Origin of the sequence: Streptococcus sp. SG1 (genome assembly GCF_030439935.1) — a bacterium.
In the GTDB taxonomy this organism is placed as follows: domain Bacteria; phylum Bacillota; class Bacilli; order Lactobacillales; family Streptococcaceae; genus Streptococcus; species Streptococcus gordonii.
In genome coordinates this window covers 1-57,671 of the sequence record NZ_JAQFJC010000003.1, presented here as the reverse complement: position 1 = coordinate 57,671, position 57,671 = coordinate 1, and the positions used below count along the sequence as shown (strand labels likewise).

Here is a 57,671-nt window from a genome sequence, read left to right as displayed (position 1 = left end):
GTTTGTCAATCAGTCTAGCTTTAAATAAGAATAGAGGTGTCAGATGGCAGTTTCATTGAACGATATCAAAAATAAAATTGCATCCACAAAAAACACCAGTCAAATCACTAATGCTATGCAAATGGTATCAGCGGCTAAGTTAGGAAAATCCGAGGAAGCAGCTAAGAACTTTCAAATTTATGCTTCCAAGGTTCGGAAACTCTTAACGGATTTGCTTCATGGACATGAGGCAGAAAATGCTAAACACCATCCAATGCTGACAAGTAGACCAGTCAAAAAAACAGGTTACATTGTTATCACATCTGACCGTGGCTTGGTTGGTGGCTACAATGCCACCATTCTCAAAGCCATGATGGAGCTGAAGGCAGAATACCATCCAAAGGGAGATGATTTTGAGATTCTCTGTATTGGAGGTGTTGGTGCGGACTTTTGTCGAGCTAGAGGGGTTCAGCCAGTTTATGAACTGCGTGGTTTACCCGATCAACCAAGCTTTGATGAGGTCCGTAAGATTATTAGCAAGGCCATTGAGATGTATCAAAATGAACTTTTTGATGAGCTTTATGTCTGTTACAACCATCATGTCAATAGTCTGACCAGCCAGATGCGGATTGAGCAGATGCTACCGATTATTGACTTGGATCCAAATGAAGCTGACGAGGATTATACCGTTAATTTGGAATTAGAATCTAGTCGGGAAGCTATTTTGGACCAATTGTTGCCTCAGTTTGCTGAGAGCATGATTTATGGAGCTATTATTGATGCTAAGACAGCTGAAAATGCTGCTGGCATGACGGCTATGCAGACAGCGACTGATAATGCTAAAAAAGTCATCAGTGATTTGACGATTCAGTACAACCGCGCTCGGCAGGCTGCCATTACGCAGGAAATTACTGAAATTGTGGCGGGTGCTAGTGCCCTAGAATAGGCCACTGATTAATTAGAAATTAAACGAGGGAAATAACATGAGCTCAGGCAAAATTACTCAGGTAATCGGGCCAGTCGTAGACGTCGCGTTTGCAGCTGGAGATAAGCTACCTGAGATAAATAATGCACTTGTAGTCTATAAAAATGATGAGAAAAAATCAAAAATCGTCCTTGAAGTAGCTCTTGAGCTTGGTGATGGAGTGGTTCGGACTATCGCCATGGAGTCAACAGATGGTTTGACACGTGGTTTGGAGGTTCTTGACACAGGTCGTCCGATTTCTGTACCGGTTGGTAAAGAAACCTTAGGTCGGGTCTTCAATGTCCTTGGGGACACTATTGACTTGGATGCACCGTTTGGGGATGATGCAGAGCGTCAACCAATTCATAAGAAAGCACCGACCTTTGATGAGTTATCAACTTCATCTGAAATTCTGGAAACAGGAATCAAGGTTATCGACCTTTTAGCACCTTATCTGAAAGGTGGGAAGGTTGGACTCTTCGGCGGTGCCGGAGTTGGGAAGACCGTCTTGATCCAAGAATTGATTCACAACATTGCCCAAGAGCACGGTGGGATTTCTGTTTTTACAGGTGTTGGAGAACGGACACGTGAAGGGAACGACCTTTACTGGGAAATGAAAGAATCAGGCGTTATTGAGAAAACAGCCATGGTTTTTGGTCAGATGAATGAACCACCAGGAGCACGTATGCGTGTTGCCCTAACTGGTTTGACAATTGCCGAATACTTCCGTGATGTAGAAGGCCAAGACGTGCTGCTCTTTATCGATAACATCTTCCGCTTTACTCAAGCTGGTTCTGAAGTATCTGCCCTTTTGGGTCGTATGCCTTCAGCGGTTGGTTACCAACCAACACTTGCGACAGAAATGGGGCAACTCCAAGAGCGTATCACATCAACTAAAAAGGGTTCTGTAACCTCTATCCAGGCTATCTATGTGCCAGCGGATGACTATACTGACCCTGCGCCAGCAACAGCCTTCGCTCACTTGGATTCAACGACAAACTTGGAACGTAAGTTGGTACAATTGGGGATTTACCCAGCCGTTGACCCACTCGCTTCAAGCTCTCGTGCCTTGGCACCTGAGATTGTTGGAGAAGAGCACTACGCGGTAGCTGCTGAAGTTAAGCGAGTCTTACAACGCTATCACGAATTGCAGGATATTATCGCAATTCTAGGTATGGACGAATTGTCTGATGAAGAGAAAACTCTGGTTGCTCGTGCACGTCGGATCCAATTCTTCCTATCACAAAACTTTAATGTGGCGGAGCAATTTACAGGTCAACCTGGTTCTTATGTACCAGTAGCTGAAACTGTTCGAGGCTTCAAAGAAATTCTTGAAGGAAAACATGACAAGTTACCAGAAGATGCCTTCCGTGGAGTTGGTTCTATTGAGGATGTTCTGGCTAAAGCAGAAAAAATGGGATTCTAAGAGGTGAATGATGGCTCAAATGACAGTACAAATCGTTACTCCGGACGGTCTCGTTTATGACCACCATGCTGCATTTGTTTCCGTAAAGACCATTGATGGAGAGTTGGGAATCCTACCTCGTCACATCAATACCATCGCTGTTTTAGAAGTAGATCAGGTCAAGGTACGCCGGGTCGATGATGATAAACATATCGACTGGGTAGCAGTCAATGGCGGAATCATTGAAATTGCAGATAATGTCATTACGATTGTGGCGGACTCAGCTGAGCGTGAGCGAGATATTGATATCAGCCGGGCTGAGCGAGCTAAACTCAGGGCTGAGCAAGAAATCGAAGAAGCACACGACAAGCACTTGATTGACCAAGAGCGCCGGGCTAAGATTGCTCTGCAACGGGCAATTAACCGGATTAACGTTGGAAGCAAATAAAAAGGAATCCAAATTTTGGATTCCTTTTTGTGTGGATCTATTGTTAACGAGCGATTGGTTGTTTGTTTTCGTCTAATGTAAATCCTTCCCCTAAAATCTCGTGAGCCTCTGTAATTGTGATAAAGGCATGAGGATCAATTCGATGGATAATTTCTTTCATCTGTTGCATTTCATTTCGAGCTAAGACGCAGTAGATGACTTTGTAGTCTTGCTTTGTGTAGTAACCAGTACCATTTAGCAAGGTCACACCTCGATCAAGTTCCTCAACAACAGCCTGTGCTAATTCTTCAGATTTTCCAGTAACGACTAAGAAACCTTTACCAGCATAACCACCTTCGGCGATCAGATCAATAACACGAGAAGCAATAAAGACAAATACTAGTGTATAAGTTACAAGACGCAAGTCTTTAAAGACAATCACGACTAAGAAAAGAACAAAGAAGTCAACGGCAAACATGAGTTTTCCGATAGAAATATGGGTGTATTTATTTAAAATTCGAGCAATAATATCGGAACCTCCGGTTGTTCCACCGGCGTTGAAAATGATTCCTAGTCCGGCTCCGAGGATGATACCAGCTATCAAAGACACAATGACCAAGTCTCCGTCTAAATCTACTACAAAGGGAATTTTTTCAAAAATGGCCAGCCAAGCAGATACAGAGAATGTTCCTATCAGGCTGTAGAAGAAAGATTGTTTCCCCAGAATCTTCCAAGCAAAGAAGAAGAGAGGGAAGTTGATCACTAGGTTCATAACGGAAACCGGAAGTTTAAATAAATAGTAGGTAATGAGGGTAACCCCAGTGACTCCACCTTCAAATAAATGATTGGGAATAGCTAAATAATTGATCCCAAAAGAAAAAAGGCCTGCACCAAATATAATCCAAAGTATGTTTTTTAATCTCAGCATAAGAATCTCCTCCAAAAAATTTCCTTTTTATATTGTATCAAATGTTTCTAACTTATGTAATGAATTTAATGATTTTTTTTGATAAAATAGTAAAAGAATTGTAAAAAAATAGAACGAGTATTGCTTTCTGGCAGTAAGGAGTCTGTAAGTTTCTCATATTTGCATACAAACTAGAGGAAAGACGAACGGGCTGCCAAGTATGTAAGGGCATTATAGGAACATTCCTTGCTCTATAAGCATAGAAAAGGAACATATGAAAAGAGGATTATTAGTTTCGCTAGAAGGACCGGATGGAGCTGGAAAATCTAGCGTTTTAGAAGCTCTGGTACCGATTTTAGAAGCCCAAGAGCATCAGGTAGTGACAACTAGAGAGCCTGGTGGAGTCCCAATTTCAGAGGCTATTCGAGAAGTGATATTGGATCAGAATAATACAGAGATGGATGGGAAGACAGAACTTTTACTTTATATTGCCAGTCGTAGGCAGCATTTGATAGAAAAAGTGCTTCCTGCCTTAGAAGCTGGTAAATTAGTTATCATGGATCGTTTCATTGATAGTTCTGTTGCCTATCAAGGTTTTGGTCGTGGTTTAGATGTGGCAGATATTGAATGGCTCAATCAATTTGCAACGGATGGTCTTAAGCCAGATCTAACCTTGTATTTTGATTTAGATGTCGAAGAAGGTCTTGCTCGCATCGCTAAAAATAAGAATCGTGAGGTCAACCGTCTTGACTTAGAGGGACTGGAAATGCATCAACGAGTCCGTCAGGGTTATCTCTATAGCTTGGAAAAGGATCCAGAACGCCTAGTTAAAATTGATGCCAGCCAGGCTTTGGAAGATGTTGTAAAAGATAGCCTAGCTGTCTTAAACCAGCATTTAAATAGTAAATCATGAACATTAATGAATTAAAGGAACTTCAACCTAAAATTGTTGATCGTTTTGAACGAATTCTAGAGCAAGATAAGCTGAACCATGCTTATCTTTTTACAGGAAATTTTGCCAGCTTTGATCTGGCCCAGAAATTAGCTCAGAGCCGTTTCTGTCAGAATAAGATGGGTGTTTGGCCATGTGGTGAATGCCGGTCTTGTCGACTGATTGCTGAGGAAGATTTTTCAGATGTTACAGTGGTTCGCCCACAAAATCAAATCATCAAGACAGAACGTATACGAGAGCTACTCAAGAATTTTTCACAGAGCGGAGTAGAAGGTAATGAGCAGGTATTTATCATTTGTGAGGCAGAAAAAATGCACCTGAATGCAGCAAATTCTCTCTTAAAAATGATAGAAGAACCTCAAAGTGAGGTATATATTTTCCTTCTGACCAGTGATGAAAATTTGATCTTACCTACGATTAAAAGTCGGACTCAGGTCTTTCATTTCCCAAAAAATGAAGATTATTTGGTAGCGAAATTGGAAGAGTCTGGCTTGCTTAAGGACCAGGCGCAGCTTCTTGTAGCTTATAGCCAGACTTTGGAGGAAGCTCAAAACTTGCAGACTAGCAAATCCTTCTTTGATGTAACACAAGTCTGTCAGCGCTTTGTTGATCTTTGTCTTGCTAAGAATGATTTGGCCTTTTTACAGGTTGCTAGATTAAGCAGTTTGGCTGATGATAAAGAAAAACAGGACCAGATTTTTAGGATTCTAGAGATTTTATTTTCTCAACATATAGAGAAAGAAAGTGGTCGGACTTCTTTAGATAGATTGTTTCAATCTCGAAAAATGTGGCAGGCCAATGTGAGTTTCCAAAATGCTTTGGAATATATGATCATACAGCCAGCAAAGCGTAGCTAAGGAGAAAAATAGATATGGATAAAAGAGAAATATTTGACGCTTTAGATGATTTTTCACAAAATCTAATGCTAACTCTGGCTGAAGTAGAAGCAATTAAAAAAAATCTAAAGAGTGTTATTGAGGAAAATACAGTTCTGCGCTTGGAGAATGACAAGCTACGAGAACGACTCGGAGAAGTGGAAAAAACAGGACCAAGTAAAGGTGGCGGTCAAGGACGCGAGAATCTTGAGCGAATTTATTTGGATGGTTTTCATATTTGCACAGACTTCTATGGTCAAAGACGAGATAATGACGAAGAAGAATGTGCCTTTTGTAATGAATTATTGTTCAGGGAGTAGCCATGCAAATTCAGAGAAGTTTTAAAGATACGTCATCCTATGGTAAGCTCTATCTGGTGGCGACTCCGATTGGTAATCTGCAGGATACTAGCACTCGTATGTTAGAAACTCTTGAGAAAGTGGATTATATTGCGGCAGAAGATACACGTAATACCGGTCGCTTGTTGGATTATTTCGATATCTCGACCAAGCTAATCAGTTTTCATGACCATAATTCCAGAGCAAGGATCCCAGAAATCATTGCTCTTTTAAAAGAAGGCTATGATCTTGCCCAAGTATCGGATGCAGGTCTTCCCTGTATTTCGGATCCAGGCCACGACTTGGTAAAAGCTGCCATTACAGAAAATATCATTGTCGTATCAGTGCCAGGTCCTTCGGCGGGAATTTCTGCACTGATTGCTAGTGGTTTAGCTCCTCAACCCCACATTTTCTTTGGTTTTCTTCCTAGAAAAAAAGGCCAGCAAAAAGAATTTTTTGAAAGCAAGAAGGCTTATCCCGAGACGCAGATTTTTTATGAATCCCCTCATCGGGTCAAGTCGACTTTGGAAAATATGCTGGAAGTCTATGGAGACAGACAGGTAGTTCTAGTTCGCGAATTGACGAAGATTTATGAAGAATACCAGAGGGGACTGATATCTGAATTACTAGAAGCTATTGGTGATGAGCCACTCAAGGGCGAGTGCTTGCTAATTGTAGATGGTGCTACTGAGGAGAAAACTGAGAAGTCAGAAGAGGAATTATTGGCTGAAATTGATTTTCTCATTGAAACCGGCAGTCAAAAAAGCAAGGCTATCAAAGAAGTTGCGAAAAAATATGGTTTGAATAAGAGTGACTTGTACTCAACCTATCACCAGTAATCTTACAAGTGACTGAGAGCTAAAAGACAAAAAAGGAAGGGACTAGAAAAGTTGACTTATTATAAAATAATTTATCATTCTCCTTTGGGTCCTCTTTCTTTGGTGGCAGATGAAAGCGGACTGAGAGGTGCTTGGTTTGTTGGCCAGAAATATTTTGAGCGTGGTCTAAATGGACAAGTAATTGAAGCAAGCAATCCCATTCTCGAGCAGACTGCTCAGCTCCTTGATGCCTACTTTGCTAGTCAGGATGTAGATTTCTCAAGTTTGACTTTAGCAGATGCAGGGACTGATTTTCAAAAGCGCGTTTGGAGCTATTTGAGTCAGATTCCTAAAGGGAAGACAGTGACTTATGGGCAAATTGCCAGAGACCTTGGTGTTTCGTCTGCTCAAGCAGTCGGAGGAGCTGTTGGTCGGAATCCATTTTCCGTTATCATTCCCTGCCATCGCGTTTTGGGAAGTCAAGGACAAATGACAGGATATGCTGGTGGTTTAGATAAAAAGCTCTGGCTTTTAAACCATGAAGCAACAGAGATTGATAGAAAAAAATTGAGGTGAACTATGTTACAATTTATCGAATATCCCAAATGCTCTACCTGCCGTAAGGCCAAGGCTGAGCTCAATCAATTAGGAGTGGACTTTGAGGCGGTAGATATTGTCCAAAATACACCTAGTCGAGATCAACTCTTAGATTGGATCCAGAACTCAGACTTTGAGATCAAGGCTTTTTTCAATACCAGTGGTCTCAAATACCGTGAGCTGGGTCTCAAAGAAAAGGTGCCACATTTGACAGCCCAGGAAGCCGCTGATTTGCTGGCGACTGATGGTATGCTGATTAAGCGACCACTCCTGGTTCGAGATAACCGAATCTTGCAGATTGGCTACCGAAAGGCGTATGAAGAGTTGGGGTTGTGATAAGATAAGGCTTGATAAAAAGGCTATTATATTCATCTGTAGTCAAATAGAACGACAAAATGAAATAGAGAACATCCAATTGTGTTAGATAATAAAAAAACAGACTGAAATCAAGAAATAGGAAAGATTTAGTCACAAGTAAAGAGGCGAATGGATTGGAAGCCTCTTTTTTTCTAACATAGAATTTTTTACCAGTTTGTTGAAGTTGTGGATAAGGCTTCTAAACAATTTCATTTGATATTTTGTAAGATGATCTTCCACCTTGCCGGGAAAGTGATGTCGAAAAACATATGTAGGTAGGTAAGTAAGCCCAAGAATTTTTGGGTCTATATTATTAAAGATGAGGAAGAATTATAATGCTTCTATTTTTTAAAATATGATATAGATCTTTTAGAGAAGGTTAGTGAAAAAATATTATATTTATGTGAATTAGTTGTTGATTTAGATACAAATCAAATTGTACACCTTGATTTCATTAATAGGTAGGAAAATATGTTTAAAATAATAAAAAAAGAATATAATCAGCAAGAGAAGTTAATATATAAAACGGATACAAAGGAATTAATAGCTACTCCAACAATAGCTAGCGATATTACTTTTAGTTTTATATATTTATTTTTAGGTTTTAATTCAGAAAATATGGAATCCACTCAATTTTGGGGGTATCATAACGACTTTTCTTGGATAAAAAGAAGTTTGGTGCCTCCTAAATTTGATAAAGGTGTTATTGTTGTTACAGATAATGATATTAATGGGGGAGATAGTTTTCTCATTGACTATGCTTACAATTGGGAAACGTATTATGATGAGCAATCAGGTTGGCTTAAAATCGGTTCTGAAATTTCAAGGGAAGATCTTAACCATGTTGAATTTTTCAGAAATACTATTGCTGGTATTGATGGGCATGGCAATATCCAAGAATTTTGGCTCAAACCTAAATTTAAATGATGTGAAACTAATATAGTGTTTCCTAGAATATAGGTTTCTTTGTGACGAATATTTGATTCTCTATTTCGAACTGGTTGACAGGTTTGTTTTGGTTACAGACTGGTATCTATACTTTTATTTTCAAAGATTACGATTTCTTTTTGATTGATGATAAAGAAGAATTGCAAACTTTTAAATGGTGAAGAACTTCTTATCGAAGGAAATAGGTATAAGGAGTATCAAGTGGGATGGAAATAATTATTATAGGTGAGGATTGTTCCATTTGGTATATTCAAGATCACTACCAATCTTTCATAAAAATAAAACAAGAGGTATATAGTGTCAAAAAAATTTAATGAAAGAACGTTTAGAAAGATAGAACAAACTTATAGAGTTTATTTACCTGACGAATTTAAAAAAGTTTTTGGAAATATGGAGGAACTTCCTAAAAACTGGTATGATTGGAGTGACTTTTCATCTCAGAATGTTAAAATGCTGAGTAATTACATACAAATAATCAAAGAAAATATAGCAGAAGAAATAGAAGATGTTGATTGGAGTGATAATTGGGGAGAAGCTCCTAATGACATTAAAAAGCTTTTCATGATATAATAAATCTATCTCAATCTTAGAAAGAAGAATCATGGTTTTATCAAAAAAACGGGCTCGTCATGTGATTGAAGAGATTATTGCTCTCTTCCCTGACGCTAAGCCTAGTCTGGATTTTCGCAATCACTTTGAGCTTTTGGTTGCGGTCATGCTGTCGGCTCAGACGACAGATGCTGCGGTCAATAAGGTAACGCCGGCTCTGTTTGAAGCCTATCCAAGTCCTCAAGACATGGCTATGGCTGGTGAAGCAGACATTGCTAAATATATCTCCCGCCTAGGGCTCTATCGCAACAAGGCCAAGTTTTTGAAGAAATGTGCTCAGCAGCTTTTGGACGACTTTGACGGCCAAGTACCACAAACGCGGGCAGAATTGGAAAGTCTAGCGGGAGTCGGCCGCAAAACGGCCAATGTTGTCATGAGTGTGGGATTTGGCATTCCAGCTTTTGCTGTCGATACCCATGTGGAGCGGATTTGCAAGCACCATGATATCGTTAAAAAGTCCGCAACGCCACTTGAAGTAGAAAAGCGAGTAATGGATGTTCTCCCACCGGAACGTTGGCTGCCTGCCCATCAGGCCATGATTTACTTTGGCCGGGCCATCTGCCATCCTAAAAATCCTGAGTGCGATCACTATCCGCAACTCTATAACTTTAAAGACATTTAAAAGAGAGTGGGACAGAAATCGGTAATTCGTTAGAATTCGATTTCATTGTCCCACCTCCGCACAGTTGAGTAGGGCTGTAAAAGCTGATGAAATCAGCGTAGTAGAGCCCACTCAACCACTGCGTCTTGCTCGACAATCCAAAGACAATTGAGAGGCTAGGACTTTTGTCCCAGCCTCTTCTTATTCACTAAATCTTAAAAAATAACCATCTGGATCCAAAATTGCAAACTCATGAGGGTAGATAAAGTTATCTCCCACTCGAAATTCTCTTTTTGTCAGCGGACGATAGATGGGATAGTCAGCTTCCAGCAGTTTTTGGTGGAGCTGAGGAACATCCTCAATGCCAAAGGAAATATTGACACCACGTCCGAAAGGATAGGCCAGATGGGCTAATTCTTCTGTGCTGCCTTCTTCTAGCATAAGTTGGCAGTCTTCAAGTGAGAGGAAGAGAAATTTCTCCTCTGGACGTTCGTATTCGACAGAGAATCCCAGCAAGTCACAGTAGAAGTGGCGCGACTTTTCGATGTTGGATACCACAAATTCGGGAATGACGGCTTGATAGTCCATTCGTTTTCTCCTTAGAGTTCAATCTCCATGACAATGGGTGTGTGGTCTTGGCGCGCACCGGAGTCAATCATATCAGATTTGGTCACCTTGTCAGCCACGCGGTTGCTGGTCAGCCAGTAGTCGATTCTCCAGCCTGTGTTGTTAATTTTAGAAGTCTTGCTACGTTGTGCCCACCAAGTATATTGGTTAGGGATATCGCCGTGTAAATGGCGGAAGGTATCGGTAAAGCCTTTAGCCAGCAGGTTGGTGAAGCCAGCGCGCTCTTCATCGGTAAATCCTGGTGAACGGCGGTTGCTAGCTGGATTGGCCAGGTCGATTTCCTTGTGGGCCACATTGTAGTCGCCAGTAGCGAGGACTGGTTTTTGTTGATCTAGTGTTGCCAAGTATTCAGCGTATTTGGCATCCCAGACTTGACGGTCATCCAAGCGTTTGAGGCCATCGCCAGCATTAGGTGTATAAACCTGAGTGACGAAGAAGTCGTCAAATTCCAGCGTAATGATGCGTCCTTCGACATCCATGGTTGATGGAGCACCGATTTCTGGGAAGGTTACGGTTGGCGTCAGTTCTTTTTTGTAGAGGAACATGGTTCCTGCATAGCCCTTGCGAGCCGGCTCTTGGGAGGAACGCCAAGTGTTTTCGTAGCTTGGGAAAAGATTTGTCAAAATTTCCAAGTGTTTTTTTGTCGGACCTGTCGCAGATAGTTTTGTTTCCTGAATGGCGATAATATCTGCATTTTCTGTTTGCAAGGTCTGAAGGACGGCTTGAGAGAGCTGAGCGCGGGCAGAATCACTGGTCAATGCAGCGTTGAGAGAGTCAATATTCCAAGAAATGAGTTTCATAAAATTTCCTTTTCTAGTAGAAGTTTGCTGAGTTTATTATAACAAAATTTAGAACTGATTTATAGCAAAGTGATTTCAAGAAGCTTGGGAAGTAAGAAAGATTTTCTATATTTATGTTTTGAGTCAGACCAGTCAGAAAAATGGGGTTTCGCTTGCATCTTCTAGCACTAGCAAGTCAAGCGGGTCTGTCTGGAACGAAACAGCTAACTCATCGTCGAATAAAGAGGCGTAAAAAAACTAAATCCACCTTATCACCAAATAATCTTGTTCAAATTAATATTATAAAGTCTATTGGCAAAACAGAGGAATGGCTGGTGGAAAGGCTGTCTAAAGACGGCTATACTGATATTTTGAATACCTTCATCGCGGAGTATGAGAGTCGGAATTTGAATGTTGTGACCTATTAAACCTAGAATAATTTCTGGTTTTTTAATTATATTTACTGTGGGTGACTGTCTTTTCTCAAACCTTACAAAATATGGTATAATGAGGTGTTATCAAAAAAGGTTTCATTAGCCTTGAAAGGATTAAAAAATGACTGAAAAACAATCGTTTTATATTACAACCCCTATCTACTATCCGAGTGGTAAACTCCATATCGGGTCTGCTTATACAACTATTGCCTGTGATGTTCTGGCTCGCTACAAGCGTCTCATGGGCTACGATGTTTTCTATTTGACGGGTCTAGATGAGCACGGTCAAAAGATTCAGCAGAAAGCTGAAGAAGCCGGAGTTACACCACAGGCATATGTTGATGGAATGGCAGTTGGGGTCAAGGAACTCTGGAAATTGTTAGACATTTCTTACGATAAATTTATCCGGACAACTGATGACTACCATGAAAAAGTAGTAGCGCAAGTCTTTGAACGCTTACTTGCTCAAGATGATATCTACTTGGGTGAATACTCTGGTTGGTATTCAGTTTCAGATGAAGAATTCTTTACAGAAAGTCAGCTTGCGGAAGTTTTCCGTGATGAAGCTGGAAATGTAACGGGCGGTATCGCTCCATCAGGTCACGAGGTGGAATGGGTTTCAGAAGAGTCTTACTTCCTTCGCCTCAGCAAGTACCAAAATCGTTTGGTCGAATTTTTCAAATCACATCCTGACTTCATCACTCCTGATGGTCGTCTCAATGAAATGTTGAAAAACTTTATCGAGCCAGGTTTGGAAGATTTAGCGGTATCACGTACAACCTTTACCTGGGGTGTACCAGTCCCATCAAATCCAAAACACGTTGTCTACGTTTGGTTTGATGCTCTGCTCAACTATGTGACAGCTCTTGGCTACGATCAAGAAGAACACGCTAACTTTGATAAGTTCTGGAATGGAACAGTCTTCCACATGGTCGGAAAAGACATTCTTCGTTTCCACTCAATCTACTGGCCAATCCTTCTCATGATGTTGGATATCAAATTGCCAGAACGTTTGATTGGGCATGGATGGTTTGTCATGAAAGACGGCAAGATGTCTAAGTCTAAAGGGAATGTTGTTTACCCTGAAATGTTGATAGAGCGTTTTGGTCTCGATCCACTTCGTTACTACCTCATGCGTAGCCTTCCGGTTGGTTCAGACGGAACCTTCACTCCGGAAGACTATGTAGGACGTATCAACTATGAATTGGCAAATGACCTCGGAAACCTCCTTAACCGTACGGTTTCCATGATTAACAAGTACTTTGATGGGCAGATTCCTGCCTACGTAGAAGGTGTGACAGACTTTGATAATGCACTTGCTGACGTTGCAGAACAATCAATCGCTGACTACCACACCTACATGGAAGCAGTTGACTATCCACGTGCGCTTGAGGCAGTCTGGACTCTTATCTCACGTACCAACAAATACATCGATGAGACAGCACCTTGGGTCTTAGCTAAGGATGAAGCGCATCGTGACCAATTGGCAAGTGTTATGAGTCACTTAGCAGCTAGTCTTCGCGTCGTAGCCCACTTGATTGAGCCATTTATGATGGAAACTAGTCGTGCAGTTTTGACTCAACTTGGTCTAGCAGAAGTTTCTAGCCTTGAAAACTTAAGTTTAGCTGATTTCCCTACAAATGTCACTGTAGTTGCTAAAGGAACACCAATCTTCCCACGTCTCGATATGGAAGAAGAAATTGCCTATATTAAAGAACAAATGGAAGGCAACAAACCTGCACTTGAAAAAGAATGGAATCCAGAGGAAGTCGAGCTCAAACTCAACCGCAAGGAAATCAAATTTGACGACTTCGATAAGGTTGAAATTCGTGTCGCAGAAGTCAAAGAAGTTTCTAAAGTAGAAGGTTCTGATAAATTGCTTCAATTCCGCTTGGATGCTGGAGATGGTGAAGACCGTCAAATCCTCTCAGGAATTGCTAAGTACTATCCAAACGAACAAGAATTGGTCGGCAAGAAAGTACAAATCGTTGCCAACCTCAAACCACGTAAGATGATGAAAAAATATATCAGTCAAGGGATGATCCTATCAGCTGAACATGGTGACCAACTGACTCTTCTTACTGTGGATGAGAAGGTCCCAAATGGAAGTTTGATTGGATAGAAAGATTGAGTACTAACTGATACTTGTCTTATCTATTGTGGATATAAGAAAGACCGCGAAGGCGGTCTTTTATTCTCTTCCCAGATATAATAAGTTTTCTATACTAGAAGATATTTCTTTGATTAGGTCGGTTTCATCCTAGGATTTTACCAAGATGAAGAATTAAGGTATACTAGGTGTAAGATTTTTTATTGGAGGTATGAGTAATGATAAAAAAATGGGACAGAAAAACAGTCTTAACCTTACTATATAGTTTTGTAGCACTGGCTTTAGCGGTGACAGTTTGTTTTCTTCTTATGTCTAAGTTTAGTCATAAGGAGCAGCCAAAACAAGCGAGTTCTTCTACATCAGTTTCGACATCTAAGTCTGACAGCTCAGAGCAAAAAGTTAGTATTTCAGGTGAATATGTAGCGAATACGGGTGATAAAGCTAAAATTGACGGTGGCAATAAGGAATGGAAGATTAATTACCAAACTCCTGATGGTGCTGTTTCAGCAGAATTTACGACAGAATGGAAATCTGAAGGAGAAACTTTAATAGCGACTGATAAGATGAGAAAGTCAGATGGCAATAGCGACTTTACCATTACTGTCCGTATTTTCAAGTATAAGACCGCCAAGCAACCTCTCATAACGATTACCATGTCAGACGGCAATCCTGCCCATGAAATGGTTTTTGCCAATCAAAAAGATTTTTTTGAACCGAGCGATGAGAATGGTGAAGGAACACAGACTACAGAATAAATTGATTGAGAGATAGAATTACGAGAGAAGATTTAATTTGTGTTGGTGGAAAAGTGAATAACACTAAGCTCCTCTCACCTAATTCTCATTCTAGCAGTCAATTTCCTACCCTAAATGTTCGGTCTGGGAATACGGGATATCTAATTGCTCTATTAAAAATTGGATTTCCTAATCTTTATGGAGACCTTTCAGATTCAAGTAAAGCTAGATTGGCACTGGGGCAAAACATTGGAAATATTCCTGCTAATCAGTATTATTATAGACAATAGAAGAGTAAAAGACGAGAAGGGAGTATAACTCTATTCTCGTTTTTTTAGTTAACAAAACAAAAAAATGTTTGAAATAAACAGAAATATGTGGATAAAATGAGAAAAATGAGTTATAATGAACAAAACCAAGCTAGAGAGGATGGAGTATGGGTAAGAATCAAAGACAAGATGAAATTCTTAAATTTGTGGATCGAGCTGGGACTGTAACGGTTGCTGAGATCATGGTGACCATGAAGGTTTCCGATATGACAGTTCGTCGTGATTTGATAGAGTTAGAAAACCAAGGAAAGCTTACGCGAGTATTTGGTGGGGCGAAGAGTAATAAGGTGCAACAATATCGAGAGCTGCCACATGAAGAAAAGCTTTTTAAAAATATTGAGGCCAAGCGAACTGTTGCCAAGAAAGCTGTCCAACTTATCGAGGAGGGAGACACTATCTTTCTAGGTCCTGGAACATCGGTAGAGGTGCTAGCTGAGGAAATATCAAATCAACATCTGCGCGTGATTACGAATTGCTTGCCTATTTTTAACGATCTACTCAAGAAAAAATCAGATACCTTTAAAGTTTTTCTGTTAGGTGGAGAAATGCGTGATGCTACTCAAGCTTTTGTCGGTGAAATGACCAATGCTCTTATGGATCGTATGTATTTTAGTAAGATGTTTTTCAGTGGAAATGGCATCAAAGATGGTCAAATTATGACATCTTCCTTTGAGGAAGCTTATACTCAGAAGCTAGCATTAGAACGTTCGAAAGAAAGCTATCTTCTTATCGATTCATCTAAAGTTGGCAAGGAGGACTTTACGGCTATCTGCTCCTTATCGGAGATAACAGCCTTAATCACGGATCAGACTTCAGAAGCTGTTCAGGGAGAGTTGGAAGTTTATACAAAAGTAATTTTCTAGTTTAACCTAATTTAATAAACAGTTAGTCAAAAGCTCTTCAAAGGGCTTTTTTTGTTTATTTTAATCAACAGGTAGAATTTCTATGAAAAAAACAAACAAATAATGTTGACAAAAAACGATAATTTTAGTATATTGTTAATATATTAAAAGAAAGCGTTTTACTGAAATTCTTTCTTGTAGATCAAACAAAGGAGAATGCTCATGGCAATTATTATTGGAGCAGATGGTGCTGGAAATAAGCTAAAAGATGTGGTTAAGGACTTTCTCATTGGAGAAAACTTTGAAGTAGTCGATGTGACAGAAGAGGGCAAGGATTTTGTTGATGTGACATTGGCGGTTGCGGCTGAGGTGAACAAAGAAGAACAAAATCTTGGTATCGTGATTGATGCTTATGGGGCTGGTCCATTCATGGTAGCGACCAAAATCAAAGGTATGGTTGCGGCAGAAGTCTCAGACGAACGCTCTGCTTACATGACTCGTGGTCACAACAACTCTCGTATGATCACAATGGGAGCTGAAATTGTTGGAGAAGGCCTGGCTAAGAATATTGCCAAAGGTTTTGTCAATGGTAAATACGACGGCGGACGTCACCAAATCCGGGTCGACATGCTCAACAAAATGTGCTAAGAAAAGGAGAAGTCAAATGAAAATTGCAATCGGATGTGACCATATCGTTACCAATGAAAAAATGGCGGTTTCAGATTTTTTGAAATCAAAAGGCTATGAAGTCCTTGACTTTGGTACTTATGACCATACACGGACTCACTACCCAATCTTTGGTAAAAAAGTAGGGGAAGCAGTAACTAGCGGTCAAGCTGATCTTGGGGTATGTATCTGTGGTACTGGTGTTGGTATCAACAATGCTGTCAATAAAGTTCCTGGTGTCCGTTCTGCCTTAGTTCGTGATATGACAACAGCTCTTTACGCTAAAGAAGAACTTAATGCCAATGTTATTGGTTTTGGTGGTAAAATCACCGGTGAATTGCTCATGTGCGATATAATTGAAGCTTTCATCAATGCTGAATACAAACCATCAGAAGAAAACAAAAAATTGATTGCGAAAATTGAGCACGTTGAAACTCACAATGCTCATCAAGCAGATGCAAACTTCTTTACAGAATTCCTTGAAAAATGGGATCGCGGTGAATACCACGACTAAGAGGTGACGCATGATTTTAACAGTCACAATGAATCCATCCATCGATATTTCCTATCCTTTGGATGAATTGAAAATTGACACTGTCAACCGTGTGGTGGACGTGACAAAGACAGCTGGTGGTAAAGGACTCAATGTTACACGAGTTCTTTCAGAATTTGGTGATTCTGTTGCTGCTACTGGTTTAGTTGGGGGTAAACTTGGTGAGTTTTTAGTAGAGCATATCGACGATAAAGTAAGGAAACGTTTCTTCTCAATTCAAGGAGAGACTCGTAACTGTATCGCTATTCTCCACGGAGATAACCAAACAGAAATCCTTGAAAAAGGGCCTGAAGTTCTGGAACAAGAAGGTCAAGATTTCTTGGCTCATTTCGAGAATCTCCTTGACACTGTGGAAGTAGTTGCTATCTCAGGTAGTCTCCCAGCTGGGCTTCCAGTTGATTATTATGCGAGCTTGGTAGAGCTTGCTAATCAAGGAGGGAAACCAGTAGTCTTGGACTGTTCAGGTGCAGCTCTTCAAGCAGTTCTTGAATCACCACACAAACCAGCAGTAATCAAACCGAATAACGAAGAATTGTCTCAGCTTCTTGGGAAAGAAGTTTCTGAGGATTTGGATGAATTAAAAGAAGTTCTTCAAGAGCCTCTATTTGCAGGGATTGAGTGGATTATCGTTTCACTTGGAGCAAATGGTGCTTTTGCAAAACATGGTGACACTTTCTACAAGGTGGATATCCCTAGAATTCAGGTAGTTAATCCTGTTGGATCTGGAGATTCTACTGTCGCAGGTATTTCATCAGGACTTCTTCATAAGGAATCTGATCAAGAACTTCTCATCAAGGCCAATGTCCTTGGTATGCTCAATGCTCAAGAAAAAATGACAGGTCATGTGAATATGGCCAACTATCAAGCCCTATATGATCAATTATTAGTAAAAGAGGTATAAAATGGCTTTAACAGAACAAAAACGCAAATATATGGAAAAACTTTCTGATGAGAATGGGATCATCTCAGCTCTTGCCTTTGACCAACGTGGTGCTTTGAAACGCCTCATGGCTCAATACCAAACAGAAGAACCAACAGTCGCTCAAATGGAAGAACTCAAAGTCTTGGTTGCAGATGAATTGACAAAATACGCTTCATCTATGCTCCTTGACCCAGAGTATGGACTTCCAGCTACAAAAGCGCTTGATGCCAATGCTGGTCTTCTCCTTGCTTATGAGAAAACTGGCTACGACACAACAAGCACCAAACGCTTGCCAGACTGCTTGGATGTTTGGTCTGCAAAACGCATCAAAGAACAAGGCGCAGATGCTGTTAAGTTCTTGCTTTACTATGACGTAGACAGTTCTGACGAACTCAACCAACAAAAACAAGCCTACATCGAACGCATTGGTTCTGAATGTGTGGCAGAAGACATTCCTTTCTTCCTTGAAATCCTCGCTTACGATGAAAAAATTGCTGACGCAGGTTCTGCAGAATACGCCAAAGTAAAACCACACAAGGTTATCGGTGCCATGAAGGTCTTCTCAGACCCACGTTTCAACATCGATGTCTTGAAAGTGGAAGTTCCAGTCAACGTCAAATACGTTGAAGGCTTTGGCGATGGTGAAATCGTTCATACACGTGAAGAAGCAGCAGCCTTCTTCAAAGCACAAGATGAAGCGACTAACTTGCCATATATTTACTTGAGTGCGGGTGTATCAGCTAAACTCTTCCAAGAAACCCTTGTCTTTGCCCACGAATCAGGCGCAAACTTCAACGGTGTTCTTTGTGGCCGTGCAACTTGGGCTGGATCAGTTGAAGCTTACATCAAAGATGGTGAAGCAGCAGCTCGTGAATGGCTTCGTACTGAAGGACGTCAAAACATTGAAGAATTAAATCAAGTTTTAAAGAGCAGTGCAACCTCTTGGAAATAGAATCATAGATTATATTTTAAAGAGAAAATCAATATATGTCTTAGCATAATTTGTAGGCTTTTATTTATAAATAGTAGATTGATTTTATATTGAGATAAAGATATATTAAATATAGAAAGGGGTGAAGTATTATGGGACTTAATCAATTGTTTGATAAGAACTTGGTCTTCTGCCTACAAGCAGATAATCAAGAACATCTTTTTAATCAAGTCGCTAACCTTCTTGAAGAAAGAAAGATTGTAACTCCTTCTTATAGGACTGCATTAATCGAGAGAGAAAAGTCATTTCCAACTGGATTGGACATGGAGTTTCTAGGAAAAGACTTACCGAATGTAGCAATCCCTCATACAGATATTGAACATAACTTAGCTGAAAAAGTTGTTGTAGTACGCTTAAATCAAGCTGTGACTTTTCACAACATGATAGCACCTGATAAAGAAGTAGAAGTTTCACTTTTGTTCTTTATCATTAACAATTCAAGTTCTAGTCAGACGAATATTCTGGCACAATTGATGGATTTCTTTACTAAGAATGGAAATTTAGATAATTTATCTAAGTTGGCAAATGAAGATGAATTATATGACTATATAACAAAAGAAATCGGATAAAATAATCAAGAAAATATATAAAACGGAGGAAATCCAAATGATTAAAATTTTAGCAGCCTGTGGGGCTGGTGTTAATTCAAGTCACCAAATTAAGAATGCGGTAGAAGAAGAATTATCTAACCGTGGTTATGATGTTCGCTGTGATGCAGTGATGGTTAAAGATGTCAATGAAGATTTGATTAAAGGCTATGATATTTTCACACCAATTGCTGCGACAGATTTAGGTTTTGATCCTGGTATTCCAGTTGTAGAAGCTGGACCAATCTTGTTCAGAATTCCAGCAATGAGCGCTCCAGTGTTTGATAATATTGAAGCAGCCATCAAAGAGCATGGCCTGAGTTAATTTTTTTAAAGTGTATGAAAGCGCTGTCTAAAGAGTGCGCTGGAGTTCTCATATTATAAACAATATATAAATTAATATAAATCGGGAGGATTTATTATGGATGGCATTATTAAATTAGCCAACGATATTTTTAAGCCAATTTTGGCGATGGGTGGTCCAATCATCATGTTAATCATTTTGACGGTCCTAGCCCTCTTGTTTGGGGTTAAATTCTCCAAAGCCCTCGAAGGTGGTATTAAATTAGCGATCGCCTTGACAGGTATTGGTGCAATTATTGGAATGTTGAATGGAGCTTTTTCATCTTCATTAGAAAAATTTGTAACCAATACAGGGATTCAACTTAATATTACAGACGTAGGTTGGGCACCACTTGCAACGATTACTTGGGGTTCTGCTTGGACTCTGTATTTCTTGCTTGTTATGTTGATCGTCAATGTCGTGATGCTATTGATGAAGAAAACAGATACACTCGATGTAGATATCTTCGACATCTGGCACTTGTCAATCACAGGTCTCTTGATTAAATGGTATGCAGATAAAAACGGAGTAAGTCAAGGTGTTTCTCTTTTTGTAGCAACTCTTGCAGTCGTACTAGTAGGAATCATGAAGATTATCAACTCTGACTTGATGAAACCAACTTTTGACGACCTCCTAAATGCTCCAAGTTCATCTCCAATGACCTCTACTCACATGAACTACATGATGAACCCTATTATCATGGTGTTGGATAAGATCTTTGATAAATTCTTCCCTGGACTTGATAAATATGACTTTGATGCCGCTAAACTAAATAAGAAAATTGGTTTCTGGGGTTCTAAATTCTTTATTGGTTTCCTTCTTGGTATTGTAATCGGAATTATGGGAACACCACATCCAGAAGCGAATGTGGAAGACTTAAAAACATGGGAATTGGTTATTAAATCTTGGTTGAGCCTTGGTTTAACAGCTGGTGTCTCCTTGGAATTGTTCTCGTTAATCGGTTCATGGTTCATTGCAGCGGTAGAACCACTTTCACAAGGTATTACAAACGTTGCTACTAAACGCCTTCAAGGACGTAAATTCAATATCGGTCTTGACTGGCCTTTCATCGCTGGTCGTGCTGAAATCTGGGCTTGTGCTAATGTACTTGCACCAATCATGTTGATCGAAGCAGTGCTTCTTTCTAAAGTTGGTAATGGTATCTTGCCACTTGCTGGTATCATTGCGATGGGTGTAACTCCAGCTCTCTTGGTTGTTACTCGTGGTAAATTGATCCGTATGATTGTTTTTGGAAGTCTTCTCTTGCCACTCTTCCTTCTTTCAGGAACTCTGATTGCTCCATTTGCAACTGAGTTGGCTAAGAGTGTTGATGCCTTCCCTAAAGGGGTAGCTTCTACTCAATTGATTACTCACTCAACTCTTGAAGGTCCAGTTGAAAAACTCTTGGGTTGGACAATTGGTAACGCAACAACCGGCGATATTAAAGCTATTCTTGGTGTTGTAGCCTTCCTTGTATTCTATATCGGTATCTTTGCTTGGTACAGAAAACAAATGATCAAACGTAATGAAGAGTACGTAGCTCAAGGTAAAAACTAATAGGTAGTTCTTTTGAGAAAAGAATGAAAACATAATAAGTTTGTTTATTCTTAGATAGAAATAGATTAAATTGAAGATAGAAGAGACCTAAAATCAAGGGAATAATGAATATGAACTTGCTGACGGTCTCTTTCTAAATAGAATTGACTAGTTAGCTTCTAGATTTTTATGAGCTGTCTTAGTATGATAATCTTGAATAGGACACTAGTAATTTATTCTTATATTTTGTCCCCCTCCCATTTCTGTTTATCAGATTTGGGATTTTTTATTTGCAATCAGACCTTCAAGAAGACAAAAGATTGTTTTATTTCACTTCTTTTAGCTTAGTTTATGCATAGAGTTTTTAATAAATAAATTGGTTTAAGATGTTTTTATGCTTATTTAAAGATAATTGGTAAAAATAGAGATGTTATTCCTTATTTTTTCTTGAATATGTAAGAACCATTAAGTTTGTTTAGAGAACCCTTGTTTATTTTCATCATTTTTTAAAAAGATATGATGAAAATAAACAAGAAAGTGTTGACAATAAACTAAATATGGTGTATAGTATGAGTATAAGAAACAGATGGTGTTTTTTATAAACAATAATCTGTGCAAAAAATCAAACAAAGGAGAATGCTCATGGCAATTATTATTGGTGCAGACGCTGCTGGAAATAAGCTAAAAGATGTAGTTAAGGACTTTCTCATTGGAGAAAACTTTGAAGTAGTCGATGTGACAGAAGAGGGCAAGGATTTTGTTGATGTGACCCTTGCAGTTGCGGCTGAGGTGAACAAACAAGAGGAAAATCTAGGTATCGTGATTGATGCTTATGGAGCTGGTCCGTTCATGGTAGCGACTAAAATCAAAGGCATGGTTGCAGCAGAAGTAACAGATGAACGTTCTGCTTATATGACTCGTGGTCACAACAACTCTCGTATGATCACAATGGGAGCTGAAATTGTTGGAGAAGGCCTGGCTAAGAATATTGCTAAAGGCTTTGTCAATGGTAAATACGACGGCGGACGTCACCAAATCCGAGTCGACATGCTCAACAAGATGTGCTAAGAAAAGGAGAAGTTAAATGAGAATTGCAATCGGATGTGACCACATCGTAACAAATGAAAAAATGGCTGTTTCAGATTTTTTGAAATCAAAAGGCTACGAAGTTCTTGATTTTGGTACTTATGACCATACAAGGACACACTATCCAATCTTTGGTAAAAAAGTAGGGGAAGCAGTTGTTAGTGGACAAGCTGATCTTGGGGTATGTATCTGTGGTACTGGTGTTGGTATCAACAACGCTGTTAATAAAGTTCCAGGTGTACGCTCTGCCTTGGTACGTGATATGACTTCAGCTCTCTATGCTAAAGAAGAACTTAATGCCAACGTCATTGGTTTTGGTGGAAAAATTACTGGTGAGCTCCTTATGTGTGACATCATAGAAGCTTTCATTCATGCGGAGTACAAGCCGACTGAAGAAAATAAAAAATTGATTGCGAAAATTGAGCATGTTGAAACTCACAACGCTCATCAGGCAGATGATAATTTCTTTACAGAATTTCTTGAAAAATGGGATCGTGGAGAGTACCACGACTAGTGAGGTAGCCAGATGATTCTTACAGTGACCATGAATCCTTCTATCGATATTTCCTATCCCTTAGAAGAATTGAAAATAGATACTGTTAATCGTGTTGCAGAAGTCAGTAAAACAGCAGGCGGAAAGGGTCTCAACGTAACCAGGGTCTTGGGAGAAATTGGAGACAATGTTGCTGCGACGGGCCTGATTGGTGGGACTAATGGAGAGTTCTTATTACAAAACCTTCATCCTAATGTTAGACAATGCTTTTATAACATTTCGGGAGATACGAGAAACTGTATTGCTATCTTACACGAAGGTAAGCAAACAGAAATCCTGGAAGCCGGTCCGACTATTACAGCGGATGAGGCAAATGGTTTTTTACATCATTTTAAATCATTAATGGAATCAGCTGAGGTAGTTAGTATCTCGGGAAGTCTACCAGCCGGTTTACCAGTTGAATATTATATTCAATTGGTTGAAATGGCTAATCAAGCTGGCAATAAGGTGGTGCTGGATTGCTCCGGAGCAGCTCTGGAAGCTGTACTCAAATCAGATGTGAAACCAACTGCCATCAAACCTAATAACGAAGAACTTTCTCAGTTGTTGGGTCGCGAGGTTTCAAAAGATTTGGATGAGTTAAAAGCTGTCCTTTCAGAACCGCTATTTGAAGGAATCGAGTGGATCATCGTATCACTCGGTGCAGATGGAGCTTTTGCTAAGCACTGGGATACTTTCTATAAAGTAGATATTCCTAAAATCCAAGTAGTCAATCCAGTTGGCTCTGGAGACTCAACTGTTGCAGGGATCTCTTCAGCCTTGAGTCATCAAGAAGATGATGTCTCTCTGCTCAAAAAAGCAAATGTTCTGGGCATGCTCAATGCCCAAGAAAAAATGACTGGTCATGTCAACGTTGAAAACTACGATGGCCTATACAATCAAATCACAGTAAAAGAGGTATAAAGAATGGTATTAACAGAACAAAAACGCAAGTACATGGAAAAACTTTCTGATGAGAATGGCATCATTTCTGCTTTGGCATTTGACCAACGCGGTGCTTTGAAACGCCTTATGGCTCAACACCAGGAAGCAGAACCAACAGTAGCTCAAATGGAAGAACTGAAAGTTTTGGTCGCAGAAGAGCTAACTCCTTATGCCTCATCTATGTTGCTGGATCCTGAGTATGGACTGCCTGCTACTAAGGCTTTGGACAAGAATGCTGGCTTGCTATTGGCCTATGAAAAGACAGGCTATGATACTTCAAGCACCAAGCGCCTGCCAGACTGTCTGGATGTTTGGTCTGCAAAACGCATCAAAGAACAAGGTGCGGATGCAGTGAAATTCCTTCTTTACTATGACGTAGACAGCTCCGAAGAACTTAACCAACAAAAGCAGGCTTATATCGAGCGTGTGGGTTCTGAGTGTGTGGCAGAAGATATTCCATTCTTCCTTGAAATCTTGGCTTACGATGAAAAGATTGCGGATGCTTCCAGCGCTGAGTATGCTAAAGTCAAGCCTCATAAGGTTATCGGAGCTATGAAGGTCTTCTCAGACCCACGTTTCAATATTGATGTCTTGAAAGTGGAAGTTCCAGTCAATGTTAAATATGTTGAAGGCTTTGGCGATGGTGAAGTGGTGTATTCTAAAGAACAAGCAGCTGCCTTCTTCAAGGAACAAGATGAGGCAACCAACCTTCCATACATTTACTTGAGCGCAGGTGTATCTGCGAAACTTTTCCAAGAAACACTTGTGTTCGCTCATGAGTCAGGTGCAAACTTCAACGGAGTTCTTTGCGGACGTGCGACTTGGGCTGGCAGTGTCAAAGACTACATTGAGCAAGGTGAAGAAGCAGCTCGCAAGTGGCTTCGTACAACAGGATTCGAAAATATTGACGAACTCAACAAAGTTCTTCAAAAAACAGCTACCTCTTGGAAAGAAAGAGCCTAAAATTTGTTAAAAAATAAATAAAGTAAGGGTTTACATTCTGAGACTGATATGCTATAATGAAGTCAGAAATTGAATAGGGTGAGCGTTACTAAGCTAGATTAGGCGTGACCGCAAATAAATTGAGGGAAGATATAGCCTTAGTTTGTTTGTGGTCTTTTTGTTTTGCCAGAACCCTAGAAAATGAAGAGGAGGAGATATGTATCGAATCATACATCCTATGAACAACAATGTTGCTCTAGCCAAACATGAAAATGGTGAAGAGGTTGTTCTGATTGGCAGTGGCATAGCTTTTAATAAAAAGAAGGGTGATATCGTTCTTGAAAGTAAGATTGAGAAAATCTTTCGCCTAAGAACGGAAGAGTCTAAAGAAAACTTTGTGGCCTTGCTCAAAGATGTTCCGCTGGACTTTATCACAGTGACTTATGATGTGATTGATACCCTTTCTAAGAAGTATGATTATCCTGTACAGGAGTATATCTATGTCACGCTGACGGATCACATCTACTGTTCTTATCAGGCTGTGCAGCAGGGCAGATACAAGGAGAGTGACCTGCCGGATGCTTCGGATAAATACCCTGTTCCTTATCAGATTGCTCAGGAAGCCTTAGCGATATACCGCGAGAGGTTGTTGGATAATTTACCTAGCGACGAGGTCAATCGCATTGCTTATCACTTTATCAATGCTGAAGGGGAGACCAATCTAGAGGGGCAAAGCCACTTAGGCAGACGAAAAGATATTCTGGCTGCTGTTGAGGCAGAGCTGAAGAAAAATGGTATTAAAAGAAGTGCAGAAAACAGCAACTTTTATGACCGTTTTATGATTCACCTGAACTACTTTTTGGACTATCTGGACAGAAGCCGTGATGACAATGTTTCCCTGCTGGAAATGGAAAGTCAGATTCAAATGACATACCCTCAAGCCTATCAGGTCGGAAGTGATATTTACCAAATCATTGCCCAGAAGACGGGAATTGATCTCTACCGCAGCGAACGGGTCTACCTGGTGTTGCATATTCAACGTCTTTTATAAATAGAAAACAATAATAACATTTTACATAAGAATACAAGGAGGATCTCTCATGAATAGAGAAGAAGTAACATTGCTCGGTTTTGAAATTGTGGCCTACGCTGGTGACGCTCGCTCCAAGCTCCTGGAAGCATTGAAAGCTGCAGAGGCTGGGGATTTTGCTAAGGCAGATGCCTTAGTAGAAGAAGCCAATGGCTGCATCGCTGAAGCTCACCACGCTCAGACCAGTCTCTTGACAAAAGAAGCTGCTGGTGAGGACTTGGCTTACAGTGTAACCATGATGCACGGCCAAGATCACTTAATGACTACCATCTTGCTAAAAGACATGATGCACCATTTGATTGAACTATACAAAAGAGGAGTAAAATAATGAACAAACTCATCGGACTTATTGAGAAAGGGAAGCCTTTCTTTGAGAAGATTTCTCGGAATATCTATCTCCGAGCTATTCGGGATGGCTTTATCGCTGGTATGCCAGTCATCCTCTTCTCATCTATCTTTATCTTGATTGCCTATGTGCCAAATGCATGGGGCTTCCATTGGTCTAAGGACATTGAAACTTTCCTAATGACCCCCTATAGCTATTCGATGGGGATTCTGGCTTTCTTTGTGGGTGGGACCACTGCAAAGGCTTTGACAGACTCTGTCAACCGCGGCCTGCCTGCGACAAACCAGATTAACTTCTTGTCTACTATGCTGGCATCTATGGTCGGCTTCCTCCTCATGGCAGCTGAGCCTGCCAAGGAAGGTGGCTTCCTGACTGCCTTCATGGGAACCAAAGGTCTTTTGACAGCTTTCATCGCAGCCTTTGTTACGGTTAATGTCTACAAGGTTTGTGTGAAAAATAATGTCACTATTCGCATGCCAGAAGAAGTTCCACCAAATATCTCGCAAGTATTTAAAGACTTGATTCCATTTACTGTCTCAGTCGTTTTGCTCTATGGTTTGGAACTGCTTGTTAAAGCAAGTCTGGGAGTAACCGTTGCGGAATCCATCGGAACGCTTCTTGCTCCGCTCTTCTCAGCGGCAGATGGCTATCTGGGAATTACTCTTATCTTTGGTGCTTATGCTTTCTTCTGGTTCGTGGGAATTCACGGTCCGTCTATCGTTGAGCCTGCCATTGCTGCCATTACTTATGCTAATATCGATGCCAACTTGGCTTTGGCACAAGCTGGTCAACATGCGGATAAGGTCATTACTTCTGGTACTCAAATGTTCATCGTTACCATGGGTGGTACTGGTGCGACCTTGATTGTTCCATTCCTCTTTATGTGGATCTGTAAGTCAGAGCGTAACCGTGCAATTGGGCGGGCATCTGTTGTCCCAACCTTCTTTGGTGTCAATGAGCCCATTCTCTTTGGTGCTCCAATTGTACTGAATCCGATTTTCTTTATTCCATTTATCTTTGCTCCTATCGCAAACGTATGGATTTTCAAATTCTTTGTTGATGCGTTAAACATGAACTCCTTCTCAGCAAACCTTCCTTGGGTGACACCTGGACCTCTGGGAATCGTGCTGGGCACCAACTTCCAGCTTCTGTCCTTTGTTCTTGCAGTCCTTCTTGTCGTAGTAGATGTGATTATTTACTATCCATTTGTCAAGGTTTATGACGAACAAATCCTAGAAGAAGAACGTTCTGGTAAAGCCAACGATGCTCTCAAAGAAAAAGTAGCAGCTAACTTTAACACTGCTAAAGCAGATGCTATCCTTGAAAAAGCAGGAGTGGATGAAGAAGCTCCAGCGCAAAACAATATTAGCGAAGAAACCAATGTTCTGGTGCTTTGTGCAGGCGGTGGTACTAGCGGATTGCTGGCCAACGCTTTGAATAAAGCAGCAGCTGAATACAATGTTCCTGTCAAAGCAGCAGCGGGTGGCTATGGTGCTCACCGTGAAATGCTGCCTGAGTTTGACCTGGTTATCCTGGCTCCTCAAGTTGCTTCAAACTTTGAAGACATGAAGGCAGAAACTGATAAATTGGGTATCAAGCTAGCTAAGACTGAAGGTGCCCAATACATCAAATTAACCCGTGATGGCAAAGGAGCACTGGCCTTCGTGCAGGAGCAATTTCACAACTAATTTGTTAGTTCATTTGAGGTGAAGCAAAGTTCAATTCCCCTGTTACTAACCTACTTACTTGTTTCACCTCAAAGGCTATTGAAAGGAAAATAAGATGACAAAAAGCTTACCTAAAGATTTTATTTTCGGTGGTGCAACAGCGGCCTATCAAGCTGAGGGAGCAACCCACACAGATGGAAAAGGACCAGTTGCCTGGGATAAGTACCTAGAGGATAACTACTGGTACACGGCAGAACCTGCCAGCGACTTTTACCACAAATACCCTGTGGATTTGAAATTGGCTGAAGAATATGGTGTCAATGGTATTCGAATCTCCATTGCTTGGTCACGGATTTTCCCGACAGGCTATGGAGAGGTCAATCCAAAAGGTGTGGAATTTTACCATAATCTTTTCGCAGAATGCCACAAACGTCATGTAGAACCTTTTGTGACCCTTCACCACTTTGATACACCAGAGGCACTTCATTCAAATGGAGATTTCCTCAATCGGGATAATATTGAGCACTTTGTGGACTATGCAGCTTTCTGTTTTGAAGAATTTCCAGAAGTTCGCTATTGGACGACTTTCAATGAAATTGGTCCTATTGGTGATGGTCAGTACTTAGTCGGAAAATTCCCTCCAGGTATCCAGTATGACTTGGCCAAGGTTTTCCAATCCCATCACAACATGATGGTCTCCCATGCCCGTGCCGTTAAGCTCTATAAGGACAAGGGTTACAAGGGTGAAATTGGTGTCGTTCATGCACTTCCGACAAAATATCCTTACGATCCAGAAAATCCAGCAGATGTCAGAGCGGCAGAGTTGGAAGATATTATTCATAACAAGTTTATCTTAGATGCGACTTATCTGGGGCACTATTCTGATGTAACTCTGGCAGGTGTAAATCACATCCTTAAGGTTAATGGTGGCCAGCTGGATCTGCGAGATGAAGACTTTGCGGCTCTAGAAGCAGCTAAAGACCTCAATGATTTCCTTGGCATCAACTACTATATGAGTGATTGGATGCGCGACTTTGATGGTGAAACAGAAATTATCCATAACGGAAAAGGCGAAAAGGGAAGCTCCAAGTACCAGATTAAGGGTGTAGGGCGCAGAGAATCTCCAACCCATATACCAAAAACTGATTGGGATTGGATTATCTATCCGCAAGGTCTCTATGACCAGATCATGCGGATTAAGAAAGATTATCCAAACTACAAGAAGATTTATATCACAGAAAATGGTCTGGGTTATAAAGATGAATTTGTGGACAATACTGTTTACGACGATGCTCGGATTGACTATGTCAAGCAGCATCTGGAAGTTTTATCCGATGCGATTGCGGACGGGGCTAATGTCAAGGGTTACTTTATCTGGTCTCTGATGGATGTCTTTTCTTGGTCTAACGGTTATGAAAAACGCTACGGCTTATTCTACGTAGACTTCGAAACGCAGGAACGCTATCCGAAGAAATCCGCTCACTGGTATAAGAAACTAGCTGAAACACAAATGATTGAATAAAAAGTAAAGCCGTTAGAGTTGAACTCTTTCGGCTTTTCGAAAAGAGGGAAGCCATGCTTGAAAAAAAACAAAGAGTTTGCTAAAAGCAGTATCGGGTTCTCTATATAAACAAGTTTAAATTATTAATTTTGAACGATGTTCTCAAGCACCTCGGATTAAAAAAACGGAGCTTATTCTTATTGGAGATTGGTTCGTATCAGAAGGTTTAGAAGGGATTTGCCATTCTAAGTTGACTATTGATAGTTTTGAGTACATGTTTCTAAGTTTGGTTGAGGAATCTGATAGAAGTTTGGGTAGTTTTGATGTAGATATAATACCTTATGAAAAGGATAAATAGTAAAAAGAGAGGTAAAAATATGGTACTAGAGTTATCTAATGATTTTCTAATAGTTCAATTTAAGGAAAAGGGTGGAGAATTATCTTCTATAAAAGATAAGGATGGCGTGGAATATTTATGGCAGGGAAATCCTGAATATTGGGGAGGACAGGCTCCTGTCTTGTTTCCTAACTGTGGTAGTGTCCGTGATGATGCTCCTCTCTTTATTATGGGAGATGAAGGAGTTATAGAAGGCCATCTTCCTCGTCATGGTTTAGTTAGAAAGAAAGATTTTGAGCATAAGATAATAAATGACCATCAAATTATGTTTTCAATTGAGAGTAATTCGGAAATGTTAAAACAATATCCTTATCCTTTTCGTTTAAGTATATTTTATACTTTAGATAAATCTAAGATTGAAGTAGAATACATAGTTGAGAACTTAGGATTAAATCAAGATATGCCTTATTTCATAGGCGCACATCCGGGTTTTAATTGTCCCTTGTTTGAAAATGAACGGTATGAAGATTATTATCTCGAATTTGAAAAAGAAGAAAATTGTAGTATTCCAGCATCATATCCCGAGACGGGATTGCTTGATATAAAAAGCCGTTCACCTTTTTTAAATAAAGAAAAAGTATTAGCTTTAGATTATGATCTATTTTCAAAGGATGCAATTACTTTGGATAAGCTGGTTTCTCGTTCGGTAACATTAAAGTCTAAAAATCATAATAAAGCAGTAAAAATTGATTTCCAAGATTTTCCATATTTAATTTTGTGGTCTACTGCGAATAAGGGGCCGTTTATTGCAATTGAACCATGGGGCGGCTTATCTACATCAAAAGAAGAATCTGGATTTTTTAATTACAAGGAAAATGTAACTTTTATCGAGCCTGAAATGTCTGATTATAAAACTTATTCCATTGAGATAACAGGAATTTAAATGAATAATTGATAAAAAGTAGTTGCTTTATTAGATTAGTAGGTAAAAATCTGTAAAGGTATCGTTGGGAGGGGGATTATTATGTCGTTTCAAAAGTTACTCCAAGATACTATTTATAATGCATTATTTGCCAAGATAAGCTCGTATATTTATGAATGTAGAGAATCATTGGACGTATCCACGTATTTGATTCAAAAACCAAAATATATTAGGTCGGATGATTTTACTATTAAAAGCATACCTATAAGTAATAAAAGATGAGGATTTCATTGTTTCGGATTTACTTGTAATAGGTTATTTAGAGATTGCTGGATATTCTAAATATGGCGTAGACCTCCCAATCTGTATCTTGATTCAGCTCCATCCATTACTAGACAATAAAACATCAGGAGCAACCTTGTTGTTGCTCCTGATGTTTTATATTCTTTATTTAAATTTAAAGCCTTCATAGACCAGATCTGCTTTAGGATTGGTCTTTTTAAATTCGTTGGCTAGTTTATCCATCATCTTGACAGGTCCGCACATGAAGACCGTAGTTTTGTCGTCCAGAGGATAATTCTTGAAGTCCAAATAGCCAGAAACCTTGCTATCGACCAAATGAAGGTCAAATTGCGGATTCTTAGTTGCGTAATCCTTGAGTAGATCTAGGTAAACAGCATTTTCTGCTCCGGTATAAGCATAGTAGAAGCTGACTGGACGATCCAGATTAGGATTTTCACGGATATAGGAAATGAAGGGTGTAATGCCAATCCCACCAGCAATCCAGATTTGTTTTTCCTGCCCTTGGTCAAGAATCATGTGGCCATAAGCTCGGTCAATGGTGATTTTGGTTCCCTCTTGGATTTTGTTATACAGTTTCTTAGTGTGATCGCCAGAGTTTTTGATAGTAAAGTAGACAATGTTGTCATGTCCACCAGAGATAGAGAAAGGATGTGGCGCTTTTTCAAATCCTTCTTGGAAAATCTTGACAAAGGCAAACTGCCCATACTGGTAGTCTAGCTTTTGACTGAGTTGGATCTTCAGCTCCACGGTATCGTGGTTTAGGCGTTTGACTTGCAAGATTTTCCCCAGATGGCGAAAGGCCAAACTTTGATAGAGGAAGATGATGTAAAAGCCAGAAGCCAAACCGGTGATAGCGTAGAATCCGACTACGAAGCCCAGCAAGGTCGGTGTCAGGAGTCGACCGCCCATCAGCATATAGGCGTGGAAGAGACCGAAGATATAGGCCAAATAGACAAAGCGGTGAATCCAGCGCCAAGCCTCATATTTGATGTGCTTGCCGAGATAGGCCACAAGTACAATACTGACAAAAAGATAGATACCAACATTACCAAGCTGAGCTGCCAAATGGGAACCCCAGAGACTGCCGCCCATGGCAAGATTGTGGAGAGCGAGCAGGACGACAGAAAAGATAGCGGTAAACTTATGATAGGCGTACATCTTTTCAATGCCATGGAACCATTTTTCTAATAGGGCGTTCCGAGTCGCAAGTAAAAAGGTCAGCGAAAGGGTTGTTAAGGCCAGGCCGGGTACGATAAAGTTGGTCATCCCAGCTGAAGCCCAAGCATAGATGGTCAGGATTATGCTGACAGTAATAAGGGCAATTCCTTTGATAGATTTCATAGTTTGTGTCCTTTCTAAAAATATCACTAATTAGTTGTAATGTATTTTGTTACATTTTAACAAAGAAAAAACAAGCTGTCAAGATAAGAGCTTGTTTCGTTTTTGGGACGGATGGGTCCAGTATAATGTTAGATAAGATAGAGAGAACTTTTGCGATGTTACTCTTGAACATCTGAGGTGATGTCTTCCTTTTTGTCAGTATCAGACTGGCCGAAAGGAAGCTGCTTACTCCAGCGTGATAGATTTTCTCGGATATCTTTGCCAATTTCAGAAAGGTTAGGTAAGCTAATATCGTCCTTCCAGCTTTGGACTCTCATATCTACTAAAAGACTAGTGAGTCGTGTCAGCATTTCTCTTTCCTCATCCGATAATGCATTGGCATTTTTGAAAATATCTAAAACTTTTCTAACATTTGAAATCTTAGAGAAATCATCAATAGAAGTGATACCGGCATCTAGTACAAGTCCGAAGAACAAATCAAAGAAATCTTTTAATTCTTCGTCAGATGTACTTCTTACCCAATTCTTCAATGTTTTATCCGTCTGAAGACTATCTGGATTTAAGCTGTCTAGGAGGACAAAACTGTCTCCCTCAATCTGCCACGAAAAAGTATCGTGTTGAGCTAGACCTCCTAAGGCAGTGCTTTTGACAATTGCCATCTGTTTAGGAATTTCTAACATCATGCCCACAATAGAACCTTGTGGAATGTAATGCTGGATTTTATTGGCAATTGCCTTATAACCATCGCTTTCAATGATGGCTTTGTTAAGGCCAGGAGCATCATAACTATAGATCTTTTTAATACGCTCCTGCAAGAGAGGATTAACTTGACTAGCAGCGTAAGCAGCCAAGTTCCCTCCCTTGGAGTGCCCAGTCAAGATGAAGTCTCCATCAAGCTCTCTGAGAACCTCTTTTAAGTATTTCTTGGCATTTTTTTGGGATGGAACTCGATCCATATAGGTCATATGGAAGTCTTCTTTCCAACCAATGATAGAGTCATCGGTCCCTCTGTAGGCTAGGACATAGGTAGCAGGTTTAGACTTAATACAGTATACTAGGGCAGCAAATTGTTTTTCAATCTCCAAGTCAATGTCGTTTATAAAGCCCATTAGTTTAATATTCTTAAAACGTTTAGTTTGGGAGGCTTTTTCAAGTAGTTTAAGACGATTGCGGGTATGCATCATAGATTGCTCTTGAGGGTAATTTTCAGCAATGTCCTGTAGTCGCTTGCTTTTATCTAGATCCAGGTCACTAGCGACAAGTCCGTCAAAAGAAAGATAGGCTAATTCTGTTAGGATGAGCAGGTCTAGTTCATTAAAAGGACGGTCATAGATATTATCATACTGTGTATCATCTAGGTACTTAAAAATATTTTCCATTTGTCTATCTCCTAGGAATCGATATATAGATAGTATATCATAAGCTAGTACGGTTTGCTGGAAGAATACAAAAAAAGAACAGAGGACAAAAGCTTAACTTTTGAGCCGTCTGCTCTTTCTTTTATTAGTAGGCCTTACCAATTACTAATGCGTAGATGAAGAAGAAAGCAAAACCAAAGAGGAAAATAAGACCGAGAATAGAGAGTGCTTTCAACCATTTTGCTAGGTTTTTATTTTCACCTGTAACTAGAAGGTAGTTCAATAGGGCAAAAAATGGGGTAGTTAAGAAGGAAGCAATCATAGCAAATCTTAGCATAGGTGCAACGCTTCCTTGGAAGAAATATATGATGATACCACCGATGATAGAAGTAGCAGTCATCCAAACATTCAGCTCTTTTTGTGAGATTTCTTTTTTCTTGAGAAGAAGGCGAAGAGACTCAGCATTGACGCGAGAGTAGCCATCGATGACTGTGATTACAGTTCCAAATATACAAAGAAAAGCGATAAAGGTAATTAAGAAGCGAGACCAATCCCCAAGGACAGAAGCATACATTCCCACGAATTGTTGGATGTAGGCTGCTCCAGCTGCTTGGACTTCCTGCCCAGTTGGGTATTGGATTAAAGCGCCCATGGCGACGAAGAAAACGGCTAAAATAGCAGTCCCGATGAAACCAACGTTGAAGTCAAAGAGACCATCCTTGATAGAGATGTCAACTGTTTTTCCTTTTTCGGCAGTCCAGAGGGAATTGATAGCGGAGATTTCAATTGGAGCTGGCATCCAACCCATAAGAGATACGATAAATGGTAAAGCAGTCATTTGCCAAGGAGTTTTTTCAACAAAATCTGCCCCATATTCTGGATGCTCAATGATTGCAACGATGACAGCTAGGACTGTAGCGAGAGTCAAAGCAGACATAATCCATTTGGCCAGCCCGTCAAGGAATTTGTAGCCTCCAAAGAGAAGCATAGCCCAAATGATAACGATCAAAATTAGGGACCATTGGGTGATACTTAGGCCTAGAGCATTAGGAAAGGCACTTGCTACGATAGCAGCACACAAAATCCCAACAGCAGCAGTGTTGACTAAGGCAGAGAAAACATTGAGGATAAAGAAAATACCCAAGTAGACCTTTCCTTTTTCAGCGTAGCCTTCTACTAAGTTTTTTCCTGTTTCTAGCGTATATTCAGCACCAAACCGGAAAAATGGATACTTAAAAAGGTTGGCAAGAATGACGAGCAAGAGAAGGGACCAGCCATACATGGCGCCTGCTTGAGCAGATGAAACAATATGAGAGCCACCAACAGCAGCAGAAGCCATAAGAATCCCTGGCCCTAAGGCTTTTATTTTTGACTGCCAGGTAGATGTTTGAGTTTGTTCAATCATAATAATCTCCTTTTCGTACAAAGAATGAATTTTCAGATAATTCCGAATGTTCTGTTATTCTATCAATTTATAAAGAAAATGTCAACAAATTTTCGGAAAATACTTGAAATTTCATGAAAATCATCTGATTTTTGTCCCGTCAAGAGAACTTCTGTGAATTGCTAAAGAATTTGGTATAATAGCTATAAATAATTTTGAGCGAGGCGAAAATGCATAAGATTATGTTAGTAGAGGATGATCCAGTCATCCGTCAAATGATTAAAAAGATGTTGGAACAATGGGGTTATCAAGTTTTTGCGGTTGAAGATTTTATGGAGGTTTTATCTCTTTTTGTTAAGGAGGAACCTCAGCTGGTCTTGATGGATATTGGTCTGCCCCTCTTTAATGGCTATCATTGGTGCCAGGAGATTCGCAAGATTTCAACGGTTCCAATCATGTTTTTATCTTCACGAGATCAGGCTATGGATATCGTCATGGCTATCAATATGGGTGGTGATGACTACGTGACCAAGCCTTTTGATAACAATGTTTTTCTGGCTAAGGTTCAAGGACTGTTGCGCCGCTCTTATGAGTTTGGTACAGATCAAAATCTCCTAGAACACCGAGGCGTGATTTTAAATCTCAAGTCTATGGACTTGATGTATAATGGTCAGGTCATTACGCTGACTAAGAATGAATTCCAGATTTTACGTGTTTTATTTGAGCGAGCAGGCAGTATAGTTGAGCGGGAAGATTTGATGAAAGAGCTATGGAATAGCGATTTCTTTATTGATGATAATACCCTATCTGTCAATGTTGCTAGGCTCCGGAAAAAACTGGAAGAAACAGGTCTTAAGAACTTTATTGAGACGAAAAAAGGGATTGGATACGGTCTGACAAATGGACACACAGAATAAGTTTTTCTTTATCAAATATTATATTTACTCAAGACGCTATTTTTTCTTGCAATTTTTACTGTTTTTTGGCTTGCTTCTATTTTTCAGTTTTATATTTGAAGATAGTCGGGTAGTTCTTCAGTATATTTTTACTCTTTTGCTGGTTTTAGGGATTCTGACTCTTTCTATAGACAGCTTGATAGCCTATAAGAACTATCACAATCAGCTACTTTATGGACAAGAACAGGCTCAAACAGCTGTAGAAGCTCTGCTATTTGATAAGATCCAAAAAATGGAAGCTGAAAAAAAGAGTCAATCAGTCCTAGAACGAGAGCGTTACAACGACTTGATGGACTACTATACCCTCTGGGCCCACCAGATTAAGACACCAATCGCTGCTGGATCTTTGCTGGTGCAGGACTTGACAGATCCAGATGCCAAGAAGCAACTGGGTCAAGAGTTTTTCAAAATTGAATCTTATGTCAACCTAGTCCTTCAATATCTACGCTTGGAAAGTTTTCATGACGACCTCGTTTTGAAGAAGGAAAATCTGGAAGATTTGGTCAAGGAAGTGGTCAAAAAATATGCTCTTTTCTTTATCCAGAAAGGTTTGACACTGAACCTACACGATTTGGATCGAACCATTGTGACAGACAAAAAATGGTTTATGATTATCTTGGAGCAGGTCCTGTCTAATAGTCTCAAGTATACCAAGGAAGGTGGAATTGAAATCTTCTGCCAAGATGACGTTCTCTACCTGAAAGATACTGGTTTGGGGATTAAGGACAGTGATATTTTACGTGTCTTTGAAAGAGGTTTTTCAGGCTATAATGGTCGCCTTACTCATCAATCATCTGGATTAGGACTCTATTTATCAAAAAAAATATCCGATCAACTGGGTAATTCCTTGTCATTAGATTCCCAAGTCGGTCAAGGCACTATAGTAAAAATCGGACTAGCGGAAAAACGCTTGGCGATTGATTGAGTATAATCCCTAGTAGAAAGTTCTAACTGAAAGGTAAGTGAAAATGTGAAGTCAATCATTAATTTAGGAATATGGAACAATAAAAAATACCATTTTGATTGGGAAAATAAGATCCTAATGGAGGAGACTTCTACTCCAAGTAACTGGTATTACGTCTGGGTCCCCATCACTTTATCCCTTATATATAAAATTTCTGCTCTGATCACTCAAATTGGTTTATTGGAAAATATGTGGACCAGAGTATTTTTGGTCGTTTTCCTGAGTCTACCAGCTTATTTTTCAGCAAAGTTAATAATCCGCTATTATCATTCTAGTCTAAAATTAAAAAGATCAGAGTTAGAAGGTGCTCAAAAAGAAGCATTTATTAAGGGATTAAAAAGACGAAAAGTTTTTTTGCAACTTATGCTATCTTTTTTCATCATTACAACTCCAATTTCCGTGGCTTTATTTATTATAGAGAAAGAAGTCAAGGCAGTGATCTTTTGCTTCCTCTGTCTATTAGTAATCTTAATGTTCAGATTTGACTATCAACTTAGAAAATGGCCAACGATCATGCAATTACTTGTGGGAGAATGAAAAAGAATCATAACAATACTGTTTCAAGGGTTGAATTAGTATATTCGTCTGATTTTATTGGTAAAAATAATAATTATCTGGAGTTTCATTTTGATAGTGTTGGATAGCATTAAGAGATAGGAATAATCCATACGGGAATTGTGAGGGAAAAATTGAATAAGGGTATTTTCCTCGTTGTTTGCACAGTTTTTATTTTGGATAAGGTTACCTTAATATCACTGGATAGATTAACGAATGATTTTTTGTATCAAGACCTTAAATTCTTATATAGATTAGTCAAGATTATTTTCTAACAGGGGATAGGAAAGCTTATTTTTGTAATCAATAAAATACAAAGGACCTTGGTAGAATTATTGGTCTTTTTAATAGAATGAGTAATCTGATAATTGGTTATGAATCGAGTAGCCTCAAGAAGGTACAGTTCTATAGCGCGTGATCAATATCTTTTGATACATAAAGTTAGGGAAGGACTTGAGTAAATGGAGGAAAAAGTACAGTAAAAAAGGCCAACAATAAGATTAAATCAGTAGGAATAAAATTTTGTAAGGAATCGGTGAGGCATTAAAATTCGGGAAAAGTATGATGAAATCAATTTTTAAAGCTAGTTTTGAAGAAAGTTTAAATCTGGAGGATGATGGTTTTTTGCAGTATCAGAAACAAGATTATTATAATAAACTTGGGAAAGTCTTTAAGAAAGGGAAACCCTCTTTTTGGTTTGGTATTAAAACTTTTATTCTTAGTCTGTTGTTTCCGATAGGTGCAAATTTCATGCTCCTTGCTGTTACCCTATCATTCCAAAATTCTGATCCTAAAGATTTAAGGTCACCAGTTTCTCAGTATCCTTTGCTAACAGTTGAGCTTTATTTAATTTGCTTGTTAATTTGGTTGTTATTGGTATTAATGGGTAAATTCTTTAAACGGACCTTTATTCTCCCTTATCGTTATCGATTTCATATTATAACTTTTATGATATGGTTTGTGTTTGAATTTAATTTGCTGGCAACGACTATCTCTTTACCTATATTATCAATATGGGGGATCTTAGTACTTTTGGGGCTTCAAGTATTGTTGACGTATGTAATGTTAAGAACAGAGCTTAGAAGTTTGAAAAAACGAATGTATGGAGAAGTTAAGTCACCTACCTTACAAGATAAAATTGCTAAAGGTATTGCTATTTATGGAGCAGGTATATTGGGCTTAGCTGTGATTGTTAATTATATTTTCAAAGCTTTTTCTATTAATTTTTCACATTCCGTAACTGTTTTAGGTCTCTTTATATTTTGGATTCTATTAAATATTGGTATAATCGCCATGATTGTATTTATGGAGTTTCCTTTCTTTTTAGAAGGCTACTACAAATGGAAATATCCTGAAGAGTATCGTGAGTGGGAAGGAAAATCAGTGGAAGAATGGTATGGAAAAAAATATTTAAAGAAGAATAAAGAATTATTAAAGAATAACTGATTTATAAATCTGATTCTTATTTCCCATCAGACTCAAATTCATTGGTAGGTTGAAGGAATTTTTAGAATTAATCAATAGAGCAAATAAATAGAGACTTACTAATAAAGAGGTAAATGGTGAATAAAACAAAATTCAAAAAATTATCGATAATGGAGGTAACTGATACTGATGAAAAATAAATCAAAAAAATGGAAATGGTTTCTTTTGATTATTCCTGCACTGATGATTTTTAGTATTATCAGGATTACCCTTGATGAGATGAAATCAAAAGATGGAATTTACTATCTGGTAGTCAAAAATGAATCTACTAAAACGGCTTCACTAGATAAAACATCATGGATAAAAATAGAAGGTGAGCAGATCACTATAAAGGAAGGTGGTAAAGAATATACTTACTCATTTGATACTGAGAATGAAGAATTTACTAGAGATTCGGTTCATTATTCTTGTTTGATACATGATGGGCTTTTAACTCTTTTAGGAGAACAACCACAAAAGGAATTACCTGAATATGTCAGTCCTGAAAGTAGTTGGTATTCGGGATATGAAAAAGGTCAGGTGAAAATAACAAATTAATTGGTTTTGATCTGGATTAACTGTAGCAAGTTAACTAGTATTCATGTCTAGGAGAGGACTAATTTACTCCTCTTCTTTTTTGGATAATCTGAATAAGGAAAATGCAGGACGTGCATTTGTACATACAGTAGCTAAGAGATATAGGATAACTTTCAAGCCGATACCGGAAAGAAAGTGAATTTTTGATGCTTATCTATTAAACGTTGTGTTAGTGGCCTGTTTAGTTACTTATTTATTCACTAACGATGGAAAAGAAGGGATCTTTTTGGTGATAGGTGGCATGCTTACGACTTTTCTATTGATCTTCGAATTTGGGAAAGTTCCAGTTCTTTTGAGAGCTAAAACGGGAAATCTAATATTTGAAGGTATTCAAGAAATTAGATATTTTTTTAAAGATGAAAACTATATCGTTGGAATAAGTCAAATGTAAATGTGAGAGGATTCTAGTGAATTATGCCGTTTCAGAGAGGGCTAAAGGTGAAGCAATGAAAGATTATAAAGAGTTAAGAAGAAGGTATAATTTATATAGTAGATTGATTATTTTGATAGTATCATTGCCTTTTATTTATAGTTTGAGTGATATAAAACTATCAAACTTTACTCTACTTATCGCATTCGTATATATTGTTGTAATGTATTTTGCTCTTAAATGTATTAATCAATGGTATTTAAAATTATTAAATAAACTTTTATTTTTTGAACTAGATATAGAGTCTTGGAAGCAGTATATTCAGATAAATAGTATGGCTAAATTAAAAAGAGGCAGAAAAGTTTCGAAAATTTATGAGATTATCTATCGCTATATGCAAGGGGAATTTGTGCATCTGGTGAATGAGATTGATCAATTAAGACACACAGGTTGGTTAAACGATTTTGAAAGAAAAGCATTGAATGTCTATCAAATTAATTCAGAAATACTATCTAATAAGATTAATTCGATGGAGGAACTTGAAGAATCAATTGAGAAATTATTTTTGAATGAATCAGAAATAAACCTAATAAGTAAAAAAGCAGTGGCGATTTTTGATATTGTGATAAAAAAGAAAGCAAATGATTATTTCAAAACTATAGAAAGCGAATTTAAATTTGATAGATTGGAGTCAATGTATTTTGATGCTCTGAATGAGCAGTTAAAAGGAAACACTCTCGAAACAAAAAAATTATTAAAGACTATATCTAGTGAAAACACTGATATTTTCATCGTAAGAGAGTCGAAAAAATTATTGGAAGAATTATAAAATGTCGAAGTACAAAAAGACAACAGTTGCCAGTTGGATGAAAATTTGTTAGTGAACTTTCTATATTTCATAGGATCAATTGGTTTATTACTTACAGTAGGTTGGATGGCTTTTGCTTTTGTGGGGAAAATACAGTTTGATGGTAAATACTTTCTTGCGCGTGGCAAATCACCATCTAAGGAAGAGGCCATAAACGAATTAAAGAGAATAGGATTATTGCAATGACACAATTTGAAGATAAATTTATGGAAGTTCAGGCTAGCATGATTTCGTTAGCACTAGAATATGTCCAAAATCAGTCAGAAAAAGTATATATTTATTGCATTTCTGAAGAAGCATTACTTTCCTTTGATGTTTTTTATAAAATTAATGGAATTGTGACAAAAATGTATGCAGTGAATGAAATTATAAATAAAAAAGTAGACACTTCAAAAAATATGATGGTAGCATTACAACGCTTTGGTCTTGAAGATATACAAAAATTACTTGATGTTTGCCAAGAATATAATCGTGAACATCCAACTGAAATGTGGTTGATTTATGATGCTCAGAAAAATAGTCTTGACAGTCGCTATAGCTATGAAGGGCGTTATGACAAGGATGAAGAATTACTTCCACGTCTAGAGTTTGAAAAATGGTTTGAGGAAGTAAAAGGCGAGAAACTGTAGGAGAAGAATATGACACAATTTGAAGATAAATTTATGGAAGTTCAGGTTAGCATGATTTCATTAGCAATGGAATATGTCCAAAATCAAGCAGAAAAAGTATATATTTATTGCATTTCTGAAGAAGCATTGCAATCATATAAAGTTTTTTATAAGATTAATGGTATTGTAGTTGAAATGGATAAAGTTAATGAAGTTGCGACAAAAAAAATAGATGATTCCGATAATATGGCATTTGCTGTATTGGGATATGGAGCTGAAGATATACAAAAATTGCTTGATGTTTGCCAAGAGTACAATCGTGAACACCCAACTGAAATGTGGTTGATTTATGATGCTCAGAAAAACAGCCTTGATAGTCGCTATAGTTATGAAGGGCGTTATGACAAGGATGAAGAGTTGCTTCCAAGTCTAGAGTTTGAAAAATGGTTTGAGGAAGTAAAAGACGAGGAACTGTAGGAGAAGAATATGACACAACAAGATCAATCGATTATCTACCCCTTGCCAACTGATGCGCTATTAAATGAAAGAGAAGTAGCGTGGAAAGTTCGACTAACTGACGATTATAAGAATTTTATAATGAGAAAAAATGGTTTTCGTCCTTCTAAAAATTTATTTTCTTTAACAAATAGGTCCTTTTTGATTGAGCGATTCTTGTGTGTGTTAGAGGATTCAAAATACAATCCACTTGGCATGTATGACATTGATGTTGTAATGTCCCAACTGGATGAACGTTTGTTTGTCCATGAAGATATTTTGGGGTTTGAGTTGGTCCCCATAGCAGCATTGTTTGGCGGTGACTTTATTTGTCTAAACTATATTGAGAATCCCGAAAATCCAAGCATGTGCATCTGGTACCACGAGGAATCCTACGAACTGGAGCCTGCTATAGAGTTTGTAGCTAATAACTTTACAGAATTTTTAGCTATGTTACAGGATTAGCGGTGTGATGCATATTGATTTAGCAAGAATACGAAGAAATCATTAAAAGACTGATTGACTTAGAATATCCGAGTCAGAAATTATATCCTGGAATCATACAGGATATCTACAACTTAACTGAACATATAGAACGAGAAGAAAATGTCGACAAAATTAGCTTTTTTAGTTTAACAAGAAGATTTGTAGATGAAACAATGGATCATAAAAGTGAGATTTTAGCAGTCTTAAAACAATTGGAGAAAGAACTGAAAAAAGAAAATGAAAGAAAAGAGAAAACATTATAAAGAACTAGTTCATCTAGGAGAGTTTAAGAACAAATTGGTTTACTATGACTTAAAGGCAAAGAAATTGTATTTTTCAATTCCAGAAAAAACTTCTAAGAATCAACAGTACGTTATTCTTTCCCTGATATTGCTATTTCTTCCTTTTATAAGATTTCTGAATGGATTGACAATCTTTAGTATACCAGCTCACAAGTATCTTTATTTGATTTTATTCTCTTGTATTTTCTTACTTATCGGGAAACTGATGGATGTCTATTTTAAAAAAGACTTGGATTTGTATCCTGCTCTATTTACAGATTTAGAGTACTTAGAATTCCTAGAAGTAGTAAAGAAAAGCGGAGCTGTTGTTTCTTCTGTAATTCGTGGTAGTTTTATCAGTTTGCTAGTATCCTTGATCGTTTTCCTGTTATATCCTAGTTTTTTGCCATTATTTTTCCACTCGATGCTTTTGTTTATTCTCTATTTGTGTATAGCCAACAATTTGCACAAGCGAAAGAAGGTAATGGAGAAATTGATTAGGAATGTGCGCATCAACTAGATTTCTCTTTGTCTATGATAAAGATGAATTCCTGAAGTAAAGGAAGTAAATTTATATGACGACAGAAATTCAGCAATACAAAAATTGTACGATATTAAAAGACAACAATGATTATCAGATTCTGTGGAGTAGAGGGAAAGAAGTGCTTAACTTTCCCCTTAGCCAGGAATTAGCAGAATGTGTTTCAAAATCAGAAAAAGATTCTTTAGAAGTAATGTTTTATTGTGAACATCATCGTTGGCCTAAAGCAGATGAGTTAGAAGACTATAATCAATCGGATACGATTGTACATAGAGGTAATGGATTTATTGTATATGAGACAGATGGCTATTACGAAATTAGCTTCTTTAAAGAAATTGGCGGAGCCATGGGTTCAGAAGTCCGCTATCCTATTACTAAAGAACTGATGGATAAAGCATTTGAATCTTCTAGGGGAGCATATGAAGTTATGATTTATGCTGAAACTGGGCGCTGGCCTTCATGGTAAAGTGGATTACATCATAAGAACAGCCCCAAAATAGGGAATAAATATAGACATTTGGTAAACAACAAAGGAGATAATAACGAAGGAAATTAAATTTTATAAAGTAAATGATGCTTATGGGTTTATGTCTAATTTTGCTCCCTATCCTTTTTCGTATGGAGGCAAGGTATAGCCTATTACAGATACTTAGAAAGTAGCAGGAGCCGATCTAGCTTATTAAAAAAGAGAGTGAGGAACACGGTCTGTCAAGTCCAAGGCACACATTCTTTCGAGAAAGCAGAAATTTTCCTCCACATCATAATTCTCACCTAACCTTACAAATTTGTAAGGTTTTTCTTTTGAATTGAAAGGTTATGTTATGGCAGGTGTTCTTTAATTTTTATAAGATAAGACTATAAAAGAAAAAGGAGAAGGAAAATGAAAAAAGGGAATGGCCTCAATGGCTTTCAAATAAAACTAATCATGGCACTTTTAATGGTTTTGGATCACGTTGATAAGATTCCTGGCTTGCTACCAGCTGGATGGGATGGTATTTTTCATGCAGTGACCCGCTGTGTAGGAGTTTGGTTTGCCTTTGCAGCAGTAGAGGGTTTTATTCACACGCGCAACCGCATTACATATAATCTTCGTCTCTTTTTCTGGGCGGGGCTCATGTTCTTTGGAAATGTCATTTTAAATTTTCTTTTACAGTCAAAAGAAATATACAACTCCAATAATATCTTTTTAACACTAGCTTGTGGCGTTTTGAGTTTGGGAATTTTCTTTGGATTTTCTAAAGAGAAACTTGAACTTAATGGGTGTGATAAATGGATCCGTTATGGCTTAGGCGCAGTAGTCTTTCTAGTAGCTGCTTTCTTGACAGAAGGTGGCATGGTTATGATCCCCTTTATGCTTATTACTTACGGGTATCGAAAGAACGAAGCTCTGCGCAATCTGCTCTACCTTGCTCTAGCTGTTCTGCTGTTTGTCATGAGTATCGAAGTTTATCCTAGCTTGTCAGAAACCCTTTCGATGATGCTCTACAATTCAGACTGGCTCTTTATCACTGTCTTACCTTTTCTTTATCTCTACAATGGCGAGCGCGGTTATACCAGTAAGTGGAGCAAATATTTCTTCTACATTTTCTATCCAGCCCATCTGTGGCTGATTGCTTTGATAGCCTTTTGGGTAAAATAGGGCTCATTCTATCTTACAAAAGTGTAAGATTCCTTTCTGGATTGTAAGGTTAGGTTATGGAAAGCCGAGTGCAAATTCGGTAGAATAAGATTATCAAAAGAAAGAAGTATATAGAATGAAATTATTAAAAATCAGTCATAAGAAAGATAGACCTTCCATTCGGCCAAGTCAACAAGAAATTGAATGGACGAAATTCGGATGCCAAGCCAATCAGGCAGCTCAAGAAATGTACTTAGGATTTTAAAGGAGAAGTTATGAGTTTATTAGATGTACAACACGTAAAAAAGATTTACAAGACCCGTTTTCAGGGTAATCAAGTAGAAGCGCTAAAGGATATCCATTTTACAGTGGATAAAGGCGACTATGTAGCCATCATGGGTGAGTCAGGCTCAGGTAAGTCAACACTCCTCAATATTTTAGCCATGCTGGATAAGCCAACAGAAGGCCAAGTCTTTCTGAATGGGACTGATACAGCGACTATCAAAAATAGCCAAGCATCCAGCTTCCGCCGAGAAAAGCTAGGCTTTGTCTTTCAGGATTTCAACTTGCTGGACACCTTGTCAGTCAAGGATAATATCCTCTTGCCTTTAGTGCTTTCTCGACGTTCCATCACAGAGATGATGCAAAAATTGGTCAGCACTTGTACTGAATTAGGAATTAATCAGCTACAAGAAAAGTATCCATACGAGATTTCCGGTGGTCAGAAGCAACGGGTTGCGGTGGCGCGTGCCATCATCACTGAGCCGGAGATCTTATTGGCAGATGAGCCAACAGGAGCACTGGATTCCAAGTCATCGGCTGCTCTTTTGGATGTTTTTGATGATATAAATGATCGGGGTCAGACTATTCTGATGGTGACCCACTCGACATCAGCAGCTAGCAGAGCCAAGCGGGTACTCTTTATCAAGGATGGCATCCTTTACAATCAGATTTTCCGTGGTGACAAGACAGAGCGCCAGATGTTCCAGGAGATTTCTGATACTTTGACTGTCATGGCAAGTGAGGTGGGTGATTATGTTCAAACTAACCAGTAAACTAGCTCTTTCAAATCTTGTTAAGAACCGCAGCCTTTATTATCCCTTTGTTCTATCCACGATTGTAGCAACCGCTATTCTCTATAGTTTTATTTCCTTGACTTATAGTAGTAATATGGAGTCAACTTATGGCGGAACAGCAGCTCGTATGACCCTGCAATTTGGGATTTGGGTTATTCAGATTGCGGTATTGATTCTTGTGACTTATGCTAATAGCTTTGTCATGAAAAATCGTTCCAAAGAGCTGGGAATTTATAGTATACTTGGTATGGAAAAAAGGCACCTACTCACTATGACCTTCATAGAGCTGTGTCTTTTATATACTGGGGTTGTCGGACTAGGGATTATCTGTGGGATGCTACTAGATAAGCTCCTTTATGCCCTGCTCTTGAAGTTTATGGGGATGCCTGTTGTGTTGACCTCAACCTTCCAATGGTCTAATATTTGGTTGACTTTAGTCAGTTTAGGTCTGGCTTTTGCTATCATTCTTTTTCTTAATTCAATGAGACTTTTACGCTATAGCTCGCTCCACCTCATGCGAGAAAAGAAAGCAGGAGAAAAGAAAGGAAAATTCTTAGGTTTGCAGACTCTTTTGGGCGTCATTCTCATGGGAGTTGCTTATTATATAGCCTTGACAGTTACAAAGCCTGTTGCAGCCATTGCCAATTTCTTTCTTGCGGTCCTCATGGTTGTTGTAGCAACCTATTTGCTCTTTAATGCTGGATCAATTACACTTTTAAATTTTCTAAGAAAACGTAAAAGTTACTATTACAAGCCTCAGAACTTTATTTCAGTATCTAACTTGATTTCTCGGATGCGTAAAAATGCAGCTGGCCTGGCTACGATTTCCATCCTTTCAACCATGCTTCTGGTGACCCTGGTAGGAACCATTAATATCTATGTTGGTGGCAAAGACTATATTGACACTCTCTATCCAAAAGACTATAATGTCACAGTATCCTTGCCAGATACAGTAGATAGAAATGAACCTCTACTAGAAAAAGTAAAAGAAATTGCTCAAGAATCTGGTCTTAAAAATCCGACTTACTCCGACTATCTTTATCAAACGTCGATGCTTTCTGAGGTGGCTGGGAATAAAGTAACCGTTGGCGACCGTAACTTTATGCAAGCACCTCAATCTTTCAGCAAGGCAGTAGGTAGCTTTATGCTTATAAGCCGTCAGGATTATGAGAAGATGACAGGAGAAAGGTTAGACTTAGCTGATGGTGAAACACTTATCTATGGTAGAAACTTATCTTTAGATAAAAATCAACCTTTACGTATCAATGGCAAGGATTGGAAAATCAAGCAAATTTCCTCACAAGATTTTACTCATGGACACTTGCCCAATGGGCATATCATGGTTGGGGGTGCTATGCTAAACATGGTTGTCAATGATATAAAAGAAGTCGGTTTGGACGCTTTGCATGAATATTATATTGGTATCTCCAGTAACACGAAGAGCAACCGGGAGTTTTCTGATAAAGTACAAAAAGCAGTAACAGAAGAAATGGACCGTCTGCAAGTTGGTGGTTATACTGTAACTACTAATAAAGAAGAAGCTAAGCAAAACCAAAAACAGGTGACAGGTACCTTACTCTTTATAGGTCTGTTTCTCTCAGTCATTTTCTTATTGGGGGCTGTTCTGGTAATTTACTACAAGCAGATTTCTGAAGGCTATGAAGATCGTGATGGATTTGTCATCTTGCAAAAAGTTGGTCTTGATGAGAAGCAAACCAAGCGCACTATACGTAAGCAAATCGTAACAGTGTTCTTCTTACCACTTATTTTTGCTTTCTGCCATGTTGCAGCTGCTTTTCATATGCTTAGTTTGATTGTGGCGCTTTTAGGTGTGACCAATACGCCCTTATTAATTCAGACAACGATCATAACCTGTAGCGTCTTTTTACTAGCTTATATTTTAGTGTTCTTATTAACTTCACGTAGCTATCGAAAGATTGTTACACGCTAGTCTATTATCCCTGACCTTTGGTCGGGGCTTTTTTAATGTCTAGATTTTTACCTCTTGTCTCCCTCATTTTACCGCTTGTCCAAAAAGCTGAGATTTTTCAAAAATGACTTGCTATCATAGTTTCAGAAGTTAAGGACAGGAGAAAATATCATGTTAGTAGAAACAAAAAATCTTAGCAAGATTTATGGCGATAAGGTGGCTGTTAATGGTCTCGATATTCAGATTGAGAGAGGCAGTTTTACAGCTATTCTAGGTCCTAATGGTGCAGGGAAATCAACAACCATTCAGATGCTGATTGGGCTTTTGAAGCCAACGTCCGGGCAGATTTGCTATGCTGAAAAGCTTAGACTGGGTGTGGTTTTCCAAAACAGTGTGTTGGACGCTCGGCTGACAGTTTTGGAAAATCTGACCATCAGAGCCCAGCAGTACAAGGAGATGCCGGCAGGTAGAATCGAACGCTTGGTGTCTCAGCTGGGCCTGTCAGCCTTTGCCAAGCAACCGTATGGGACGCTGTCTGGTGGTCAAAAGCGTCGAGTGGACATTGCGCGAGCTCTGCTCAATAGCCCTGACCTACTTTTTCTAGATGAGCCTACGACAGGGCTGGACATTCAGACTCGGGAGAGTATTTGGAGCCTACTCAAGCAGATTCAGAAAGAGGAGAAGATGACCATTGTCCTGACAACCCACTATCTTAATGAAGCAGACGATGCGGATAAGATTTATATCGTAGATCATGGTCAGGTTATTGCCCAAGGCTCCGCAGACCAGATTAAGGGAAACTACGCCCGCAATATCTTACGGATTTTGAGTCCAGATGTAGCAGGTTTAGAGAAAAGTTTGCCAAGAGACTGTGCCTGGGAGCAAGTCAAGGAAGGGGAATTTATTCTCCACCCTAAAACGACTCAAGAAGCACTGGCCTTATTGGCTCAGGCAGGTCCCTATATTGAACAATTTGAATTCCAACCCGGAACCATGGACGACGCTTTTATGGCACTGACAGGAAGAGAGGTACGCTAATATGCTCGCTTTGATTAAACGCAATTTTTTACTTTATTTTCGCAACCGCAGTGGGGTAATTTTGTCCCTCTTTGGAGCCATTATTCCCTTTGTGCTTTATATCGTTTTTTTGAAAAGTAATTCTGGAGGCTATTCCAGCCAGCTGATGGACTTGTGGCTGATTGGCGGTGTGTTGGCAGTTACAGCATTAACAACCACATTGGCAGCTTTCTCACGGCAGGTCGAAGACCGGGAGCGGATGGTAACAAGCGATCTTTTTATCACGGATTTAGGACCGTGGGGCTTGCAGCTTAGTTATCTTGTCAGCTCTATTATTATCGGCTTTTTGATGCAGGTCATTATGTTTACCTTTATGCTCAGCTATTTTATGCAGGCGGATAAAATTTCCTTTGAATGGGGAAATCTTTCTTACCTGGTGCTTCTGATGATCTTGAACAGCCTCTTGGCCACACTGATAAATGCTCTGATTGTTCAACGCTTCAAATCAGTGGATAGTCTGGGTAAATTAGCGACAGTAGTCGGAGCGACCTCTGGCTTTCTAGTGGGAACCTATATCCCTATTGGAAACTTGCCGAACATGGCTCAAAACCTGATGAAGCTTACTCCTTCTAATTACATGGCATCTCTTTTCAGACAGCTTCTCATGAAGGAAAGTTTAGCAGACACTTTTGCCAATAACAGCCAGTCACGAGTAGCTTTTGAAAAAATAATGGGAATTCGCATTGAATGGCAGGAGCTCTTGACAAGGACAGAAACTTTCTATATAGTTGGAATAGTTTTAGTTGCAATAGCGCTTATTTGGATAGTGCAAAATATGATTGTCATCCGCCGGCTGAAACTACAATAGAATGTGAATAGGGAGCTTCCTCTTGCAAGCAAAATTTGAAACAGATCTAACCATTTCATCCAAGGATCCGCTGGTTGTGGTCAAGGCAGACCAGCTAGCGGCAGAAGCCAAGGCCATCTTAGATTATTTAGAGCAGTACAAGGCTGGGCCAAGTGGTGTCCTGCCTATCAAGTCGGACGATAAGCTTATCATGCTGAAGACTGAAGATATAATCCTAGCAGACATCAACCAGACAACTTTGATGATTTACAGCAGAGAAGGCATTTATCAGACGACAGAGACCTTGACTCGCTTTCAGCAGCGGATTAGCAGCTCGAACTTTATCCAGGTTTCCCGGCATGCTGTCATCAATATTGACCATCTGGAGTCTTTGTCTGACAGTTTTTCTGGCAATATGACGGCCAAGCTGACCAATCAAATCAAGACCGAAGTCAGCCGTCGCTATGTTAAACTCTTAATGGAATATCTGGGAATCTAGGAGGTAAGTGATGAGTATAAAAAAATGTCTACATGCTATATTAATGGGCATCCAGACAGGGAGTGCAGTCTATCTGATTCTCCTTGCTTTCTCTATTCAAAAACATCCGCCCACAACTAGTAATATCATCAGTGTCATGGTGATGAGCGGTTTGATTGGGATTGTCAGTTCAATTTTAAAAACTCTTGAAGACCGATTCTCTATTTTAGTCTCGATTTTACTGCATTTTGTCGCTGTCGCATTCTTAGCATGCTGTTTCATGGTCTACAATAACTGGGGATTTTTAATTTTCAACTGGCATTTTTGGCTAGATTTTATTCTGATTTATCTCTTTGTATGGCTCTTTCTTTACTTGGATACAAATCTTAAGACTAAGAAGATTAACAGTGCCTTGGCCAAGCGCAGAAGGGAAAAAGAAGGCAAGTAATCTACTGAAAAACGTTCTGACAAGCATATCATAAAAAATGGAGCTGGGATTGTATCCTGCTCCTGTTTTTATATCTAAAAAACTCAAGCTAGATTTTCTAGCTTGAGTTTTATGTGACATTACACTCCCAATTTGATATGAGGGAAGTAATTGTAGAGATAGTCAAAAGTAGACCGAAGTTGAATATCTGTCGTTTTGCCAATATTTCTAATAGGCATCTGATATTTCTTGTTATTTGAACGAACAGCTATCAGAGTAGAATTTCTGTTGGATGCAAAGCCTCGATGCATGGTGAAAATATGGTGGTAGAGGTGGATCACCTGTTTGAGGTCAACAGTTCTTACACCACGATAATAAGTGATCAGGTGATCTTTATAGATGATGATTTTCAATTCTTCGTCATGGAAGGAAGCTTGTTCTAGTAAGAGATTAAGATTTCCTTGGACTTCTGGATAAATTGAATAAATTTCATTATAAGCTTGCACATTCTTTCTGCGGTTGAAGAGTCCAGTTCCGATAAAAATGGCAGATAAACCGACTAAGAATAGGACGTAAAAGATGAATTTGGAATGATCAGAGTCAAACTCAGAAAGAGAGATATAAGAGCTGGTTGCAATTTTGGCCGAGATATCTCCAACTTCATTTCTTAGACTATGCATCAAGCTAGAAAAGTTGGAAATATATGATTGGTCCTTCTTTTGAACGCTTGTATTTATGTAAGTACCGACAAGTCGTGCGGGATTTTTCTTTAGCTCTCCTTTATTTGCTTGCTCCACTAGCTTGGCGATCTGCTTGTCACCTTTTTTTGCTTGAACGCCAACATATCCATCCTTATATTGAACCAGCCAAACCTCAGTTTTATCATTTACTGGGAAAATAGGTTCTGGAGAGATATCATAAACTTCAGTATAAACTGTTTCAGAAGAAACTTTAGCGGTGTCTGCTGAGTAGGCAATTTTAGGATTAGCCTTTTGGTACTGGATAAAGGCCATGGCGCCAGCTATTCCAAGAAAAATTAGAGTAATAAATAATAGGCCAATCATTCCCTGATTGCGTTTTTCTTTAAGCATTACTAAACCTCCAATAAAATTCGGTATAATAATTTGATATTCAAAGAATATCTAGACTGTAGTATAGCAAAATACTTGACTTTTGTAAAACAAGTGTTAAAATATGAATGAATATAAAATAAAATTCATTCACAAAAGAGACAGGAAAATGGATAAAAAAAATGAGCTCCTGGCTGCGGCTAGAGAAGTCTTTGCAGAAAAAGGCTATAAGGCAGCTGGAATTTCTGATATTGCTAAGAGAAGCCAGATGGCTGTCGGATCCTTTTATAAGTATTATGAGTCCAAGGAAGCCATCTTCTTGGAGGTTTATATAGCTGAAAATAGCCGTATACGTGAGGAAACGATGCGACGTGTGGACTGGCAGGGCGAGCCCGAGGCAATCGTTGAACAACTTTTTGCAGTCACTTTTGAGTTGATTTCGCCTAATAAAATTTTAGCCGAGTGGAATAAGCCAGGCATTTCTCAGATTCTGCATGATTACTATAATCAGGATGCCGGACGAGCGTCCAATGCCTTTCATCAGTTTCTGATTCAGACCTTCAGCCAGCGCTTGCAGGAAGAGGGCTTTTCGAAGGAGAAAATAGCTGAGATTATGAAGGTTTATGACTTGATTTACTACATAGACATGCATGTCACAGAGCAGGAATTTTCAGGCTACTTCGATAGTCTTGAGACTTTAGTGAAATATTTTGTTAAGGGAATTTTTTCCAAATAGAGGAAATTCCTTTTCTTAGAAGCAGATGTGAATGAATTCAAAAAAGCATTCATTCATAAACAAAGGAGGTGATGGGTTATGCCCTGTGATTTGGGAATGGAAAGGAACGTAATTAGATAAAATACATTATTTTTTATCATGATATGAATGAATTTCTGGAACTATTCATTCAAAAATGAAAGTGAGGAAAAGAATGAATAAGCAAGGAGGATTTGCTATGAGTGGATTGGCTATTTTGGGTGTCTGTCTGGTGCTGATTGGTCTTTTGACCATTGGCTACGGCGGTGTAACAGTTGGTTTTAGTTTGAGTGTGGATTTTCAGTCATTCTTAGTCGGAGGTCTCATCCTTGTCCTAATTGGAGCAGCTTTGATTCCGGGATTGCCAGTAGTTGCGAAGCTGACGGCGCTGGCTTTAGCAACGTTGTCATTGCTGATGTATATTCACATGATGCCGGATTTGGAGTTTATGCTTATGCTCATCTCAGATGTCGTGGTTTTAGGCTTTGCGGCTTGGTTTGCCATCCTTTTTTTAAGAAAGTAGGTGATGAAGATGATTGTAGTTTATGATTCTAATACTGGTGTTGGTAAACGATTTGCAGAATCACTGGGCTATCCGACCCAGAGCATCAAGGAGAAACTAGAAGAGCCTTGTCTTCTCATTACTCGAAATGCTGGTGCTGGGAAAATTCCTTGGTCTACCAAACGCTTTATCAAGAAACATCCTGGGCTGATTAAAGGTTTTGTTAACAATGGTGACTCTGTTAAACATGGCCGGACCTTCTGTGGGGCGACTACCTTGATTATCGAAAAATATGGGCTCCAGCATATCTGTGATATTGACCGAGGCGGTAGCCCAGAAGATGTCAAGACTGTGCAGGAGTTTTTGGCGGAGTGCTAGTCTCAACAAGCTTTGCCTAAATGGAGAACTCCTATGTCTAGGTCCAAGAAAATTGGGGCATCTGACTGGCTCTGATTTCCGTTCTTATCCTAAGGGATCGAGGGCTTGCATAGAAATAGTACGACACCTCAGATAAGGCGGAAAGAAAATCTTCCAAACAAAAAGAACCAAGTAAGAAACAGGTTAATGCAACTTCAAGTTTGGAAGAACACGGATTGATTGGACAAAAAGTGCTGAAAGCAGAAAAATTTAGACTCTTTTGTATAAAATTCGTTTCTTCTTCTGCAACTTGTTAAGAGATTTCTTCCGGTTGCTAACGCTGGGTAGCCACTTGCTGAAAATCTCTTGTTTTTGTTTCAGAATTCTCTATAATAATTGTCAAATAGAAAAAGGAGGCAAGAAACATGATGAAAACAAAGATACAAGAGAAACTGAAGTCAGGCTTGGAGGTGGATGATTTTCAAAAAGATGGAGACATCTACCTGGCTCTGAATCCAGACTATATCTCTGGCGACAATGCCAAGTATATGACTATGTATAATCGCTTTGCTCGCTGGTATGATTTGAGCGAAAAATGGCTGGGTGGCCTTCTTTATGGAAAGGCAGTCGATAAGCTGAGAAGGGAGCTAATGGCAGAAATAGAATGGAAGGACCATCTGTCAGTTCTTTATGTTTCTATTGGAACAGGCCATGATCTATGCTATATTCCTAAGGATGTTGATCTGAAAAGCTTAGACTTTTTTGGAGCGGATATTTCTATAGGCATGTTGAAGAAATGCCAAAAATCTTGCTCCAAGAAGACCAACCTGCAACTCTTTCAGGCCTGTGCGGAAGATCTGCCCTTTGCGGATAATAGTTTTGATATCGTCTATCATATCGGTGGAATCAATTTCTTTAGCGATAAGGCCAAGGCCATGCAGGAGATGCTTCGGGTGGCGAAACCAGGGACTAAGATTATGATTTCTGATGAGACGGCAGACTATGTAGAACAACAGTATAAAAAGAACCATTTCAGCAAGGACTATTTTAAGGACGCTACTGTTGATCTTGGAGAAATTGAGGCGGCAGTTCCAGCAGGAGTCAAAGAGAAGGAATTGAAATTCCTCTGGGATGGTAAATTCTACGCCTTGACTTTTAGGAAATAAATCAGAAGAACCGGACTTTGTTTCCGGTTTTTTGTGGTATGTCAGGCACAAAAAAGTAAGAAAAGATTGGATTTGGTAGCGCCGGATTTAATTTGAAAGTTAATGTAATTATTTGTTCAATGCTAGCAAGTTAATGAAAATTGAATGAATATTAAAAAAAGACTGATTACGTATGGTCTTTTTATTGATAGTATGGTAGAATGAAGGCGTAATGTATCTATAAAAAATGTTTGCTTTTTTGTAAAGGTAAACACTGATAAGATGGGGAAATCAGTTAGTATACAATTACATTGTACATTCAAAACTGAATATTATGAGAAAGGAAGATTGCATGAACAAAAGAATTAGAACTTGGCTTCACGTCATTATTCTTTGTTTGGGAGTGGTTTTGCCATCATTAACTCCTCTTGCCCAAGTGCAGGCAGCCGAATTTAATGATGTCATTACTGAGATGAGTCTCAAAAATTCTTCTGGAGGAGACTTAACACAAGGGATTGATATTTGGCAAGATTTCCGAGTTTACGCAAAGTTTGTATTGCCTGATAACCAAGTACATCAAGGAGATACGACGACAATCACCTTGCCGCCAGAGTATGCTTTTGCGAACTCTTCAGCCATTGAGCTTAAGGACGAGTCAGGTAATCTTGTTGCAAATGGATTTTTGGATTCTGCAAACAAAACGATTACCTTAACATATACAAATTATGTTGAGCAAAAATCTGGTGTCCGTGGAGAATTTTTCTTCTATGCTCGGGTTGACCATGATGTAGTGAGTCAAGAAGGTGACTTGAATGCTGGATTTACAATAGGAACACGGACCTTAGTTCCAGGGACTGTTCATTATAATGGACCTCCTAAACAGTATGACTCTAAGATTGAAAAGAGTTCCTTCCAGTATAAGGATGACGAGAAAAATGTTATTCGTTACAATATTACTGTAAACCGCAATATGGCCAACTATAGTGATATAACCATCAAGGATGCGTTCTCATCTCCAAATTTCACCTTCTTACCAGATACTTTTCGTATTTATAAAGTAGATTGGCGTTGGAATAACGGAGATTGGAAATGGTCTAATGCTCAGGATATGACAGAAACATTTAAGAAACAAATGACTGTAAATCCGGGCGGAGATGGATTTACTTTACCTCTAGGAGATACTAATGGCTTTGGTTATATGATTGAATATAGGGCTAAAGCAAATTATGATTTAGTTGATGGCGAAAAAATTACGAACGTAGCCAAGATGAATTATAATGGTGGTCTGACTGAACAATCAACTAGCACTCGTACCTATCAGATTGCTGGTGGTGTAGCTGAAGGATATGTATTCTCTATTAAGATCCACAAGGTAAATGAAGCAGGTGAAAATCTTCAAGGTGCTGAATTTGAAGTGGTTCGTGACAGTACTGGGGCAGTAGTTGGCAAGTTGACAACAGATGCTGATGGTAATGCGAGCGTAGGAGAGTTGTTGAGAGACAACTATACTATCCGAGAAGTGACAGCACCAGAAGGATATGACAAATCAACTGAGGAAATCAAGATTGGTTCACAAGATTTCGGAACTGATAAATCGGTATCTCGTGATATTGTCAACAAGAAGACACCAACCGAAAAGGATATCACCTTTAAGAAGGTGGATCCAAATGGAAAAGAAATTCCAGGTGCGGAACTGAAAATCTATAGTGGAGATACAGTCAATCTTGAAGAGGCACCTGTTGCAGACTGGACTACTGTAGCTGACACTTCTAAAGTGATTAAGCTGGCACCAGGCACCTACACTCTAAGAGAGTTCGATGCTCCAGAGGGATATCAAATTGTAGGGGATATTACTTTTACAGTTAATGCTGACGGTTCTATCACTATTAAGAATAAGGGAGCTGATGATACTGTTCTTGCAGCTGGTCCAGTTCTGACTATTACTGATAAAGACGATGACAGTCCCAAAGCTATTACTTTCAGTAAAGTAAACCTTGGTGGTACAGAAATCGCAGGAGCTCAAATCAAGATCTACAAGGGCGATAAGGCAGAAGGCAATCCAGTAGAAAGCTGGACATCTGAAGCTGGTAAGTCTAAAGAACTAAACTTGGCACCAGGTACTTACACTTTCCATGAGGAAGCAGCTCCAACAGGTTACCTCAAGGTGACTGACATCACTTTCCAAGTCAAAACTGACGGTACAGTGGAAGTGACGAATGTTGGAGAGAAAGACTCTAAGGGTGAAGACAACCGTGTTGTAGCCAATGGTGCAACTCTAACTGTAACCGATAAAGACGATGACAGTCCAAAAGCTATTACTTTCAGTAAAGTTAATCTTGGTGGAACTGAAATCGCAGGTGCTCAAATCAAGATCTTCAAGGGCGATAAGGCAGAAGGCAATCCAGTAGAAAGCTGGACATCTGAAGCTGGTAAGTCTAAAGAATTGAACTTGGCTCCAGGCACTTACACTTTCCATGAGGAAGCAGCTCCAACAGGTTACCTCAAGGTGACCGATATCACTTTCCAAGTCAAAACTGACGGTACAGTGGAAGTGACGAATGTTGGAGAAAAAGACTCTAAGGGTGAAGACAACAAGGTCGTAACCAACGGCTCAACTGTTACAGTAACGGATAAAGACGATGACAGTCCAAAAGCCATTACTTTCAGTAAAGTTAACCTTGGTGGTACAGAAATCGCAGGTGCTCAGATCAAGATCTACAAGGGCGACAAGGCAGAAGGTCAAGCTGTAGAAAGCTGGACTTCAGAAGCTGGTAAGTCTAAAGAATTGAACTTGACTCCAGGTACTTATACTTTCCATGAGGAAGCAGCTCCAACCGGTTACCTCAAAGTAACGGATATTACTTTCCAAGTCAAACATGACGGCACAGTGGAAGTGACAAACGTTGGTGAAAAAGACTCTAAAGGTGAAGACAACAAGGTCGTAACCGATGGTTCTAAAGTAACTGTAACCGATAAAGACGATGACCTTCCACGTAAGATTACCTTCAGTAAGGTCAGCCTTGGTGGAGAAGAAATCGCAGGAGCTCAAATCAAGATCTACAAGGGCGACAAGGCAGAAGGCGCAGCCGTAGAAAGCTGGACTTCAGAAGCTGGTAAGTCTAAAGATCTCAACTTGGCACCAGGTACTTACACTTTCCATGAGGAAGCAGCTCCAACCGGTTACCTCAAGGTGACTGACATCACTTTCCAAGTCAAAACTGACGGTACAGTGGAAGTGACGAATGTTGGAGAAAAAGACTCTAAGGGTGAAGACAACAAGG

The 57,671-nt window shown here is 39.1% G+C and carries 64 protein-coding genes (1 of these 64 running past the window's edge); 57 read left to right on the top strand and 7 right to left on the bottom strand.

Annotation, left to right across the window (positions count from 1 at the left end):
* The 4 genes in view from atpA to PCY06_RS03245 are tightly spaced (at most 37 nt apart) and all read left to right on the top strand, a layout consistent with a single transcriptional unit that may run on beyond the window.
* On the top strand, window positions 1-28 hold the final stretch of the coding sequence (gene atpA / locus PCY06_RS03260; RefSeq protein ID WP_008809479.1) for a F0F1 ATP synthase subunit alpha. Its footprint begins 1,478 nt before the window's first position; 28 of the gene's 1,506 nt are visible here — the last part of the coding sequence; its start codon lies off the left edge, out of view; it ends in the stop codon at window positions 26-28.
* A 15-nt stretch (window positions 29-43) separates the two neighbouring features.
* Window positions 44-925, top strand: coding sequence for a F0F1 ATP synthase subunit gamma (locus PCY06_RS03255; protein WP_008809478.1), 882 nt, complete (start codon window positions 44-46; stop codon window positions 923-925).
* A gap of 37 nt (window positions 926-962) precedes the next feature.
* Window positions 963-2,369 carry a F0F1 ATP synthase subunit beta gene (gene atpD / locus PCY06_RS03250; RefSeq protein ID WP_008809477.1) on the top strand — a complete coding sequence of 469 codons (1,407 nt, stop codon included), beginning with the start codon at window positions 963-965 and terminating at the stop codon, window positions 2,367-2,369.
* Window positions 2,370-2,376: 7 nt separating this feature from the next.
* A complete protein-coding gene (locus PCY06_RS03245; protein ID WP_008809476.1) occupies window positions 2,377-2,796 on the top strand; it encodes a F0F1 ATP synthase subunit epsilon in 420 nt (139 codons plus the stop codon).
* 43 nt (window positions 2,797-2,839) lie between these two features.
* On the opposite strand, the gene PCY06_RS03240 is transcribed toward PCY06_RS03245, so the two are convergent.
* Entirely contained in the window at window positions 2,840-3,703 is an 864-nt protein-coding gene (locus PCY06_RS03240) for a YitT family protein (protein WP_046165304.1), read from the bottom strand.
* A 253-nt stretch (window positions 3,704-3,956) separates the two neighbouring features.
* Here PCY06_RS03240 and tmk point away from each other — a divergent pair, with 253 nt between their 5' ends.
* The 9 genes from tmk (at window position 3,957) to nth (ending at window position 9,798) form a co-directional block, all read left to right on the top strand.
* Window positions 3,957-4,595, top strand: coding sequence for a dTMP kinase (tmk, locus tag PCY06_RS03235; RefSeq protein WP_105026394.1), 639 nt, complete (start codon window positions 3,957-3,959; stop codon window positions 4,593-4,595).
* Entirely contained in the window at window positions 4,592-5,491 is a 900-nt protein-coding gene (locus PCY06_RS03230; protein WP_195916517.1) for a DNA polymerase III subunit delta', read from the top strand. Before tmk ends, PCY06_RS03230 begins: the two co-directional genes overlap by 4 nt.
* 14 nt (window positions 5,492-5,505) lie before the next feature.
* Entirely contained in the window at window positions 5,506-5,829 is a 324-nt protein-coding gene (gene yabA, locus PCY06_RS03225) for a DNA replication initiation control protein YabA (RefSeq protein ID WP_008809472.1), read from the top strand.
* A 2-nt stretch (window positions 5,830-5,831) separates the two neighbouring features.
* Window positions 5,832-6,686: a 16S rRNA (cytidine(1402)-2'-O)-methyltransferase gene (rsmI, locus tag PCY06_RS03220; protein ID WP_125366512.1), complete on the top strand. Its 855-nt coding sequence runs from the start codon at window positions 5,832-5,834 to the stop codon at window positions 6,684-6,686.
* Between the two features lie 51 nt (window positions 6,687-6,737).
* Window positions 6,738-7,241, top strand: a complete 504-nt coding sequence (locus PCY06_RS03215) for a methylated-DNA--[protein]-cysteine S-methyltransferase (protein WP_125366514.1) — start codon at window positions 6,738-6,740, stop codon at window positions 7,239-7,241.
* A gap of 3 nt (window positions 7,242-7,244) precedes the next feature.
* Window positions 7,245-7,598 carry an arsenate reductase family protein gene (locus PCY06_RS03210; RefSeq protein ID WP_048777475.1) on the top strand — a complete coding sequence of 118 codons (354 nt, stop codon included), beginning with the start codon at window positions 7,245-7,247 and terminating at the stop codon, window positions 7,596-7,598.
* Between the two features lie 492 nt (window positions 7,599-8,090).
* The gene (locus PCY06_RS03205) at window positions 8,091-8,546 is read left to right on the top strand and encodes a hypothetical protein (protein ID WP_048777474.1); all 456 of its coding nucleotides are present in this window, start codon (window positions 8,091-8,093) and stop codon (window positions 8,544-8,546) included.
* 318 nt (window positions 8,547-8,864) lie between these two features.
* A complete protein-coding gene (locus tag PCY06_RS03200; protein ID WP_230309014.1) occupies window positions 8,865-9,137 on the top strand; it encodes a hypothetical protein in 273 nt (90 codons plus the stop codon).
* Window positions 9,138-9,168: 31 nt separating this feature from the next.
* Window positions 9,169-9,798, top strand: coding sequence for an endonuclease III (gene nth, locus PCY06_RS03195; RefSeq protein WP_045773167.1), 630 nt, complete (start codon window positions 9,169-9,171; stop codon window positions 9,796-9,798).
* Window positions 9,799-9,978: 180 nt separating this feature from the next.
* On the opposite strand, the gene PCY06_RS03190 is transcribed toward nth, so the two are convergent.
* Both PCY06_RS03190 and PCY06_RS03185 read right to left on the bottom strand, forming a co-directional pair.
* Complete coding sequence (locus tag PCY06_RS03190; protein ID WP_045773168.1) at window positions 9,979-10,365, bottom strand: VOC family protein; 387 nt, start codon at window positions 10,363-10,365, stop codon at window positions 9,979-9,981.
* Between the two features lie 11 nt (window positions 10,366-10,376).
* Entirely contained in the window at window positions 10,377-11,204 is an 828-nt protein-coding gene (locus PCY06_RS03185) for an exodeoxyribonuclease III (RefSeq protein WP_045773169.1), read from the bottom strand.
* Between the two features lie 140 nt (window positions 11,205-11,344).
* On the opposite strand from PCY06_RS03185, the gene PCY06_RS03180 reads away from it, so the two are divergent.
* The 21 genes from PCY06_RS03180 (at window position 11,345) to PCY06_RS03085 (ending at window position 30,619) form a co-directional block, all read left to right on the top strand.
* Window positions 11,345-11,611 (top strand): YetF domain-containing protein, encoded by a 267-nt coding sequence (locus tag PCY06_RS03180; RefSeq protein WP_052702425.1) that lies wholly within the window; start codon window positions 11,345-11,347, stop codon window positions 11,609-11,611.
* Window positions 11,612-11,738: 127 nt separating this feature from the next.
* Window positions 11,739-13,739 (top strand): methionine--tRNA ligase, encoded by a 2,001-nt coding sequence (gene metG, locus PCY06_RS03175; protein ID WP_082307479.1) that lies wholly within the window; start codon window positions 11,739-11,741, stop codon window positions 13,737-13,739.
* 206 nt (window positions 13,740-13,945) lie between these two features.
* A complete protein-coding gene (locus PCY06_RS03170) occupies window positions 13,946-14,482 on the top strand; it encodes a hypothetical protein (RefSeq protein WP_082307480.1) in 537 nt (178 codons plus the stop codon).
* A 415-nt stretch (window positions 14,483-14,897) separates the two neighbouring features.
* Window positions 14,898-15,653: a DeoR/GlpR family DNA-binding transcription regulator gene (locus tag PCY06_RS03165; protein ID WP_082307481.1), complete on the top strand. Its 756-nt coding sequence runs from the start codon at window positions 14,898-14,900 to the stop codon at window positions 15,651-15,653.
* Between the two features lie 201 nt (window positions 15,654-15,854).
* Complete coding sequence (gene lacA / locus PCY06_RS03160) at window positions 15,855-16,280, top strand: galactose-6-phosphate isomerase subunit LacA (RefSeq protein ID WP_082307482.1); 426 nt, start codon at window positions 15,855-15,857, stop codon at window positions 16,278-16,280.
* Between the two features lie 16 nt (window positions 16,281-16,296).
* The gene (gene lacB / locus PCY06_RS03155) at window positions 16,297-16,812 is read left to right on the top strand and encodes a galactose-6-phosphate isomerase subunit LacB (RefSeq protein WP_008809451.1); all 516 of its coding nucleotides are present in this window, start codon (window positions 16,297-16,299) and stop codon (window positions 16,810-16,812) included.
* A 10-nt stretch (window positions 16,813-16,822) separates the two neighbouring features.
* Entirely contained in the window at window positions 16,823-17,752 is a 930-nt protein-coding gene (locus PCY06_RS03150) for a tagatose-6-phosphate kinase (RefSeq protein WP_082307483.1), read from the top strand.
* 1 nt (window position 17,753) lies between these two features.
* Complete coding sequence (gene lacD, locus PCY06_RS03145) at window positions 17,754-18,725, top strand: tagatose-bisphosphate aldolase (RefSeq protein ID WP_061593518.1); 972 nt, start codon at window positions 17,754-17,756, stop codon at window positions 18,723-18,725.
* A gap of 131 nt (window positions 18,726-18,856) precedes the next feature.
* Window positions 18,857-19,333: a PTS sugar transporter subunit IIA gene (locus tag PCY06_RS03140; protein ID WP_008809455.1), complete on the top strand. Its 477-nt coding sequence runs from the start codon at window positions 18,857-18,859 to the stop codon at window positions 19,331-19,333.
* A gap of 37 nt (window positions 19,334-19,370) precedes the next feature.
* The gene (locus tag PCY06_RS03135) at window positions 19,371-19,676 is read left to right on the top strand and encodes a PTS sugar transporter subunit IIB (protein ID WP_008809454.1); all 306 of its coding nucleotides are present in this window, start codon (window positions 19,371-19,373) and stop codon (window positions 19,674-19,676) included.
* 96 nt (window positions 19,677-19,772) lie between these two features.
* A complete protein-coding gene (locus PCY06_RS03130) occupies window positions 19,773-21,251 on the top strand; it encodes a PTS galactitol transporter subunit IIC (protein ID WP_008809453.1) in 1,479 nt (492 codons plus the stop codon).
* Window positions 21,252-21,872: 621 nt separating this feature from the next.
* Entirely contained in the window at window positions 21,873-22,298 is a 426-nt protein-coding gene (gene lacA, locus PCY06_RS03125) for a galactose-6-phosphate isomerase subunit LacA (RefSeq protein WP_061583036.1), read from the top strand.
* Window positions 22,299-22,314: 16 nt separating this feature from the next.
* Window positions 22,315-22,830 (top strand): galactose-6-phosphate isomerase subunit LacB, encoded by a 516-nt coding sequence (lacB, locus tag PCY06_RS03120; RefSeq protein ID WP_061583035.1) that lies wholly within the window; start codon window positions 22,315-22,317, stop codon window positions 22,828-22,830.
* 12 nt (window positions 22,831-22,842) lie between these two features.
* Window positions 22,843-23,772 (top strand): tagatose-6-phosphate kinase, encoded by a 930-nt coding sequence (locus PCY06_RS03115; RefSeq protein ID WP_008809450.1) that lies wholly within the window; start codon window positions 22,843-22,845, stop codon window positions 23,770-23,772.
* A gap of 3 nt (window positions 23,773-23,775) precedes the next feature.
* Window positions 23,776-24,756, top strand: coding sequence for a tagatose-bisphosphate aldolase (gene lacD / locus PCY06_RS03110; protein ID WP_008809449.1), 981 nt, complete (start codon window positions 23,776-23,778; stop codon window positions 24,754-24,756).
* A gap of 196 nt (window positions 24,757-24,952) precedes the next feature.
* On the top strand, window positions 24,953-25,786 hold the full coding sequence (locus PCY06_RS03105; protein WP_008809448.1) for a PRD domain-containing protein: 834 nt from the start codon (window positions 24,953-24,955) through the stop codon (window positions 25,784-25,786).
* Window positions 25,787-25,835: 49 nt separating this feature from the next.
* Window positions 25,836-26,153 (top strand): PTS lactose/cellobiose transporter subunit IIA, encoded by a 318-nt coding sequence (locus PCY06_RS03100; RefSeq protein ID WP_002894735.1) that lies wholly within the window; start codon window positions 25,836-25,838, stop codon window positions 26,151-26,153.
* Complete coding sequence (locus PCY06_RS03095) at window positions 26,153-27,859, top strand: lactose-specific PTS transporter subunit EIIC (RefSeq protein ID WP_008809447.1); 1,707 nt, start codon at window positions 26,153-26,155, stop codon at window positions 27,857-27,859. The genes PCY06_RS03100 and PCY06_RS03095 overlap by 1 nt, the downstream gene beginning before the upstream one ends.
* A 94-nt stretch (window positions 27,860-27,953) precedes the next feature.
* On the top strand, window positions 27,954-29,360 hold the full coding sequence (gene lacG / locus PCY06_RS03090) for a 6-phospho-beta-galactosidase (protein WP_008809446.1): 1,407 nt from the start codon (window positions 27,954-27,956) through the stop codon (window positions 29,358-29,360).
* A 118-nt stretch (window positions 29,361-29,478) separates the two neighbouring features.
* Window positions 29,479-29,697 (top strand): DUF3884 family protein, encoded by a 219-nt coding sequence (locus PCY06_RS10725; protein ID WP_008809445.1) that lies wholly within the window; start codon window positions 29,479-29,481, stop codon window positions 29,695-29,697.
* Window positions 29,698-29,716: 19 nt separating this feature from the next.
* Window positions 29,717-30,619 (top strand): aldose 1-epimerase family protein, encoded by a 903-nt coding sequence (locus PCY06_RS03085; RefSeq protein ID WP_008809444.1) that lies wholly within the window; start codon window positions 29,717-29,719, stop codon window positions 30,617-30,619.
* A 426-nt stretch (window positions 30,620-31,045) separates the two neighbouring features.
* Here PCY06_RS03085 and PCY06_RS03080 read toward each other — a convergent pair whose 3' ends face one another.
* The 3 genes from PCY06_RS03080 to PCY06_RS03070 all read right to left on the bottom strand — a co-directional run bounded on the left by PCY06_RS03080 (window position 31,046) and on the right by PCY06_RS03070 (window position 35,005).
* Window positions 31,046-32,242 (bottom strand): ferric reductase-like transmembrane domain-containing protein, encoded by a 1,197-nt coding sequence (locus tag PCY06_RS03080; protein ID WP_061583033.1) that lies wholly within the window; start codon window positions 32,240-32,242, stop codon window positions 31,046-31,048.
* A 158-nt stretch (window positions 32,243-32,400) separates the two neighbouring features.
* Complete coding sequence (locus tag PCY06_RS03075) at window positions 32,401-33,621, bottom strand: DUF2974 domain-containing protein (protein ID WP_082307485.1); 1,221 nt, start codon at window positions 33,619-33,621, stop codon at window positions 32,401-32,403.
* A 124-nt stretch (window positions 33,622-33,745) separates the two neighbouring features.
* A complete protein-coding gene (locus PCY06_RS03070; RefSeq protein ID WP_082307486.1) occupies window positions 33,746-35,005 on the bottom strand; it encodes an NRAMP family divalent metal transporter in 1,260 nt (419 codons plus the stop codon).
* Window positions 35,006-35,214: 209 nt separating this feature from the next.
* On the opposite strand from PCY06_RS03070, the gene PCY06_RS03065 reads away from it, so the two are divergent.
* The 18 genes from PCY06_RS03065 (at window position 35,215) to PCY06_RS02980 (ending at window position 50,583) form a co-directional block, all read left to right on the top strand.
* The gene (locus PCY06_RS03065; RefSeq protein ID WP_008809440.1) at window positions 35,215-35,901 is read left to right on the top strand and encodes a response regulator transcription factor; all 687 of its coding nucleotides are present in this window, start codon (window positions 35,215-35,217) and stop codon (window positions 35,899-35,901) included.
* Window positions 35,885-36,865, top strand: coding sequence for a sensor histidine kinase (locus tag PCY06_RS03060; protein ID WP_082307487.1), 981 nt, complete (start codon window positions 35,885-35,887; stop codon window positions 36,863-36,865). Before PCY06_RS03065 ends, PCY06_RS03060 begins: the two co-directional genes overlap by 17 nt.
* A gap of 45 nt (window positions 36,866-36,910) precedes the next feature.
* On the top strand, window positions 36,911-37,441 hold the full coding sequence (locus PCY06_RS03055) for a hypothetical protein (RefSeq protein WP_082307488.1): 531 nt from the start codon (window positions 36,911-36,913) through the stop codon (window positions 37,439-37,441).
* Between the two features lie 579 nt (window positions 37,442-38,020).
* Entirely contained in the window at window positions 38,021-38,905 is an 885-nt protein-coding gene (locus tag PCY06_RS03050) for a hypothetical protein (protein WP_082307489.1), read from the top strand.
* 168 nt (window positions 38,906-39,073) lie between these two features.
* Window positions 39,074-39,481 (top strand): hypothetical protein, encoded by a 408-nt coding sequence (locus PCY06_RS03045; RefSeq protein WP_301387060.1) that lies wholly within the window; start codon window positions 39,074-39,076, stop codon window positions 39,479-39,481.
* Window positions 39,482-39,927: 446 nt separating this feature from the next.
* A complete protein-coding gene (locus tag PCY06_RS03040) occupies window positions 39,928-40,719 on the top strand; it encodes a hypothetical protein (RefSeq protein ID WP_082307491.1) in 792 nt (263 codons plus the stop codon).
* Window positions 40,720-40,940: 221 nt separating this feature from the next.
* Window positions 40,941-41,387 carry a hypothetical protein gene (locus PCY06_RS03035; RefSeq protein ID WP_082307493.1) on the top strand — a complete coding sequence of 149 codons (447 nt, stop codon included), beginning with the start codon at window positions 40,941-40,943 and terminating at the stop codon, window positions 41,385-41,387.
* A 9-nt stretch (window positions 41,388-41,396) separates the two neighbouring features.
* The gene (locus PCY06_RS03030; RefSeq protein ID WP_082307494.1) at window positions 41,397-41,843 is read left to right on the top strand and encodes a hypothetical protein; all 447 of its coding nucleotides are present in this window, start codon (window positions 41,397-41,399) and stop codon (window positions 41,841-41,843) included.
* Window positions 41,844-41,852: 9 nt separating this feature from the next.
* Entirely contained in the window at window positions 41,853-42,326 is a 474-nt protein-coding gene (locus tag PCY06_RS03025; RefSeq protein ID WP_082307495.1) for an SMI1/KNR4 family protein, read from the top strand.
* 877 nt (window positions 42,327-43,203) lie between these two features.
* Complete coding sequence (locus PCY06_RS03020; protein ID WP_082307496.1) at window positions 43,204-43,635, top strand: hypothetical protein; 432 nt, start codon at window positions 43,204-43,206, stop codon at window positions 43,633-43,635.
* A gap of 414 nt (window positions 43,636-44,049) precedes the next feature.
* Window positions 44,050-44,808: a TraX family protein gene (locus PCY06_RS03015; protein ID WP_082307497.1), complete on the top strand. Its 759-nt coding sequence runs from the start codon at window positions 44,050-44,052 to the stop codon at window positions 44,806-44,808.
* 115 nt (window positions 44,809-44,923) lie between these two features.
* Entirely contained in the window at window positions 44,924-45,052 is a 129-nt protein-coding gene (locus PCY06_RS03010) for a hypothetical protein (RefSeq protein ID WP_260468565.1), read from the top strand.
* Between the two features lie 10 nt (window positions 45,053-45,062).
* Window positions 45,063-45,842 (top strand): ABC transporter ATP-binding protein, encoded by a 780-nt coding sequence (locus tag PCY06_RS03005; protein WP_125400217.1) that lies wholly within the window; start codon window positions 45,063-45,065, stop codon window positions 45,840-45,842.
* Window positions 45,823-47,814, top strand: coding sequence for an FtsX-like permease family protein (locus tag PCY06_RS03000; protein WP_082307498.1), 1,992 nt, complete (start codon window positions 45,823-45,825; stop codon window positions 47,812-47,814). The genes PCY06_RS03005 and PCY06_RS03000 overlap by 20 nt, the downstream gene beginning before the upstream one ends.
* A 150-nt stretch (window positions 47,815-47,964) precedes the next feature.
* A complete protein-coding gene (locus tag PCY06_RS02995) occupies window positions 47,965-48,831 on the top strand; it encodes an ABC transporter ATP-binding protein (protein ID WP_082307499.1) in 867 nt (288 codons plus the stop codon).
* Between the two features lies 1 nt (window position 48,832).
* Window positions 48,833-49,678: an ABC transporter permease gene (locus PCY06_RS02990; RefSeq protein ID WP_082307500.1), complete on the top strand. Its 846-nt coding sequence runs from the start codon at window positions 48,833-48,835 to the stop codon at window positions 49,676-49,678.
* Window positions 49,679-49,700: 22 nt separating this feature from the next.
* Entirely contained in the window at window positions 49,701-50,156 is a 456-nt protein-coding gene (locus tag PCY06_RS02985) for a LytTR family DNA-binding domain-containing protein (protein WP_082307501.1), read from the top strand.
* Window positions 50,157-50,166: 10 nt separating this feature from the next.
* Window positions 50,167-50,583 carry a DUF3021 domain-containing protein gene (locus PCY06_RS02980; RefSeq protein ID WP_045503791.1) on the top strand — a complete coding sequence of 139 codons (417 nt, stop codon included), beginning with the start codon at window positions 50,167-50,169 and terminating at the stop codon, window positions 50,581-50,583.
* Between the two features lie 119 nt (window positions 50,584-50,702).
* Here the strand turns inward: PCY06_RS02980 and PCY06_RS02975 are convergent, their stop codons facing one another.
* Window positions 50,703-51,653 carry a hypothetical protein gene (locus PCY06_RS02975; protein WP_082307502.1) on the bottom strand — a complete coding sequence of 317 codons (951 nt, stop codon included), beginning with the start codon at window positions 51,651-51,653 and terminating at the stop codon, window positions 50,703-50,705.
* Between the two features lie 103 nt (window positions 51,654-51,756).
* Here PCY06_RS02975 and PCY06_RS02970 point away from each other — a divergent pair, with 103 nt between their 5' ends.
* The 5 genes from PCY06_RS02970 to PCY06_RS02950 form a co-directional block, all read left to right on the top strand.
* Entirely contained in the window at window positions 51,757-52,368 is a 612-nt protein-coding gene (locus tag PCY06_RS02970) for a TetR/AcrR family transcriptional regulator (RefSeq protein WP_105165126.1), read from the top strand.
* Between the two features lie 193 nt (window positions 52,369-52,561).
* Complete coding sequence (locus PCY06_RS02965; RefSeq protein WP_082307504.1) at window positions 52,562-52,909, top strand: hypothetical protein; 348 nt, start codon at window positions 52,562-52,564, stop codon at window positions 52,907-52,909.
* On the top strand, window positions 52,910-53,266 hold the full coding sequence (locus PCY06_RS02960) for a class Ib ribonucleoside-diphosphate reductase assembly flavoprotein NrdI (protein WP_185760803.1): 357 nt from the start codon (window positions 52,910-52,912) through the stop codon (window positions 53,264-53,266). It abuts the gene before it with no gap.
* A gap of 404 nt (window positions 53,267-53,670) precedes the next feature.
* Window positions 53,671-54,411, top strand: a complete 741-nt coding sequence (locus PCY06_RS02955) for a class I SAM-dependent methyltransferase (RefSeq protein ID WP_082307505.1) — start codon at window positions 53,671-53,673, stop codon at window positions 54,409-54,411.
* 331 nt (window positions 54,412-54,742) lie between these two features.
* Window positions 54,743-57,671 (top strand): SpaA isopeptide-forming pilin-related protein (locus PCY06_RS02950; RefSeq protein ID WP_301387059.1); only part of this gene is annotated, 2,929 nt, incomplete at its 3' end.

Coding starts and splice junctions, on each gene's coding strand:
- PCY06_RS03105 (WP_008809448.1), top strand. CDS start 24,953: ATGTATCGAATCATACATCCTATGAACAACAATGTTGCTCTAGCCAAA.
- PCY06_RS03065 (WP_008809440.1), top strand. CDS start 35,215: ATGCATAAGATTATGTTAGTAGAGGATGATCCAGTCATCCGTCAAATG.
- PCY06_RS03165 (WP_082307481.1), top strand. CDS start 14,898: ATGGGTAAGAATCAAAGACAAGATGAAATTCTTAAATTTGTGGATCGA.
- PCY06_RS03180 (WP_052702425.1), top strand. CDS start 11,345: ATGGGGTTTCGCTTGCATCTTCTAGCACTAGCAAGTCAAGCGGGTCTG.
- lacD (WP_008809449.1), top strand. CDS start 23,776: ATGGTATTAACAGAACAAAAACGCAAGTACATGGAAAAACTTTCTGAT.
- PCY06_RS03185 (WP_045773169.1), bottom strand. CDS start 11,204: ATGAAACTCATTTCTTGGAATATTGACTCTCTCAACGCTGCATTGACC.
- lacA (WP_082307482.1), top strand. CDS start 15,855: ATGGCAATTATTATTGGAGCAGATGGTGCTGGAAATAAGCTAAAAGAT.
- PCY06_RS02995 (WP_082307499.1), top strand. CDS start 47,965: ATGTTAGTAGAAACAAAAAATCTTAGCAAGATTTATGGCGATAAGGTG.
- lacD (WP_061593518.1), top strand. CDS start 17,754: ATGGCTTTAACAGAACAAAAACGCAAATATATGGAAAAACTTTCTGAT.
- PCY06_RS03095 (WP_008809447.1), top strand. CDS start 26,153: ATGAACAAACTCATCGGACTTATTGAGAAAGGGAAGCCTTTCTTTGAG.
- lacA (WP_061583036.1), top strand. CDS start 21,873: ATGGCAATTATTATTGGTGCAGACGCTGCTGGAAATAAGCTAAAAGAT.
- PCY06_RS03080 (WP_061583033.1), bottom strand. CDS start 32,242: ATGAAATCTATCAAAGGAATTGCCCTTATTACTGTCAGCATAATCCTG.
- PCY06_RS03115 (WP_008809450.1), top strand. CDS start 22,843: ATGATTCTTACAGTGACCATGAATCCTTCTATCGATATTTCCTATCCC.
- PCY06_RS03130 (WP_008809453.1), top strand. CDS start 19,773: ATGGATGGCATTATTAAATTAGCCAACGATATTTTTAAGCCAATTTTG.
- PCY06_RS03210 (WP_048777475.1), top strand. CDS start 7,245: ATGTTACAATTTATCGAATATCCCAAATGCTCTACCTGCCGTAAGGCC.
- PCY06_RS03205 (WP_048777474.1), top strand. CDS start 8,091: ATGTTTAAAATAATAAAAAAAGAATATAATCAGCAAGAGAAGTTAATA.
- PCY06_RS03245 (WP_008809476.1), top strand. CDS start 2,377: ATGATGGCTCAAATGACAGTACAAATCGTTACTCCGGACGGTCTCGTT.
- PCY06_RS02980 (WP_045503791.1), top strand. CDS start 50,167: ATGAGTATAAAAAAATGTCTACATGCTATATTAATGGGCATCCAGACA.
- PCY06_RS03015 (WP_082307497.1), top strand. CDS start 44,050: ATGAAAAAAGGGAATGGCCTCAATGGCTTTCAAATAAAACTAATCATG.
- lacB (WP_008809451.1), top strand. CDS start 16,297: ATGAAAATTGCAATCGGATGTGACCATATCGTTACCAATGAAAAAATG.
- PCY06_RS03035 (WP_082307493.1), top strand. CDS start 40,941: ATGACACAATTTGAAGATAAATTTATGGAAGTTCAGGCTAGCATGATT.
- PCY06_RS03050 (WP_082307489.1), top strand. CDS start 38,021: ATGATGAAATCAATTTTTAAAGCTAGTTTTGAAGAAAGTTTAAATCTG.
- lacB (WP_061583035.1), top strand. CDS start 22,315: ATGAGAATTGCAATCGGATGTGACCACATCGTAACAAATGAAAAAATG.
- tmk (WP_105026394.1), top strand. CDS start 3,957: ATGAAAAGAGGATTATTAGTTTCGCTAGAAGGACCGGATGGAGCTGGA.
- PCY06_RS02955 (WP_082307505.1), top strand. CDS start 53,671: ATGATGAAAACAAAGATACAAGAGAAACTGAAGTCAGGCTTGGAGGTG.
- PCY06_RS03075 (WP_082307485.1), bottom strand. CDS start 33,621: ATGGAAAATATTTTTAAGTACCTAGATGATACACAGTATGATAATATC.
- PCY06_RS03240 (WP_046165304.1), bottom strand. CDS start 3,703: ATGCTGAGATTAAAAAACATACTTTGGATTATATTTGGTGCAGGCCTT.
- PCY06_RS03000 (WP_082307498.1), top strand. CDS start 45,823: ATGTTCAAACTAACCAGTAAACTAGCTCTTTCAAATCTTGTTAAGAAC.
- PCY06_RS03060 (WP_082307487.1), top strand. CDS start 35,885: ATGGACACACAGAATAAGTTTTTCTTTATCAAATATTATATTTACTCA.
- atpD (WP_008809477.1), top strand. CDS start 963: ATGAGCTCAGGCAAAATTACTCAGGTAATCGGGCCAGTCGTAGACGTC.
- lacG (WP_008809446.1), top strand. CDS start 27,954: ATGACAAAAAGCTTACCTAAAGATTTTATTTTCGGTGGTGCAACAGCG.
- PCY06_RS03045 (WP_301387060.1), top strand. CDS start 39,074: ATGAAAAATAAATCAAAAAAATGGAAATGGTTTCTTTTGATTATTCCT.
- PCY06_RS02990 (WP_082307500.1), top strand. CDS start 48,833: ATGCTCGCTTTGATTAAACGCAATTTTTTACTTTATTTTCGCAACCGC.
- PCY06_RS03100 (WP_002894735.1), top strand. CDS start 25,836: ATGAATAGAGAAGAAGTAACATTGCTCGGTTTTGAAATTGTGGCCTAC.
- PCY06_RS03135 (WP_008809454.1), top strand. CDS start 19,371: ATGATTAAAATTTTAGCAGCCTGTGGGGCTGGTGTTAATTCAAGTCAC.
- PCY06_RS03255 (WP_008809478.1), top strand. CDS start 44: ATGGCAGTTTCATTGAACGATATCAAAAATAAAATTGCATCCACAAAA.
- PCY06_RS02965 (WP_082307504.1), top strand. CDS start 52,562: ATGAATAAGCAAGGAGGATTTGCTATGAGTGGATTGGCTATTTTGGGT.
- PCY06_RS03030 (WP_082307494.1), top strand. CDS start 41,397: ATGACACAATTTGAAGATAAATTTATGGAAGTTCAGGTTAGCATGATT.
- PCY06_RS03085 (WP_008809444.1), top strand. CDS start 29,717: ATGGTACTAGAGTTATCTAATGATTTTCTAATAGTTCAATTTAAGGAA.
- PCY06_RS02970 (WP_105165126.1), top strand. CDS start 51,757: ATGAATGAATATAAAATAAAATTCATTCACAAAAGAGACAGGAAAATG.
- PCY06_RS03025 (WP_082307495.1), top strand. CDS start 41,853: ATGACACAACAAGATCAATCGATTATCTACCCCTTGCCAACTGATGCG.
- PCY06_RS03190 (WP_045773168.1), bottom strand. CDS start 10,365: ATGGACTATCAAGCCGTCATTCCCGAATTTGTGGTATCCAACATCGAA.
- nth (WP_045773167.1), top strand. CDS start 9,169: ATGGTTTTATCAAAAAAACGGGCTCGTCATGTGATTGAAGAGATTATT.
- PCY06_RS03150 (WP_082307483.1), top strand. CDS start 16,823: ATGATTTTAACAGTCACAATGAATCCATCCATCGATATTTCCTATCCT.
- PCY06_RS03140 (WP_008809455.1), top strand. CDS start 18,857: ATGGGACTTAATCAATTGTTTGATAAGAACTTGGTCTTCTGCCTACAA.
- yabA (WP_008809472.1), top strand. CDS start 5,506: ATGGATAAAAGAGAAATATTTGACGCTTTAGATGATTTTTCACAAAAT.
- PCY06_RS02975 (WP_082307502.1), bottom strand. CDS start 51,653: ATGCTTAAAGAAAAACGCAATCAGGGAATGATTGGCCTATTATTTATT.
- PCY06_RS03170 (WP_082307480.1), top strand. CDS start 13,946: ATGATAAAAAAATGGGACAGAAAAACAGTCTTAACCTTACTATATAGT.
- PCY06_RS03005 (WP_125400217.1), top strand. CDS start 45,063: ATGAGTTTATTAGATGTACAACACGTAAAAAAGATTTACAAGACCCGT.
- PCY06_RS03070 (WP_082307486.1), bottom strand. CDS start 35,005: ATGATTGAACAAACTCAAACATCTACCTGGCAGTCAAAAATAAAAGCC.
- rsmI (WP_125366512.1), top strand. CDS start 5,832: ATGCAAATTCAGAGAAGTTTTAAAGATACGTCATCCTATGGTAAGCTC.
- PCY06_RS03020 (WP_082307496.1), top strand. CDS start 43,204: ATGACGACAGAAATTCAGCAATACAAAAATTGTACGATATTAAAAGAC.
- PCY06_RS03230 (WP_195916517.1), top strand. CDS start 4,592: ATGAACATTAATGAATTAAAGGAACTTCAACCTAAAATTGTTGATCGT.
- metG (WP_082307479.1), top strand. CDS start 11,739: ATGACTGAAAAACAATCGTTTTATATTACAACCCCTATCTACTATCCG.
- PCY06_RS03010 (WP_260468565.1), top strand. CDS start 44,924: ATGAAATTATTAAAAATCAGTCATAAGAAAGATAGACCTTCCATTCGG.